General features: G+C 53.4%; 55 protein-coding genes and 1 pseudogene (1 of these 56 running past the window's edge). 24 read left to right on the top strand and 32 right to left on the bottom strand.

All coding sequences use genetic code 11. From position 1 onward, the window contains the following. Window positions 1–131, bottom strand: a 131-nt coding sequence (locus BL249_RS06765; RefSeq protein ID WP_342633895.1) for an IS1 family transposase, incomplete at its 3' end; no start/stop codon positions are given. Window positions 132–659: 528 nt separating this feature from the next. On the opposite strand from BL249_RS06765, the gene BL249_RS06770 reads away from it, so the two are divergent. The 4 genes from BL249_RS06770 to BL249_RS06785 are packed head-to-tail and all read left to right on the top strand — an operon-like array spanning window position 660 to window position 3,947. Continuing rightward, a complete protein-coding gene (locus BL249_RS06770) occupies window positions 660–1,688 on the top strand; it encodes an isopenicillin N synthase family dioxygenase (protein ID WP_099705900.1) in 1,029 nt (342 codons plus the stop codon). Window positions 1,689–1,706: 18 nt separating this feature from the next. Beyond that, complete coding sequence (locus BL249_RS06775) at window positions 1,707–2,510, top strand: MetQ/NlpA family ABC transporter substrate-binding protein (protein WP_099705901.1); 804 nt, start codon at window positions 1,707–1,709, stop codon at window positions 2,508–2,510. After that, window positions 2,503–3,291 (top strand): methionine ABC transporter ATP-binding protein, encoded by a 789-nt coding sequence (locus BL249_RS06780; RefSeq protein ID WP_099705902.1) that lies wholly within the window; start codon window positions 2,503–2,505, stop codon window positions 3,289–3,291. Before BL249_RS06775 ends, BL249_RS06780 begins: the two co-directional genes overlap by 8 nt. Further along, entirely contained in the window at window positions 3,279–3,947 is a 669-nt protein-coding gene (locus tag BL249_RS06785) for a methionine ABC transporter permease (RefSeq protein ID WP_099705903.1), read from the top strand. The genes BL249_RS06780 and BL249_RS06785 overlap by 13 nt, the downstream gene beginning before the upstream one ends. Window positions 3,948–3,993: 46 nt before the next feature. Here BL249_RS06785 and entD read toward each other — a convergent pair whose 3' ends face one another. Together entD and BL249_RS06795 are read right to left on the bottom strand one after the other, a co-directional pair. After that, entirely contained in the window at window positions 3,994–4,644 is a 651-nt protein-coding gene (gene entD, locus BL249_RS06790) for an enterobactin synthase subunit EntD (RefSeq protein ID WP_099705904.1), read from the bottom strand. Window positions 4,645–4,769: 125 nt separating this feature from the next. Further along, the gene (locus BL249_RS06795) at window positions 4,770–7,031 is read right to left on the bottom strand and encodes a TonB-dependent siderophore receptor (RefSeq protein ID WP_099705905.1); all 2,262 of its coding nucleotides are present in this window, start codon (window positions 7,029–7,031) and stop codon (window positions 4,770–4,772) included. A 267-nt stretch (window positions 7,032–7,298) separates the two neighbouring features. Between BL249_RS06795 and fes the strand changes: the two genes are divergently transcribed. From fes to entF, 3 genes are read left to right on the top strand one after another with little or no spacing between them, the layout of a single operon-like run. Beyond that, window positions 7,299–8,525: an enterochelin esterase gene (fes, locus tag BL249_RS06800; protein ID WP_099706044.1), complete on the top strand. Its 1,227-nt coding sequence runs from the start codon at window positions 7,299–7,301 to the stop codon at window positions 8,523–8,525. 2 nt (window positions 8,526–8,527) lie between these two features. After that, a complete protein-coding gene (locus BL249_RS06805; protein ID WP_099705906.1) occupies window positions 8,528–8,731 on the top strand; it encodes an MbtH family protein in 204 nt (67 codons plus the stop codon). A gap of 9 nt (window positions 8,732–8,740) precedes the next feature. Next, window positions 8,741–12,646, top strand: a complete 3,906-nt coding sequence (gene entF, locus BL249_RS06810) for an enterobactin non-ribosomal peptide synthetase EntF (protein WP_099705907.1) — start codon at window positions 8,741–8,743, stop codon at window positions 12,644–12,646. Window positions 12,647–12,721: 75 nt separating this feature from the next. On the opposite strand, the gene fepC is transcribed toward entF, so the two are convergent. Genes fepC through fepD form a run of 3 tightly spaced genes read right to left on the bottom strand, consistent with a single transcriptional unit; the run spans window position 12,722 to window position 15,524 of the window. Next, complete coding sequence (gene fepC, locus BL249_RS06815) at window positions 12,722–13,531, bottom strand: iron-enterobactin ABC transporter ATP-binding protein (RefSeq protein WP_099705908.1); 810 nt, start codon at window positions 13,529–13,531, stop codon at window positions 12,722–12,724. After that, on the bottom strand, window positions 13,528–14,520 hold the full coding sequence (gene fepG, locus BL249_RS06820; protein ID WP_099705909.1) for an iron-enterobactin ABC transporter permease: 993 nt from the start codon (window positions 14,518–14,520) through the stop codon (window positions 13,528–13,530). The genes fepC and fepG overlap by 4 nt, the downstream gene beginning before the upstream one ends. After that, entirely contained in the window at window positions 14,520–15,524 is a 1,005-nt protein-coding gene (gene fepD, locus BL249_RS06825; RefSeq protein WP_099705910.1) for a Fe(3+)-siderophore ABC transporter permease, read from the bottom strand. Before fepD ends, fepG begins: the two co-directional genes overlap by 1 nt. A 111-nt stretch (window positions 15,525–15,635) precedes the next feature. Between fepD and entS the strand changes: the two genes are divergently transcribed. Continuing rightward, on the top strand, window positions 15,636–16,865 hold the full coding sequence (entS, locus tag BL249_RS06830; RefSeq protein ID WP_099705911.1) for an enterobactin transporter EntS: 1,230 nt from the start codon (window positions 15,636–15,638) through the stop codon (window positions 16,863–16,865). Window positions 16,866–16,904: 39 nt separating this feature from the next. Here the strand turns inward: entS and fepB are convergent, their stop codons facing one another. Beyond that, the gene (gene fepB, locus BL249_RS06835) at window positions 16,905–17,837 is read right to left on the bottom strand and encodes a Fe2+-enterobactin ABC transporter substrate-binding protein (RefSeq protein WP_446717700.1); all 933 of its coding nucleotides are present in this window, start codon (window positions 17,835–17,837) and stop codon (window positions 16,905–16,907) included. 223 nt (window positions 17,838–18,060) lie between these two features. Here fepB and entC point away from each other — a divergent pair, with 223 nt between their 5' ends. From entC to entH, 5 genes are read left to right on the top strand one after another with little or no spacing between them, the layout of a single operon-like run. Continuing rightward, a complete protein-coding gene (entC, locus tag BL249_RS06840; protein WP_168174283.1) occupies window positions 18,061–19,236 on the top strand; it encodes an isochorismate synthase EntC in 1,176 nt (391 codons plus the stop codon). Window positions 19,237–19,253: 17 nt separating this feature from the next. After that, a complete protein-coding gene (locus BL249_RS06845; RefSeq protein ID WP_099705914.1) occupies window positions 19,254–20,864 on the top strand; it encodes a (2,3-dihydroxybenzoyl)adenylate synthase in 1,611 nt (536 codons plus the stop codon). A gap of 17 nt (window positions 20,865–20,881) precedes the next feature. Beyond that, window positions 20,882–21,736 carry an isochorismatase family protein gene (locus BL249_RS06850; protein WP_099705915.1) on the top strand — a complete coding sequence of 285 codons (855 nt, stop codon included), beginning with the start codon at window positions 20,882–20,884 and terminating at the stop codon, window positions 21,734–21,736. Continuing rightward, window positions 21,733–22,488 carry a 2,3-dihydro-2,3-dihydroxybenzoate dehydrogenase EntA gene (gene entA / locus BL249_RS06855; RefSeq protein ID WP_099705916.1) on the top strand — a complete coding sequence of 252 codons (756 nt, stop codon included), beginning with the start codon at window positions 21,733–21,735 and terminating at the stop codon, window positions 22,486–22,488. Before BL249_RS06850 ends, entA begins: the two co-directional genes overlap by 4 nt. Further along, window positions 22,489–22,902 carry a proofreading thioesterase EntH gene (gene entH / locus BL249_RS06860; protein ID WP_099705917.1) on the top strand — a complete coding sequence of 138 codons (414 nt, stop codon included), beginning with the start codon at window positions 22,489–22,491 and terminating at the stop codon, window positions 22,900–22,902. Here the strand turns inward: entH and BL249_RS06865 are convergent. After that, on the bottom strand, window positions 22,821–23,837 hold the full coding sequence (locus tag BL249_RS06865; protein ID WP_199073442.1) for a sugar glycosyltransferase: 1,017 nt from the start codon (window positions 23,835–23,837) through the stop codon (window positions 22,821–22,823). The two genes, entH and BL249_RS06865, sit on opposite strands and share 82 nt — an antisense overlap. 346 nt (window positions 23,838–24,183) lie before the next feature. Continuing rightward, on the bottom strand, window positions 24,184–24,591 hold the full coding sequence (locus BL249_RS06870) for a putative T6SS immunity periplasmic lipoprotein (protein ID WP_143354791.1): 408 nt from the start codon (window positions 24,589–24,591) through the stop codon (window positions 24,184–24,186). Window positions 24,592–24,901: 310 nt separating this feature from the next. Between BL249_RS06870 and BL249_RS19225 the strand changes: the two genes are divergently transcribed. Further along, the gene (locus BL249_RS19225; protein ID WP_241898854.1) at window positions 24,902–25,408 is read left to right on the top strand and encodes an RcnB family protein; all 507 of its coding nucleotides are present in this window, start codon (window positions 24,902–24,904) and stop codon (window positions 25,406–25,408) included. Window positions 25,409–25,611: 203 nt separating this feature from the next. Here the strand turns inward: BL249_RS19225 and BL249_RS06880 are convergent, their stop codons facing one another. Beyond that, on the bottom strand, window positions 25,612–25,815 hold the full coding sequence (locus tag BL249_RS06880) for a hypothetical protein (protein ID WP_099705919.1): 204 nt from the start codon (window positions 25,813–25,815) through the stop codon (window positions 25,612–25,614). Window positions 25,816–26,033: 218 nt separating this feature from the next. Next, complete coding sequence (locus BL249_RS06885; protein WP_099705920.1) at window positions 26,034–26,735, bottom strand: pirin family protein; 702 nt, start codon at window positions 26,733–26,735, stop codon at window positions 26,034–26,036. Window positions 26,736–26,862: 127 nt separating this feature from the next. Between BL249_RS06885 and BL249_RS06890 the strand changes: the two genes are divergently transcribed. Then, window positions 26,863–27,768: a LysR family transcriptional regulator gene (locus tag BL249_RS06890; RefSeq protein WP_099705921.1), complete on the top strand. Its 906-nt coding sequence runs from the start codon at window positions 26,863–26,865 to the stop codon at window positions 27,766–27,768. 51 nt (window positions 27,769–27,819) lie between these two features. Here BL249_RS06890 and BL249_RS06895 read toward each other — a convergent pair whose 3' ends face one another. From BL249_RS06895 to BL249_RS06945, 11 genes are all read right to left on the bottom strand, one after another. Further along, window positions 27,820–28,833: a glutathione S-transferase family protein gene (locus BL249_RS06895; RefSeq protein WP_099705922.1), complete on the bottom strand. Its 1,014-nt coding sequence runs from the start codon at window positions 28,831–28,833 to the stop codon at window positions 27,820–27,822. Between the two features lie 80 nt (window positions 28,834–28,913). Beyond that, window positions 28,914–29,306 (bottom strand): DoxX family protein, encoded by a 393-nt coding sequence (locus tag BL249_RS06900; protein ID WP_099705923.1) that lies wholly within the window; start codon window positions 29,304–29,306, stop codon window positions 28,914–28,916. A gap of 199 nt (window positions 29,307–29,505) precedes the next feature. Next, complete coding sequence (locus BL249_RS06905; protein WP_099705924.1) at window positions 29,506–29,790, bottom strand: YqjK-like family protein; 285 nt, start codon at window positions 29,788–29,790, stop codon at window positions 29,506–29,508. Continuing rightward, window positions 29,790–30,182 carry a phage holin family protein gene (locus tag BL249_RS06910; RefSeq protein WP_099705925.1) on the bottom strand — a complete coding sequence of 131 codons (393 nt, stop codon included), beginning with the start codon at window positions 30,180–30,182 and terminating at the stop codon, window positions 29,790–29,792. Before BL249_RS06910 ends, BL249_RS06905 begins: the two co-directional genes overlap by 1 nt. A 2-nt stretch (window positions 30,183–30,184) precedes the next feature. After that, window positions 30,185–30,490: a DUF883 family protein gene (locus BL249_RS06915; RefSeq protein WP_099705926.1), complete on the bottom strand. Its 306-nt coding sequence runs from the start codon at window positions 30,488–30,490 to the stop codon at window positions 30,185–30,187. A gap of 51 nt (window positions 30,491–30,541) precedes the next feature. Then, entirely contained in the window at window positions 30,542–30,916 is a 375-nt protein-coding gene (locus BL249_RS06920; protein ID WP_099705927.1) for a DUF1090 domain-containing protein, read from the bottom strand. Window positions 30,917–31,054: 138 nt separating this feature from the next. Continuing rightward, complete coding sequence (gene mzrA, locus BL249_RS06925) at window positions 31,055–31,432, bottom strand: EnvZ/OmpR regulon moderator MzrA (protein WP_241898855.1); 378 nt, start codon at window positions 31,430–31,432, stop codon at window positions 31,055–31,057. Continuing rightward, window positions 31,432–32,118, bottom strand: a complete 687-nt coding sequence (locus BL249_RS06930; RefSeq protein ID WP_199073444.1) for a DedA family protein — start codon at window positions 32,116–32,118, stop codon at window positions 31,432–31,434. Before BL249_RS06930 ends, mzrA begins: the two co-directional genes overlap by 1 nt. Before the next feature lie 736 nt (window positions 32,119–32,854). Further along, window positions 32,855–34,102, bottom strand: coding sequence for a serine/threonine transporter SstT (sstT, locus tag BL249_RS06935; protein WP_099705928.1), 1,248 nt, complete (start codon window positions 34,100–34,102; stop codon window positions 32,855–32,857). A 196-nt stretch (window positions 34,103–34,298) separates the two neighbouring features. Beyond that, entirely contained in the window at window positions 34,299–35,270 is a 972-nt protein-coding gene (locus BL249_RS06940; RefSeq protein ID WP_099705929.1) for a TerC family protein, read from the bottom strand. A 225-nt stretch (window positions 35,271–35,495) separates the two neighbouring features. After that, window positions 35,496–36,497, bottom strand: a complete 1,002-nt coding sequence (locus tag BL249_RS06945) for a Gfo/Idh/MocA family protein (RefSeq protein ID WP_099705930.1) — start codon at window positions 36,495–36,497, stop codon at window positions 35,496–35,498. A gap of 323 nt (window positions 36,498–36,820) precedes the next feature. Between BL249_RS06945 and BL249_RS06950 the strand changes: the two genes are divergently transcribed. Then, window positions 36,821–38,512: a chloride channel protein gene (locus BL249_RS06950; RefSeq protein WP_099705931.1), complete on the top strand. Its 1,692-nt coding sequence runs from the start codon at window positions 36,821–36,823 to the stop codon at window positions 38,510–38,512. A gap of 37 nt (window positions 38,513–38,549) precedes the next feature. Here the strand turns inward: BL249_RS06950 and BL249_RS06955 are convergent, their stop codons facing one another. Further along, window positions 38,550–39,452, bottom strand: coding sequence for a LysR substrate-binding domain-containing protein (locus BL249_RS06955; RefSeq protein ID WP_099740116.1), 903 nt, complete (start codon window positions 39,450–39,452; stop codon window positions 38,550–38,552). 156 nt (window positions 39,453–39,608) lie between these two features. Here BL249_RS06955 and BL249_RS06960 point away from each other — a divergent pair, with 156 nt between their 5' ends. Further along, a complete protein-coding gene (locus BL249_RS06960; protein ID WP_099705933.1) occupies window positions 39,609–41,111 on the top strand; it encodes a sulfatase-like hydrolase/transferase in 1,503 nt (500 codons plus the stop codon). Window positions 41,112–41,134: 23 nt separating this feature from the next. Beyond that, complete coding sequence (locus tag BL249_RS06965) at window positions 41,135–42,472, top strand: MFS transporter (protein ID WP_099705934.1); 1,338 nt, start codon at window positions 41,135–41,137, stop codon at window positions 42,470–42,472. 18 nt (window positions 42,473–42,490) lie between these two features. On the opposite strand, the gene BL249_RS06970 is transcribed toward BL249_RS06965, so the two are convergent. Next, the gene (locus BL249_RS06970; RefSeq protein WP_241898856.1) at window positions 42,491–43,393 is read right to left on the bottom strand and encodes a formylglycine-generating enzyme family protein; all 903 of its coding nucleotides are present in this window, start codon (window positions 43,391–43,393) and stop codon (window positions 42,491–42,493) included. A gap of 544 nt (window positions 43,394–43,937) precedes the next feature. Next, entirely contained in the window at window positions 43,938–44,408 is a 471-nt protein-coding gene (locus tag BL249_RS06980; RefSeq protein WP_099717027.1) for a hypothetical protein, read from the bottom strand. 155 nt (window positions 44,409–44,563) lie between these two features. Here BL249_RS06980 and BL249_RS06985 point away from each other — a divergent pair. After that, window positions 44,564–45,091: pseudogene (locus BL249_RS06985) on the top strand (methyltransferase); the annotation flags it as partial. Here BL249_RS06985 and BL249_RS06990 read toward each other — a convergent pair. From BL249_RS06990 to BL249_RS07005, 4 genes are all read right to left on the bottom strand, one after another. Next, on the bottom strand, window positions 45,088–45,819 hold the full coding sequence (locus tag BL249_RS06990; protein WP_241898857.1) for a polyphenol oxidase family protein: 732 nt from the start codon (window positions 45,817–45,819) through the stop codon (window positions 45,088–45,090). The pseudogene BL249_RS06985 and the gene BL249_RS06990 sit on opposite strands and share 4 nt — an antisense overlap. 108 nt (window positions 45,820–45,927) lie before the next feature. After that, window positions 45,928–47,940, bottom strand: a complete 2,013-nt coding sequence (locus tag BL249_RS06995; RefSeq protein WP_099706050.1) for an NADPH-dependent 2,4-dienoyl-CoA reductase — start codon at window positions 47,938–47,940, stop codon at window positions 45,928–45,930. A 121-nt stretch (window positions 47,941–48,061) separates the two neighbouring features. Further along, entirely contained in the window at window positions 48,062–48,664 is a 603-nt protein-coding gene (locus BL249_RS07000; RefSeq protein WP_099705938.1) for a hypothetical protein, read from the bottom strand. 222 nt (window positions 48,665–48,886) lie between these two features. Beyond that, entirely contained in the window at window positions 48,887–49,177 is a 291-nt protein-coding gene (locus BL249_RS07005) for a SelT/SelW/SelH family protein (RefSeq protein ID WP_099705939.1), read from the bottom strand. A 338-nt stretch (window positions 49,178–49,515) separates the two neighbouring features. Between BL249_RS07005 and BL249_RS07010 the strand changes: the two genes are divergently transcribed. Genes BL249_RS07010 through BL249_RS07030 form a run of 5 tightly spaced genes read left to right on the top strand, consistent with a single transcriptional unit; the run spans window position 49,516 to window position 55,596 of the window. Continuing rightward, window positions 49,516–51,918 carry a TonB-dependent receptor domain-containing protein gene (locus BL249_RS07010; RefSeq protein ID WP_099705940.1) on the top strand — a complete coding sequence of 801 codons (2,403 nt, stop codon included), beginning with the start codon at window positions 49,516–49,518 and terminating at the stop codon, window positions 51,916–51,918. A gap of 43 nt (window positions 51,919–51,961) precedes the next feature. Continuing rightward, a complete protein-coding gene (locus BL249_RS07015) occupies window positions 51,962–52,993 on the top strand; it encodes a hemin-degrading factor (protein WP_099705941.1) in 1,032 nt (343 codons plus the stop codon). Continuing rightward, window positions 52,990–53,805, top strand: coding sequence for a heme/hemin ABC transporter substrate-binding protein (locus BL249_RS07020; protein ID WP_099705942.1), 816 nt, complete (start codon window positions 52,990–52,992; stop codon window positions 53,803–53,805). The genes BL249_RS07015 and BL249_RS07020 overlap by 4 nt, the downstream gene beginning before the upstream one ends. After that, entirely contained in the window at window positions 53,802–54,809 is a 1,008-nt protein-coding gene (locus BL249_RS07025) for a FecCD family ABC transporter permease (protein WP_099705943.1), read from the top strand. The genes BL249_RS07020 and BL249_RS07025 overlap by 4 nt, the downstream gene beginning before the upstream one ends. Next, entirely contained in the window at window positions 54,802–55,596 is a 795-nt protein-coding gene (locus BL249_RS07030; protein WP_099705944.1) for a heme ABC transporter ATP-binding protein, read from the top strand. The genes BL249_RS07025 and BL249_RS07030 overlap by 8 nt, the downstream gene beginning before the upstream one ends. Window positions 55,597–55,682: 86 nt before the next feature. Here BL249_RS07030 and BL249_RS07035 read toward each other — a convergent pair whose 3' ends face one another. The 3 genes in view from BL249_RS07035 to BL249_RS07045 are tightly spaced (at most 11 nt apart) and all read right to left on the bottom strand, a layout consistent with a single transcriptional unit that may run on beyond the window. Then, window positions 55,683–56,045, bottom strand: a complete 363-nt coding sequence (locus tag BL249_RS07035) for a DNA-binding protein (protein WP_241898858.1) — start codon at window positions 56,043–56,045, stop codon at window positions 55,683–55,685. An 11-nt stretch (window positions 56,046–56,056) separates the two neighbouring features. Further along, a complete protein-coding gene (locus BL249_RS07040) occupies window positions 56,057–56,509 on the bottom strand; it encodes a PTS sugar transporter subunit IIA (protein ID WP_241898859.1) in 453 nt (150 codons plus the stop codon). A gap of 2 nt (window positions 56,510–56,511) precedes the next feature. Beyond that, window positions 56,512–56,750: the 3' end of a PTS galactitol transporter subunit IIC gene (locus BL249_RS07045; RefSeq protein WP_099705945.1), read on the bottom strand. The gene runs 1,126 nt beyond the window's last position; 239 of the gene's 1,365 nt are visible here — the last part of the coding sequence; its start codon lies beyond the right edge, outside the window; the stop codon is at window positions 56,512–56,514.

The raw sequence follows: 56,750 nt of genomic DNA on the forward strand, positions 1-56,750 counted from the left end.
TAAGCGTAAGTGAGTTGAAACACGCGGTGGCAGTCACGGCAGCGAAATCTGTCATAGCCTTTAGGGTTCTGACCATGGCGGTAAACCTGAACAGACTGACAACGGGGACAATGAACGTTAACGCTGGCCATAAGAGAACCTCAAAAGCCCGCATTATACATCAGATTCAACCAATTAGAGGCATCACCGCCACGGGAATATACCGGCTGGTTTGAATAATATCAGTTGCAATTTTATCTCCTTATTTATTTTTTTCAGGGTTAAATAATTGTATTTTGTTAAGCATTTACCTTTCCACAACCATGGTCGCTTTTGTTACAGGATCTTTTTTAAGTGTTATATCTGGTTAGTCATGAAATATTTTTATGAGTGCGGTATTTGATGTTAGAAATGATTTATTTTTTGTTGCTTAATGATTGATGTGTATAAGTACGGCTTCAGGGAGTGAATCTTACCACCTGCCGGCAAGGTGGCCGGATGATACTGTCTGTTATCAATAGGAGCGTGCTTTTCGATACCGGTGGGCTTCTGGCCAGCTAAGTACATTGCAATATGAAAACCGCATTACCAGTTTGCACATATTGTTAGCAGGAAATTTTGGTAGTGTCGCAGCGGGTCAGGTGGCAAGGTAAAATTCTGTTCACCTGCGGACCGATTTTATGAGTACAGCCGGCTCGTTATCTTTGCCTGTGATTGATTTTTCCCACCTGAAAAGCACGCCGCGTCAGCGTCGGGCGCTGCTTGAAAAGCTTGGTACGGCGGCGCGTGAAGTCGGTTTTTTTTATCTTACCGGACACGGAATTCCCGACCAATTACTGAGGCAGGTCCAGCAGGTTTCCCGTCAGTTTTTTTCCTTACCGCAGGCAGAAAAGTACCGGGTAGCCATGGTGAATTCACCGCATTTTCGCGGCTATAACTGCCCCGGTGCCGAAGTGACCCGCAGCCAGCCGGACTATCGTGAACAGTTTGATATTGGTGCTGAACGGGCGGCGGTTAGCACGCAGAACGGGCCGCTATGGTTACGTATGCAGGGGCCAAATCAGTGGCCACAGGCACTGCCAGCATTACAAACGGTGATCACGCGCTGGCAGAAGGAGATGACCGCAGTGGCACTGACGCTGTTACGCGCTTTTGCCGCGGCATTGTCGCTGCCGCCAGATGCCTTTGACAGTCTGTATGGCGCAAATCCCAACGAGCATATCAAACTGATTCGCTATCCGAGTCGTCACGATGGTCAATCATGTCAGGGTGTGGGAGCGCACAAAGATTCCGGATTTCTGACGCTGTTATTACAAGATAATCAGGGCGGTTTGCAGGTTGCCTTGTCGCCGGATCGCTGGGTTGATGTTGTACCGCTTGAGGGTGCTTTCGTGGTCAATATTGGTGAACTGCTGGAGCTGGCAACTAACGGTTATCTGCGTGCCACCGTGCATCGGGTGGTGTCGCCGCAGGCCGGACGCGAACGGTTGTCGGTTGCTTTTTTTCTTGGGGCCCGGCTGGACGCGGTGGTGCCGGTTTATCAGCTACCGGAAAGCCTCGCTCGTCTGGCTACAGGGCCGGCCAGCGATCCGCTCAATCCTCTGCTGCGTGAAGTGGGCTGGAATTATTTAAAAGGCCGGTTACGTTCACATCCTGATGTGGCGAAACGTTTTTACGCCGAATACCTCACTGGCGCAACGCATTCTTAAACAATAAGAGAAAATACCATGATGAAAACGGCGCTTTATAGTTTAGCTGGCCTTGCTTTACTGGTTGCACAAAGTGTACATGCTGCTGCGCTGCGCGTAGCCGCCGATCCCATCCCGCATGCAGAAATATTGCAATATGTACAAAAGATAGATCCGAAATTAACGCTCAGGATTGTGGAAATGAGCGGCGGTGCCAATCCGAATGAATTACTGGCAGCCGGCGACGTCGATGCGAATTATTTCCAGCATTTGCCTTATTTAAAAGATCAGGAAAAAGCCCTGGGTAAAACCTTCAGCGTTGTTGCCAGTGTGCACATTGAACCGCTGGGGATCTATTCACGAAAGGTGAAATCACTGGGGGCTTTACCTGCGGGTGCCAGTATTGCGGTGCCGAACAATAGCACTAACCTGAGCAGAGCGCTGTATCTGTTACAGGATAACGGGCTGATAAAACTTAAAAAATCAGGGGATCGCGCCAGTACGCTGGTGACGCCGGAAGATATCAGTGATAACCCGAAAAAAATTAAAATTGTGCAAATTGAATCACCACAAATTCCGCGTGCGCTGGACGATGTGGATGCGGCTATTATTAATGGTAACTATGCGCTGGAAGCCGGACTGGTGCCGGCGAAAGATGCGCTGGCGCTTGAGTCATCAACCAATAATCCATATGCCAATTTACTGGTTACCCGCCCGGAACTGGCCAACGATCCGCGGGTGCGCCAGTTAGCCAAAGATTTAACCTCGCCACAGGTAGCTGAATTTATTCGTAAAAAATACCAAGGCTCGGTTATTCCGGTGGCGAAATCCGGGCATGATTAAACTTGAAAATGTCAGTAAACGCTATGCAGATGCCGCTGAACCAGCGTTGACAGACATCAGCTTATCGATTGAGACGGGCACCATTTTCGGCATTCTGGGGCGCAGTGGCGCGGGGAAAAGTACCCTGCTGCGCTGCCTTAACCGGCTGGAAACGCCGACCAGCGGGCGGATAAACGTTGATGGTCGGGATATTGCCGCACTCAGGGGTACGCAGCTGCGCCAGCTGCGTCAGCAGATGGGGATGATTTTTCAGCATTTTAATCTGCTGCACGCGCGTAACGTTTACGACAATATTGATCTGCCGCTGGAGATAGCTGGCGTTGCGGCGAAAGTTCGTCGTCAGCGGGTGGCCGCGGTGTTACAGCTGGTCGGGCTGGAGAAATATGCGCAGGCCTGGCCCTCACAGCTGTCAGGCGGGCAGAAGCAGCGGGTGGGTATAGCCCGTGCGCTGGCAGCAGAGCCGCGTTATCTGCTGTGTGATGAGGCGACCAGCGCACTCGACCCTGAAACTACGGCTGCAATACTCGATCTGCTAGCACATATTCAGCAACAGCTAAAAATTACCATTGTGTTGATCACCCACGAGATGACAGTGGTGAAGCGTATCTGTCAGGGCGCCGCTTTACTGGAGCAGGGCAGGCTGATTGAGAGCGGTTCTCTGGCGCAGATTATGGCGCGCGACAGCGGGCGGCTGCGTCAGTTGTTACTACAGGATGGTGAAACTGACCGGGCTTTTCGTGCCCGATTTCAGGTGGGGGCTATCAGTCAATGCGTGGCGTGAATTGGGAACGTTTTCAGTCGTTAATGATCAATGCCACCCTGGAAACACTCTATATGGTGGCACTGGCCGCGCTGTTCACCCTGATTATTGGTTTGCCGATCGGGGTGTTACTGTTTCTTACCCGTCAGAATGGCCTGTGGCCGCAGCGTAGCCTGGCTGCCTTGCTTAACGGGGTGGTTAACCTGGGGCGGGCCTTGCCGTTTGTGATTTTACTGATTGCTCTGATCCCGTTTACCCGGCTGATCGTCGGGACCTCACTGGGCAGTAGCGCTGCTGTGGTACCCATTACGCTTGGTGCTTTCCCGTTTTTTGCCCGTATTGTTGAAAGTGCGCTGGATGAAGTCGATCGCGGTCGTATTGAGGCGGTGGCGTCGATGGGGGCAACGCTCTGGCAGATAGTCAGTCGGGTGTTGTTACCTGAGGCGTTGCCCGCGCTGGTAGCCGGTATGACGCTAACCATTGTGATGCTGATTGGCTTCTCGGCAATGGCAGGGGTGGTCGGTGGTGGTGGACTCGGCGATCTGGCTATCCGCTATGGCTATCAGCGTTTTGATAATAATCTGATGGCAGGAACGGTGGTGGTATTGCTGCTGCTGGTCATGCTGGTTCAGAAGCTGGGTGACCGGCTGGTGCGCGCGCTGGCACACCGGCGCTGAGCGGCATCAGAGAGCATAAGATACAACAGCGGCTGGCAGCGCAGATTTACTGGTCGGCACACAGTGCCACAATGTGGTCGCCGTTATGTTGCCAGTGCACTGTGCAGCGGCGTTCGCTAAGCTGTGGGTATTGCGTCGGGTAAAGTCTGAGTTGCACGCTGTCAGCATCCAGCCTAAGGATCCGTGAGGCGGCGAAGTCGGTCAGCGGCAAGGCGCGGCTGCTGAACGCTTTAAACAGGCTCTCTTTGGCACAGAAGGCGACGGTCAGTGCCAGCGTCAGCGGAAATGCCGATGCATGCAGAATCTGTTGTTCATCATCATTAATCAGGCAGGTTGCGATCTCAGCGCATAGTGTCCGGGTCATGATGCGTTCAATATCCACTCCAACCGGGTGGCGGGCAACCAGCGCCAGTGCCGTGGTTTCACAGTGGCTGATGCTGCCAAACAGGCCTGCCGGCCACAGCGGCTGCTGCTGATTGCCAATGGCGGGGATCGGATGACAGCCGAACGCCCGCAAGGCGTGAGCGGCGGCAAGCCGTCCGGCAAGATGCTCGGCCTGGCGTTTTTTTACTGCACCTTGTAACTGACGATGATGGGGTAACCAGAGCAGATCCTGCGCGCTGAACGTTAGCGGGTCAAAATCAACCCGTTGTAACGTTAAGCCGGCCAGCGAGAAGGTGGTGTGGTGCACCTGCATAGTCTCTTCCCTGTGAAATTTAGTTGTTATTGCCCTCTCTGCGGGGAGGGCAATGGTTTAACTGGCGGCCAATGCTGCGCTTTTTTTTCTGTCAGCGCCTGGCGACAGGTGCGACACCGGGGCGATCAAAAACGCGTGTTGAGGCTCATGTACCAGGTTCGGCCAGATTCATTGTATGTCTCTGCCCCGGCACCGTACATATACCCGGTGGTGCCGCCGGTGGTCTGCGCATTACCGGCGCGCCAGTGGCGTTTGTCAAACAGGTTGTCCACGCCAGCGGTCAGGCTGACGTTTTTCGTGGCATCCCAGGTGGCGCTGAGGCCGACAACGCTATAAGGGCTGAGCTCGTTGGTTTCTGAGCCGCTAACAGGCTGTCCCTTATAGTTGTATTTCTTCGGCTGTTGCTTGCCATACCAGGTAAAGGTCGATTGCACAGAAAGATCCTGACGGACCTGCCAGCTTAACGTTGAATTGAGGGTGTACTGGGGAATAATCGACAGACGTTCACCGGTCTCCTTATTCTTACTTTGCAGCATCCAGGTCATATTATTGGTCCAGCTGACGCTGTCGCTGACCGGCACATTAAAGGAGCCTTCAAGTCCTTCAACCACTGCTTTGGGGACGTTTTCCCACTGATAAATGTCGGTATAAGTAGTGGTACCTTTACTGGTAATGGAGGTCTGGCCCACAGGGGAATAACCGGCTTCGATTTTATTGCGATAATCGTTGCGGAACCAGGTGACCCCGGCTAACCAGCCGTCACGCTTAAACTCCAGTCCAATCTCTTTGTTGATGCTGGTTTCGGCCTTAAGGTCATCGTTACCCATCATATAACAACCAACGCCGTCGTTGCTGGCATAGCAACCCTGACCTTTGCTGTAGAGAATGTAATTAGGGTTGGTCTGATACAGACTCGGTGCTTTGTAAGCACGGGCAATGCCCATTTTCAGCGTAAAGTCGTCACCGAGCATTTGTGACAGATTAAGTGCCGGGCTCCAGTTGTTACCCACAATGCTGTGGTGATCAAAGCGCAAAGTTGGCGTCAGCGTGGTGGTATCGGTGACTTCCATATTGTCTTCAGCAAAGAGTGAGAAGATCTCCGCGCGTGAGTATGGGCTGCGGCCGGTACTGCTCAGACCGGGAATATTGCCGCCGGCAAAGGTTTGGGTATTGGATGATTTATCGTTGATGCGCTGCTGGCTCCACTCACTGCCCAGCGTCAGATTCTGGTTGACCCACCACGCAAACGGTATGCTGACTTCACTGTGTAGCATGACATCGTTCAGGTCGATATCGGTGTATTTCTGGGTGGCGGTAGGGTCAAAAATCCCTTCAGTCCCGCCGGCTAAGCCTTCGGGTATGCGCGAGTTACGGGTATGCTGGTATTGCACCCAGTTGTCAGTCGTAACGCCGTTATCCCAGGCACCATTCCAGGTTAATGAGTAATTCTGACGATAGAGCCGGTTTGTTTCTTTGCCATAGTTATCTTTTACCAGCTGGTTGCTGTTCGTGTTTTGCGTATCGCCGGCATACAAGTTGCCCTGGCGACTGTAACCGGCTTCAAATTCCAGTGACTGCATCGGTGCAAATTCCCAGCGCAGTACGCCGTTGACGTTTTTGTCAATCACGCCTTCACGGCCCGCTGGCAACGTATCGGAATAGATGCCGGTACGTTCAGACTGATGGCCCTGGTTGATATCCCATGCATCGGCCTGGGTTTTGGCAAGGTTGCCATACATGCGAAAGCTGAAATCGTCGCCTAATGGCCCGCTAAGACTGAAATTAGTGCGTTTGGTCGCACCTTCATCCTTATGTTGCGGAACGTTGAAATAGGTATTCCAGGAGCCGTGCCAGTCTTTGCCGCCTTTTTTGGTGATAATGTTTACCACCCCGCCGGCTGCCCCATTACCGTAGCGTGCTGCCGCAGGTCCGCGAATAACTTCAATGCGATCGATCAGCTCCGGTGGTACCCAGCTGGTGTCGCCGCGACTATCCCGTTCACCGCGCCAGCCGAGGCGGACCGCATTGCGGCTGGTCACCGGTTTGCCATCAATTAAAATCAGCGTATTTTCCGGGCCCATGCCGCGAATATCAATCTGGCGGTTATTGCCGCGCTGGCCGCTGGTGGAATTGCCGGTCAGGTTAACACCCGGCATGGTGCGGATAATTTCTGAAATATCACGGCCCGGAGGGCGTTTGCGAATTTCATCGGAAGTAATGGTCGAGACGCCCGGAGCCTGAAGGTTTTGCCGTTCGGCCGTCACTACCATGGTTGTTTCTGGCGTTGTTTTTTTGCTGCTGCTGTCCGTTTCCCCGGCATGCAGAGGGAGTGCCACGCCGTAAATTCCCAGATTGACCAGCAGGGTCAGGGAGTTAATTTTTTTCATTGTCATTCCTGCGGTTAGTCGCGCCGGTCCGTAATACTCCGTCCCAAAAGGGAAAGGCGGCGCCCAATGATCGTCAGAAAGTTGCTGAAATGCACCGCAGCGCACCGGCAATCTCTGACATGATTATGTTTATTAGCTAGTTAACGCGCGCGCAATGAAGCGCGGTAATACGCTATTGCAAATGCAAATAATTATCAATAATATTATCAACTGTTTTAAAGTGCTTAATAATAAATGCTTATTAAACATGGGGTTATGGTGAATCATGTGTTAAAGACAGGCAGTGATAGCTGGTGGAAAACGCTGAAAGGACCGCAGTTGTCTGTAGAGGATGACCACTGTCTGGTGACCTTCTGGTGGCGGGATCCGGCAGGCACGGAGCAGACATCCTCTGTCAGGCGAGTGTGGCTGTATATCACCGGCGTGACCGACCATCACCAAAACGCCGTGCCACAGAGTTTACAGCGGGTTGCCGGTACCGATGCCTGGTGCTGGCAGCTGCGTATGTCGCCCACCTGGCGCGGCAGTTACTGTTTTATCCCTTCCGGGCGGGAAGATGACTTTGCCCCGGCGGCTTTTCGTCCTGTGCCGGATGCGGCCGCTCTACGCGCGGGCTGGCGCCATTTACTGGCGCATGCGCAGGCCGATCCGTTAAATGTCCACAGCTGGCGGGGCGGGCGTGGGCATGCTGTTTCGGCACTGACACTACCGCAGGCACCCGCTCAGCCGGGCTGGCAGTCACAGCCTGTTACCTATACTGCGCCGCTGGAAATCGAATGGCGTAGTGAACAACTGAACAATGTTCGCCGGGTCTGGATTTACACCACCGGTGAACATCCGGCCGCTGACAGGCCGCTGGCGATTCTGCTTGACGGCCAGTTTTGGGCGCACAGCATGCCGGTATGGTCGGCACTGGCTGCGCTAACTGCGGCGAATAAGTTGCCGGCGGCGGTTTATCTGCTTATTGATGCCGTTGATACTACACAGCGAAGCCAGGAGCTTCCCTGTAACGCCAGTTTCTGGCTGGCCTTACAGCAGGAATTGCTGCCGCAGGTTGCTGCCATTGCGCCATTCAGCGATTTGCCGTCCCGCACGCTGGTTGCTGGCCAGAGTTTTGGCGGTCTGGCGGCTTTGTTCGCCGGGCTGCACTGGCCGGAACGGTTTGGCTGCGTACTCAGTCAGTCCGGTTCCTACTGGTGGCCACAACGTGATGGCCAGCAGCCTGGTCGCCTTATCCAACAGCTTGAACAGGGTGAACTACAGCCCCGGGGGCTGCGTATCTGGCTGGAGGCTGGCATACGCGAACCGGTGATTTTTCATGCCAATCAGCAGTTGCTGAGGCAGCTGCAACGCCTGCAGCAGCCGGTATTCTGGCAGGAAGTTGACGGCGGCCACGATGCACTTTGCTGGCGCGGCGGCCTGACCGCAGGACTGATGCAGTTATGGCAACCGTTGCTTCCCACCCTGGCAAACAGAAATGATGACAGGAGATAGCTATGCAATTCAGTAACCCTTTCGATGATGCGCAAGGGCAGTTTTATATTTTAGGTAATGCACACCAGCAGTTCAGCCTGTGGCCACAACAGTGCAGGTTACCGGCAGGCTGGGACGTGCTGTGCCCACCGCAAGCGGCAGAAGAGTGTCAGGCCTGGCTTCAGCGTCACTGGACAAGCCTGTCACCAGACAGTTTCAGTAGTTGAGGAGTGGCAATGACTAAGCGTTTACCGCTGATAGCAGCCCAGCCTGGTATCTGGATGGCGGAAAAACTATCTGTGTTGCCGAACGCCTGGTGCGTGGCGCATTACGTGGAATTACAGGGGGACCTGCAGCGGGATGTATTCCGCCGGGCGGTTGTCGCCGGCCTCGGGCAGGCGGACACCCTGCGTATGCGTTTTTCTGTCGTTGATGGTGAGGTCTGGCAGTCGCTGGATGAGTCTGCCCATTTTGCACAGCCGGACTGGCATGATTTACGTCATGAGGCCGATCCGCATGCTGCGGCAATGACGCTGATGGAAGCCGATATTGCCGCAGAACTGCGTATTGACGGGAGCAGGCCATTGGTGATGCATCAGCTGTTGCAGCTGGATGATAACCGCTGGTACTGGTATCAGCGTTATCATCATCTGCTGGTAGATGGTTTTAGTTTCGCGGCAATAAGCCGTCAGATTGCTGCTATTTATCGTGCCTGGCTGCGTGAGGAAGCGACGCCAGCTTCGCCTTTTACCCCCTTTGAGCAGGTAGTCGAGGAATATCAGCGTTATCACCAGAGTGACGCCTGGCAGCGTGATAAAGGTTTCTGGGCGCAGCAGCGTCAACAATTACCCGCGCCGGCTTCCCTGTCAGCGGCCCCCTTGCCTGGCCGGCCATCAACCAGTGCCGTCTGGCGGTTGAAGCTCGCGGCAGGAAAGGGATTGCAGCGCCTGGCGCACCAGTCACCCGGCTGTCAGCTGACCGATCTTGCCCTGGCGCTGACGGCGTTATGGCTCGGTCGTTTATGTGGTCGCACTGACTATGCGGCTGGTTTTATTTTTATGCGTCGTATGGGATCGGTGGCGTTAACCGCCAGCGGACCGGTGCTTAATGTGCTACCACTGGCCATCAGGCTTGATGCGTCAGAAACGCTGCCACAGCTGGCTCTGCGGCTGGCTGCACAGCTGAAAACCATGCGTCGTCACCAGCGCTATGATGCTGAGCAGATTGTGCGTGATAGCGGTAAAGCCGGCACGGATGAGGCGTTATTTGGACCCGTATTTAATATTAAACTGTTTGAAAACCAGCTGGGAATAGAGGGCGTGCGCTCGGTAACCCACACTCTGGCGTCGGGTCCGGTAAACGATCTGGAGCTGGCGTTGTTTCCCCAGCCGTCCGGCGAACTGACGATAGAAGTGCTGGCCAATCGTCAGCGTTATGATTATCAGGTGCTGACAGGTCAGGTAGCACGCCTGACGGCGATGATTGAGCAGTTTGATCAGCAGCCCGGATTGCGTTGTGGTGAGGTTGATCTGCTGTTGGCCGAAGAACATCAGCACCTGGCGCGAATTAATCAGACCGCCCGCCCACTAAAAGAAACTACCCTGAGTGCGCTGGTGGCACGCCAGGCGGACAAAAGCCCCGACGCGCCGGCGCTGGCTGATGCGCACTGGCAGTTCACCTATCGGGAAATGCGTGAGCAGGTGGTGACGCTGGCTGAACGGTTGCGTCAGCGCGGGGTAAAGCCGGGTGACTGCGTGGCGGTGGCGTTGCCACGTTCGGTCTTTCTTACCCTGGCTTTGCATGCGGTGGTTGAAGCAGGCGCGGCCTGGCTACCGCTGGATACCGGTTACCCGGACGATCGCCTGCAGATGATGCTGGCGGATGCCCGGCCCTCGTTGCTGATCACCTCAGACGATCAGCTGCCCCGATTTACTGCGGTGAGCGGACTGGAAACCCTGTGCTACAGTGCGCCCCTGGCGATAGCCCACAGCGCACCGCTGGCGGTGTCACGGCCTCAGCACACTGCGTATATTATTTTTACCTCGGGTTCCACCGGGCGGCCGAAAGGCGTCATGGTAGGCCAGGCGGCTATTGTCAATCGCCTGTTGTGGATGCAGGACAGCTATCCTCTGACCGCGAAAGATGTTGTGGCGCAGAAAACGCCCTGCAGTTTTGATGTTTCTGTCTGGGAATTCTGGTGGCCATTTATTGCCGGGGCGCAGCTGGTGATGGCTGAGCCGGATGCCCATCGCGATCCGCTGGCGATGCAGGATTTCTTTCAGCGCTATGGTGTTACCACCACCCATTTTGTTCCCTCAATGCTGGCGGCGTTTATTGCTACGTTGACGCCGGAAAACAGCCGCTGTTGCCGGACACTGAAGCAGGTATTTTGTAGCGGAGAAGCGCTGCCGGCAGCGTTGTGCCGCGAATGGCAGCAGCTGACCGGTGTGGCGCTGCATAACCTGTATGGTCCGACAGAGGCGGCCGTGGACGTAAGCTGGTATCCGGCTTATGGCGACGCCCTTGCGGCGGTAAGTGGCAACAGCGTGCCGATTGGTTATCCGGTCTGGAATACCGGTCTGCGTATTCTCGATGCCATGATGTGTCCGACGCCATTTGGTGTTGCCGGTGATCTTTATCTTACCGGTGTCCAGCTGGCACAGGGTTATCTGCACCGGCCGGATCTGACCGCCAGCCGTTTTGTTGCCGATCCTTTTGTTGCCGGAGAGCGCATGTATCGCACCGGCGATGTGGCGCGCTGGCTGGAAAATGGCGCGGTAGAGTATCTTGGCCGCAGTGATGACCAGTTGAAAATCCGCGGGCAGCGGATTGAACCTGGTGAAATTGATCGGGTGATGGCGACGCTGCCCGATGTGGCGCAGGCTGTGTCGCATGCCTGTGTGATTAATCAGGCGGCGGCCACCGGTGGTGATGCCCGTCAGCTGGTAGGTTACCTGGTGTCTGTGTCGGGAGCACCATTGCCGCTGGAGGCATTGCGTCATACGTTAAGTACCCTGTTGCCGGCACATATGGTGCCGGTAGTGTTGCTACAGCTTGCGGCGTTACCGCTTAGCGCAAATGGTAAACTGGATCGCAAAGCCTTGCCGTTACCGGTGCTGACTACAAAAACTGCCGGTACTGTCCCGCAGTCTGAAAATGAATTGCGGGTGGCCAGTGCTTTCAGCCAATTGCTCGGCTGTCAGGTAAAGGATACCGAAGCCGATTTCTTTGCGCTTGGCGGTCATTCACTCCTGGCAATGCGTCTGGCTGCATTACTGAGCCAATCCAGCGGGCGTCAGGTGACGCCAGGGCAGGTGATGGTGGCGCCAACGGTAGCCAGGCTGAGCGCACTGCTTGATTCTGCTCTGAGCGATGAACAGGCTGAACGGCTGGGACATGAATCTCTGTTGCCGCTGCGTGAAGGCCGCGGGCCGACGCTGTTTTGTTTTCACCCGGCTTCAGGTTTTGCCTGGCAGTTCAGCGTGCTGGCACGCTACCTTGATGCGCACTGGTCGATTACCGGCATTCAGTCACCGCGGCCAGATGGGCCGATGCAAGATGCCGCGACGCTGGATGAGGTTTGCGATCGCCATCTGGAAACCCTGCTGGCTCAGCAACCACAGGGGCCGTATTATCTGCTGGGTTATTCGCTGGGTGGCACCCTGGCGCAGGGCATTGCCGCACGTCTGAGTGCCCGGGGTGAAGAGGTGGCTTTTCTTGGCTTACTGGATACCTGGCCACCGGAGTCACAGAACTGGGCGGATCGCGAGGCCAGAGGCGCAGACCCTGCGGTGCTGGCGGAAATCAATCGCGAGCGCGACGCGTTTCTGGCCGCTCAGCAACAGGGGCAGACTTCTGAGGCGTTGTTCAGCGCGATTGAAGCCAATTATGGCGATGCTGTCCGCTTACTGACGACTGCCCGTAGCGCAATCTTTTCCGGTAAAGCCACGTTATTTGTGGCTGAGCGGACGTTGCCTGATGGCGTCGACCCGCGTCAGGTGTGGGCGCCCTGGGTCGGGCAGCTGGCGCTGTATCCTCAGGATTGCGCTCATGTCGATATTATTTCTCCGCAGGCGTTTGTCACTCTGGGACCGCTGTTACGTCAGCAGCTAGCCGAGGCGGCAAGCGAAATGGTGGAATAAATCATCCAGCGCGGCTGATGTCAGCATGTGTCCAGCAGGTAAGCCGCAGCGTCGCCTGCTTGCTGGACAGCGCCGTTATCCGGCAGGTGGCAGACGTCGTCCCAGCGGCACCACCAGCGGGGTATGGCTGATCGGATCGTCAATAATCATGCAGCGTAATCCGTAGACTGCTTCAATCAGTTCTGCGGTGACAATATCTGCCGGAGCGCCCTGGGCGAGGATCTGTCCGTCACGTAAAGCAATCAGATAGGTGGCATAACGGCAGGCATGATTCAGATCGTGTAATACCGCAGCCAGCGTATAGCCCTGCTCACGGTTTAGCTCACTGAGCAGCTCAAGCAGGTCAATTTGATGACTGATATCCAGCCAGGTCGTGGGTTCGTCGAGCAGCATAATATCTGTTTGCTGAGCCAGTACCATGGCAATCCAGGCGCGCTGACGCTGGCCGCCGGACAGAGTATCCATATTTTGCTGTGCCAGCCCGGTAATGGCAGTTGCCTGCATTGCCCGGATCACCGCCTGTTCGTCTTCAGGCTGCCAGCGGCTAAACAGCGGCTGATGGGGATAACGTCCACGTGCTACCAGCTCGCGCACGCTAATATCTTCCGGAGTGGTGGCGTTTTGCGCCAGCAAACCAACGCGGCGGGCGACCTCTTTGCTGGCATAATGCTGAATCAGCTGCCCATCAAGATAAACATGGCCCTGACGGGGCGTCATTAAACGGCTTAGTGTGCGTAATAATGTGGATTTTCCGCAGCCATTGGGACCAATAATTGCCGTAAAATGACCGTCCGGAATAGTCAGTGTCAGATTTTCCACAATACACTGTTTACCGTAGGCCAGCGTCAGGTTTTCGCCACGCAGGCGGCTTGTGATTTCGCTCATGGTTTACGGGACTCCTGAATTAACAGTGCGATAAGATAAATCCCTCCGATACAGACGGTCACAACCCCGACAGGTAACTGATAGGGAAGGAACAGTCGCTGGGCGCAAAAATCCGCCAGCAGCAGTAACAGCGCGCTGCACAGTGCGGACTGTAACAACAGCCCGCGTGCGCTCCCGCTGAGGCGCCTGGCAATATGTGGTGCGACCAGTGCAATAAATGAGATGGGGCCGGCCAGCGCAGTGGCGGCTGCCGTCAGCGTCACCGCTACCAGCAGTAACAACAATCGCGAACGCTCAACCCGTACACCCAGCGCACAGGCGCTGTCATCGCCCATTTCCAGCATGCGCATACGTCGCACCAGTAGCCCGGCGCACAGCAGCATCAGCACAATTAATGGCGCGCCCGGCGAGGTTTTCGCCCAGGTCAGCCCGTTTAGCGAACCGGCATTCCACAAGCCTGCTGACAATGCGGTTTCCAGCGTGGCGCGTAATAACAGCCAGGTATTGAATGCGATCAGCATTGCACGTACGCCAATACCAATAATAATCAGCCGGAAAGTTTCAATACCGTTGCGCCAGGCTAGCAGCCAGACCAGCAGCGATGTGATAATTCCCCCCGCCATGGCTGCCAGCGTAATAGCTGCCAGGTTCTGGCCGAACATGACCATAGCGACCAGTACGCCACTCCAGGCACCGGTATTAAAGCCCATAACATCGGGGCTGCCGAGTGGATTACGCATTAACGACTGGAAAATAGCGCCGCTGACGCCTAGCGCCGCGCCGATTAGCAAAGCCATTAGCACGCGCGGCAGACGCCATTCGTTGACCACCACTCTTATCCCTTTCGGCCCGTTTCCCAGCAGACTCTGAATAACCTGATTAAATTCCAGCGGTACGCTGCCGCTGCACAGGCTCCACAGGCCGAGCAGTAAGCAGGCGCTAAGTAACAGTACGCTACTGATAATGAGCCGGCGTGGCATGCTGGTCATCAGCGTGTTCCCCGCGATGGCCGGCGGACCAGCCAGATTAGCACCGGTGCGCCGATAAAGGCACTGACCACGGATACGCGCAGTTCACCGGGGACCAACAGACGACCGAGAATATCCGCAAGCAATAGCAGGGTAGGGGTGGCAATCAGGGTGACCGGCAACAGCCAGCGGTGATCGCCCCCCACCAGCCAGCGGGCTATATGCGGCATCATGAGTCCGATAAAGGCAATAGGACCGACCAGCGCAGTGGCGCTGCCAGATAACACGCTGATTATCAGTAACCCGGCAAGCTGTGTTTGTACCACCCGGTTACCGAGTGCGGTAGCGGTAGCGCTGCCGAGGCTAAGACTGTTAAGCGCCCGGCTAAGTACCAGCGCTAGCAGTGCGGCAAGTGCCACCGGGGGAGCAACTATTTTCAGCGTGTGCAGGGTGCGAATATCCAGCGAGCCGGCCTGCCAGAATCGCAGCTGATCGTAAACATCCGGGTTCAGCAGGGCGATACCGCTGGAGAGTCCTTCAAGCACGGCACTGAATGCCACCCCAGCCAGCGTCAGACGCACCGGGCTGAGCTGGCCACCGCCCTGACTACCGGTAAACGCCACCAGCAGGGAAGCTGCGAGGGCGCCAAAAAACGCCACCAGCAGCAGCGCCTGAGGGGAAGAGAAACCCAGCAGCGCAGCACTCAGCACAATGGCAAAGCTGGCGCCGGCATTCACGCCCAGAATGCCGGGATCGGCCAGCGGATTGCGGGTCAGCGTCTGCATCAGTGCGCCGGACAGGCCCAGTGCGCCGCCTGCCAGTAGTCCCGCCAGCGTGCGCGGCAGTCTTGCGTCGAGCACGATAATGCAGTCGCTGCTCTGGCAGGCACCGGTCAGCGCGTCAGCCACCATGGAAAAGGGTAAAGAGCGGGCACCGACCGCCAGGCTGAGTACAGCAGTCAACAGCAGCAGCGTCATTAACGCAGGCAGGATCACGAGGCGTCTCACGCCGGTGGAAAACAACATAACAGCTTTCGTGTCATTAATAATGATAATAATTATCGTTATCTATCTTGTTTGGGTATGTTAGCATGCGTGCAGACGAAACAATATGAAAATAGTATCAGGGCGCTGTACATGAATCGACAATCCTGGCTGCTGAATATCAGTCTGCTGAAAACCCATCCGGCCTTTCGCGCAGTGTTCATTGCGCGCTTTATTTCCATTTTATCATTGGGATTATTGGGGGTGGCGCTGCCGGTTCAGCTGCAAACCATTACTCACTCTACCTGGCTGGTTGGCCTGGCGGTGACGCTAACCGGTGGCAGCATGTTTATTGGCATGATGTGCGGGGGGGTACTGGCCGATCGTTATGAACGTAAGAAACTGATTTTACTGGCACGAGCTACCTGTGGCCTGGGGTTTGTTGGCTTGTGGATAAATGCTCAGCTGCCGCAACCTTCGCTGGTTGCAATTTATTTACTGGGAATCTGGGACGGTTTTTTTGCCTCGATCGGTGTCACGGCGCTGCTGGCCGCAACCCCGGCACTGGTTGGCCGGGAAAATCTGATGCAGGCCGGTGCTATCACCATGCTGACCGTACGCTTAGGCTCGGTGATTTCACCAATGATAGGCGGATTATTGCTGGCGGCTTGTGGACTGAGCTGGAACTATGCGCTGGCCGCGGCCGGCACCTTTGTCACGACTTTAACATTGCTGCGTTTGCCGGCAATTCCGCCGCCGCTGCAGTCACGTCATCATCCGCTGAAATCCCTGTGCGAAGGAATAGGCTTTTTGTTAAACAGTCCGCTGGTGGGGGGGATAGCATTACTGGGCGCGCTGCTGACCATGGCGAGCGCCGTGCGGGTGCTCTATCCGGCACTGGCTATTCACTGGCGCATGTCCAGCGCACAGATTGGTTTGCTGTACGCCGCTATCCCGCTGGGAGCAGCCGCAGGGGCGCTGACCAGCGGCCGGCTGACACAAACACCTCGTCCGGGAAAAATAATGTTGTTAACGACCATAGGTTCTTTTCTCGCTATCGCGCTGTTTAGCCTGATGCCTTACTGGACGCTGGCAGTGCCGCTGCTGGTGGTCTCCGGTTGGTTCAGTGCTATCAGCGCATTGTTGCAATACACGCTTATCCAGACGCAAACGCCGGAAGCCATGCTCGGACGGATTAACGGTTTGTGGACCGCACAAAATGTCATCGGTGATGCGGTTGGTGCGGCACTGATTGGTGGGCTGGGAACGATGCTGACGCCGGCAGACTCAGCCAGTGTCAGCGGCTGGGTGCTGGTATTCTGCGGGATTGCTTTGCTGCTGGTATTAAAGACCTTACGCCGTTTTTACCAGGCGTTGCAGTAACGTTACCCACAGGCCGGCAGTCCGGCCTGTGGGTGCAGGTCAGTGGCGGGTGGCTAGCAGGGTGTTGACGCGTTCGAGTATCAACATGGCGCTGTAGTAATCGAGGCGAAAGGTTTCGCTTCCCAGTGCATAGATATGCTTTTGTTTAACTGCAGGGAGGTCTGCAAGCAGCGGATTGGCGTATATCGCTTCTGCGTCTTTGTTATCACCGGCAAACAAAAACAGTGAACGCCCGTTCAGGCCAGCTGCGAGGTTTTCTCCGCCTAACTGAATGATATCGCTGCGTTTCCCCTGACTATGGCCGCCATGCAGGCTGGCGGGTAAGGTGGCAAGCGTCATACCGAGTTGTTGCAGCAGCTTCCCCTGAGCTGACTGCGGTGTCCAGAGATTGGCGCTGTGTGCGGCGGCGGTATAGACCAGCGCACTTACCGGCTGCGGCGGTAGCGTAATGTGCTGTTTTACCTCAGACAGGCGTTGATTAAAGCGGGCGATGCGCGCTGCTGCCTGCTTTTCCTGACCGGTTATCGTCCCGAGCCGGGTGAGCAGTGCCTGCCAGCTTTCATCGCCGTAATTAACAATAATCGTTGGCGCTATTTGTGACAGCTGGTCGTAGAGCGCAAGCGCAGAATCACCGCCGGTGGCGCTGACGAGGATCAGATCGGGCATCTGCGCGGCTACCGCTTCGGCGCTGGGCTCACCAATATACAAACGCGTGAGTTTACGCGCTTTGGCTACCTTGCCCCACTGACGCAGAAATCCCTGATCATCGGCAACGCGGTTATTGGGGGTGGTAGCGCCGCTGGCGATCACCGGTGCGTCGATAGCCAGTAACGAACCGGTCAGAGTGACACTGGTAGAAACAATACGTTTCGGCGGCTGTTGCAGCGTGTGGATGCCACGGCTATCGGTGATTTGTCGCGGCCAGCCGGCAGCCAGCGCGCTGTTCATCGCCGCAAGGAACAGGAGCACCATCAGCAAAGTTTTACGCCATACAGAAGATAAATTCACGGATTAACGTCCTTAGTTATACCTGTAAAAACAAAATGTTGTGATTTTTTACTGTCAGTGAGACAGGCGGAAATTGCTCTGTAAGCAGACAGAAGGTTGACATACAGAACGTTTAAATTTAGGTTACCAAACCAAAATAATAATGATAAGCATTATTAATACCGTTATCATTTTTTGCAGGGGAACCATGGAAACGTCAAATAATGACATCAACACCGGATGCTCAGCCGCGCTGTCACCCGATAGCTTTTTCTTTATGTCGCCCTATCGCTGTTTTACCACATCTGGCTGTTTCCAGCGTTTTTCATCGTCAGCCGTTGATGGCAGTGATATGCATGGCGTTTTTCAGCAGCGGCTGAATGACGCTTTCTTACAAGCCAGAGCAGCCGGTATTGCTGAACCACGTGTGGTTGGCGCCATTCCTTTTGATACCCGTCAGCCTTCGGCATTGTTTATCCCGGAAAGCTGTACACCTTTTGCCCGGCATGACGTGCAGCAGGCGGCCAGCCATGCGCCCGCGTCGCTGGCGTTAAATATTATCGAACGTAAGGAAATCCCCGCGCAGCAGCGTTTTGAATCGATGGTTGCCAGTGCGGCCGGTCTGACCGCGACGCCACAGGTTGATAAAGTCGTGTTATCGCGCCTGATTGACATTACTACCGACCAGGCACCCGATAGCCGGCAACTTCTGTCGCGGCTAATCGCCCAGAATCCGGGAAGCTTCAATTTCCACGTTCCTTTGCCGGACGGCGGGGTGTTGCTGGGAGCCAGCCCGGAGCTGCTATTACGTAAACAGGGGCATCGCTTCAGTTCGCTGCCGCTGGCGGGTTCGGCGCGCCGCCAGCGTGATGCTGCTCAGGACCAGCAGGCCGGCGATAGCCTGATGGCCTCGCAAAAAGATCGTCATGAACATCAGCTGGTGATTCAGGCGATGCGCCGGCTACTGGTTCCCTGTAGCGCGCAGCTGCATGTTCCGGATTCCCCACAGCTGATTACCACCCCAACCTTGTGGCATCTGGCCACGCTGATTGAGGGCACTACCCGTGCCGGACATAATGCGCTGGCGCTGGCGTGTCTGCTACACCCCACGCCGGCATTGAGTGGTTTTCCGCATAAAATGGCAAAACAACTAATTGAAAAACTTGAACCTTTTGACAGGCAACTGTTCGGCGGGATCGTCGGCTGGTGCGATGACCAGGGTAACGGTGAATGGGTGGTCACTATTCGCTGCGCCCGGTTGCAACAAAATCAGGTTCGCCTGTTCGCCGGTGCTGGCATTGTGCCCGCGTCTTCTCCGCAATCTGAGTGGCGTGAGACCGGGGTAAAACTGGCGACCATGCTTAACGTATTTGGTTTGCATTAATCAACGAAAGGCACAATATGCGTATTCCTTACAGCCGCTGGCCGGATGATCTGGCTGCCCGCTATCGTGAAAAAGGATACTGGCTGGATCGGCCATTAACTGAAATTCTTAGTCGTCATGCCCAAAGCGATGCGCTGGCGGTGATTGACGGTGAACGCCAGTTTAGTTACCGGCAGCTGAACAGGGCCGTTGATAATCTGGCTGCGTCGCTGCAGCATGCCGGCCTGAAATGCGGGGATACCGCTTTGGTTCAGCTTGGCAACGTTGCTGAATTTTACATTACGCTGTTTGCTTTGCTGAAAATAGGCGTGGCGCCTGTTAATGCTTTGTTCAGCCATCAGCGTAATGAGCTGATGGCATATGCCGCGCAGATTCAACCTGCACTGCTGATAGCTGACCGCGCACATCCTCTGTTTCGCGATCCGACCTTTGTAACGGCCTGGCGTCAGGAGCAGCCCGCATTGCGTACCCTGTTGTTGCTCAATGATAACGGTGAAGATAGCCTGAGTGCCGCTATTGCGCGTAGTGCGACAGATTTTGTCGCTACGCCTTCAGCCGGTGATGAGGTTGCATTTTTTCAGCTGTCAGGCGGTAGCACCGGTACGCCTAAGCTGATTCCCCGCACGCATAATGATTATTACTACAGTATTCGTCGTAGTAACGAAATCTGTCAGTTTGATGGCAATACCCGCTATCTTTGTGCGCTGCCTGCCGCCCATAACTATCCGCTGAGTTCCCCCGGTGCGCTGGGTGTTTTTCTGGCTCAGGGCTGTGTGGTGCTGGCGGCGGATCCCAGTGCTACGTTGTGCTTTCCGCTTATTGAGCGCCATCAGGTAAATGTCACCGCGCTGGTGCCACCCGCTGTCAGTCTGTGGTTGCAGGCTGTCAGAGAGTGGGGAAGCAATCAGCAGCTGGCTTCCCTGCAATTATTACAGGTGGGAGGTGCCCGGTTGTCTGCTAGCCTGGCCTCGCGTATTCAGAGTGAACTCTCCTGCCAGCTTCAGCAGGTTTTTGGCATGGCTGAGGGGCTGGTGAACTATACCCGTCTGGATGATAGTCCTGAACGTATTATTCATACGCAGGGGCGTCCGATGAGCCCTGACGATGAGGTCTGGGTGGCTGATGAAAACGGTCATCCGTTACCATCCGGGGAAGTCGGCCGTCTGATGACGCGCGGGCCGTATACCTTCCGTGGTTATTACAATAGCCCGGAACACAATGCTCAGGCGTTTGATGCGCGCGGTTTTTACTGCTCGGGAGATCTGGTTTCCATTGATCAGCAGGGCTATATCCGTGTTCAGGGACGGGAAAAGGACCAGATCAATCGCGGCGGTGAAAAGATCGCTGCCGAAGAAATTGAAAACCTGTTATTACGCCATGAAGCGATTATTCATGCGGCTCTGGTGAGCATGGAAGACAGTTTACTGGGTGAAAAAAGCTGTGCTTATCTGGTGGTAAAAACGCCGCTGCGTGCGGTGGAAGTCCGTCGTTTTTTACGACAGCAGGGTGTGGCGGAGTTCAAATTACCGGACCGCGTTGAATTTATGGATCAACTACCGCTGACACCGGTAGGAAAAGTAGATAAAAAACAATTACGTCAGCAGCTGGACAGCAGCGCGCAGACTTGAAGAAAAAGAGGACTATTATGGCTATTCCATCATTACAGCCTTACCCGCTACCGGTTGCAGAAGATCTGCCGGTTAATAAAGTCAGCTGGGCTGTTGAACCGTCACGGGCCGCGTTGCTGATTCATGATATGCAGGATTATTTCCTCAATTTCTGGGGCGATAACAGTCCGATGATCAATCAGGTAGTGGCTAACATTGCCGCTTTGCGTCAGTTCTGCAAGCAGCAAAATATCCCGGTTTACTACACTGCACAGCCGGAGAAGCAGAGCGATGAAGATCGCGCCCTGCTCAATGATATGTGGGGGCCTGGCCTGACCCGTTCGCCGCAGCAGCAAAAAATTGTGGCAGCGCTGGCGCCTGATGAAGGCGACACCGTGCTGGTCAAATGGCGTTATAGCGCTTTTCACCGTTCGCCGCTGGAACAGATGCTTAAAGAGACCGCACGTAACCAGCTGATTATTACCGGCGTGTATGCCCATATTGGTTGTATGACTACCGCCATCGATGCGTTTATGCGCGATATTAAGCCTTTTATGGTTGCCGATGCACTGGCGGATTTTAGCCGCGAAGAGCATCTGATGGCGCTGAAGTTTGTCGCTGGTCGCGCCGGTCGGGTAATCATGACTGAGGATTTGTTGCCGCTGCCGGCCTCAAAAGCCCTGCTGCGTGCATTGATTCTGCCGATGCTTGATGAATCTGACGTGCCCCTTGACGACGAAAATCTGATCGATTATGGACTGGATTCAGTACGGATGATGGCGCTGGCGGCACGCTGGCGTATGGTTCATCAGGATATCGATTTTGTCACACTGGCAAAAAATCCAACCATCGATGCCTGGTGGGCGCTGCTGTCGCGTGGGGCGCAGGCATGACCGGTTCCGACTTTGATGGTCAGCAGGTCTGGGTAACCGGAGCGGGAAAAGGTATTGGTTATGCCACGGCGCTGGCGTTTGTTGATGCCGGCGCTGTTGTTACCGGCTTCGACCTGGCATTTTCTGACGGTCCTTATCCTTTCGCTACGCAGCCGCTGGATATTGCCAATGCATGCCAGGTTGAGCAAGTTTGTCGGCGTTTGCTGAAAGAGATCCCGCGACTGGATGTGCTGGTGAATGCGGCCGGTATTCTGCATACCGGTCTTACCGATGCGCTGACGGCCGAAGCCTGGCAACAGACTTTTGCCGTGAATGTCGGCGGGGCATTTAATCTGTTTCAGCAAACCATGGCACAGTTTCGCCGCCAGCAGGGCGGGGCCATTGTGACGGTTGCTTCTGATGCAGCGCATACGCCACGCATCGGCATGAGTGCTTACGCTGCCTCAAAAGCGGCGCTGAAAAGCCTGACGCTGACGGTGGGGCTTGAACTGGCTGGCTGCGGTGTGCGCTGTAATATTGTCTCGCCAGGTTCCACGGATACCGATATGCAGCGCAGTCTGTGGCACAGTGAGGATGCCGTTTCACAGCGTATTCGCGGTTTTGCTGAACAGTTTAAACTGGGCATTCCTCTGGGAAAAATTGCCCGTCCCGATGAGGTGGCTAATACAATTTTATTTCTTGCTTCCAGCCGCGCCAGCCATATAACGTTGCAGGATATTGTTGTCGACGGTGGCTCAACGCTGGGAGCATAAATGAACTGGAAACGCCCTTACACGCTGGATCAACTGAATGCAACCAGCGCGGATACGCTGGTTGCTCACCTTGGGATCGTATATACCCGTATTACTGAGAATATCCTTGAAGCGGAAATGCCGGTGGATCACCGTACTTTTCAACCGTTTGGCCTGCTGCACGGCGGGGCTTCCGCCGTGCTGGCGGAAACGCTCGGCTCCACGGCTGGCTACATGATGACCAGCGAAGGGCAAACCGTCGTCGGGATGGAGCTGAACGCGACCCATCACCGGGCGGTTACCCATGGAAAAGTGCGCGGTGTCTGCCAGCCGCTGCACGTTGGCCGTCAGCATCAAAGCTGGGAGGTAGCGCTTTTTGACGAAAAGGGCAGGCGCACCTGTAGCTGCCGTTTAAGCACAGCGGTACTTGGCTGACTACGATCAGCGGCCGCTTCTGTTGCTGGTAGTGTCCGGCGGGCTATCCGGTTATCGGCGCTGTGATGGCTGAATATCTCCTGTAATGTCGCTTTGGGAAAAATCTCGCTGCTGACGGCGCTATTAAGCGAGAGGTTGTAAAGCGCGATATTTTTCTCATCAAAAACTCTCCTCGCCAGCCGGAAGGCGGGAAGGATCAGCGCGTCCACTTTTGATGGTAAAAAGGTTGGCAGTTTATTCGCCACGGTTTCATAAAAACGCGGCTTATCAAAATCTTTCATATCCAATCCGGCAATAATGATGCGGTTAAAACCGAGAAAATAGAGAACCTGAAGCGCCCAGTAAGCAACGGTCCCGGCATCACAAACCCCGCGGCGTATATCGCGCGAGAACATCAGCCCGTTCTCGCTTTGTGTGAAGCTGCTGGTGGCAGCAATCTGCGGCTGATAAATCCGGCAGTGTGCATCTTCAATAAATACCAGCTTGCAATGAAGCTGTCCGGCAGGTGTGCGCTCTAAAATTCTTTTTATTCCGTGTGCAGTTGTAAATAAATAAAGGTCTGGTGTTGCAACAATTTCTTCCACTATGTCAGGTTTTATGTCAAAAAAATGCATATCGACGATGATGTAAAAATTGAAGGCAAGGGTGTTTTTAAGCGCCCATGAACCATTTACGCCCATTACGTGCATCTCTGGCATATCGGAAAAATTAATGGTATTCACTGACGGACCGGATACCGCCAGCATAACATCTCCGGTATATTTATTGCGGAGTTCGCTTAACGGCGTTGTTTTTATCCTTTGACCTTTATAGGTCATCTGCGCTATTTCTTCCGTCTGGTTTCGGGTAATACGGATATATGGCCATAACGTTTCGTTGTGGCGATATGACCTGGGATGGGTATAACGGTATATGAACTTATAAAAGCCATTCATTAAATATCCTTATATTAATCAATAACTTCCTTGTGTTAACTGAATCCATCAGCTAACTTTTCTGGCTGTAATCTGGTATAGCGAGACCAGTGTATAACAACAATATATCGATTATTTCATTATATGTGTCATAGGATGCCGGCGTGGTTACTGGTTAGCAGGCCAGGCGACATGAGTACAAATAAAATAACGCCGCTGAAGGCGATATTTTTTAAATTTTTTTTATTAATGTCTGGCGTGTCAGCTGTACGCGTCTGAGTAATATTGCTTAATTACAGCCAGGGTCTTTATTTCAGCAGACCGGCCATTTTGCGGCTGTCGCCGCAAACGGTGGTATGCCTGAACACTATGGCGTTAGCTGGGTCAGCGAGCGGGTCATGCCCTGCTGCTGCCAGATAAAACGGGCGGTGACAATCCGGTTGGCGGAATAGTCGTCTTTCCCGGGTTTTTGTGCTGACTGCATATCGATTTTCCAGCTGTAGGTTTTACCGGCCTGATAAGGATACGCAGGGGCGGGCAGGCAGTCATTGCTGCTAACCTGCAGCTGTGGGTAAAACTCTTTCATCAGCCCCCCCGCAGTATTATTGCCTTCATAGATAAACAGGCTGCGCACTTTCTCATCGCCCTGCGGGGTAACTTTAACGCACAGCGTATTATTGACGATGTCAGCCTTTGCCCGCTCTGGTGGTATGGCCCGATGTTCCTGGCAGGCGGTTATCAGAATACAGGGTACTAACATCGCTATTTTCTTCACCGGATAACCTTTTTAAACTAGAGGATACAGATAGATAATATAGGTTATCTGGCTGATGTTAAGCCATAATTGGCTTTATTTTTGTGCTGTTTTAACGCATATTCTGCGCGGTAATCAGCCAGTAAAGGCTTTTTACCGGGGTGACGGCACAACTCAGCGTCCTCTGAAAAAACCGCTTAACCCTGTCTGATAACACGGTTGCGTACTTTCAGGCGGAATAAATCTGGTCATGGAGGGGCGGTTGCGGCTATAACTGTCTGTCTCAATGAGTTGTGGTACGGCGTGAGAGCCGTCAGTGATGGGAGAATTTATGCATAAAACACAAAGGGCGTTATTCACTGCGCTGATTTTTTCTGTAGTCCTGCCGTTAGCGTCCTGTGCCCGGCACAACAATGAACAAAACGATGGACAGCAGATGACGGCGACAGATCAGCCACCCGCTGAGACCAGTCAGCAGGATAACACCGCGTCTGCGGCTGAGCAGGCACCGGCGGCGAAAAGCGCGCACCCGGGACCCTATAATGTGCAGGAGCAAAATGGTGCTATGCCGGGTGCCAGTACTGAGGAAGTGCCTGGGCCTCAGAATAATTTTGAGGTCAAAACTTTCTTTGCCGATTATAAAAAATTCACCATCGGCGATATTGTCCCTGACCTGTATCGCAGCAAACCATACTACATCAAGGATTATAAAGTCCGCCATCTGCCTGCACCGCAATCAGATAGTCACTGGACTTATATGGGGGGCAATTACGTGCTGATCAGTGATGCAGAAGGTAAAATTCTGCGGGCGAAAGCTGGCGATATTTTTTACCACTGATAGCGTTGTTTCTCTTATCAAAGGCGCAAAAGTATTGCGCCTTTTCATTTAATTAACCAACTGGTTACATTTAATTAAAAATACCGTTTCCGGTAAATAGCGATATTCAATTTCGGCTGATGCAGTTGATATAGTGATAATTATAATGAAGGCAGGGCCGGGCAATTCGTCAGTAAATGATGGGCACGGGTACCCGGCCGTCTTTATGCCGGTAATGTCTGTGCTACCGCTGGCTGTGGGCTGGCCGGCAGATCGTAGTGTTCATATTCATAGAACTGCTGGCATAGCGGGCGGATGACCTGTTTACTTTCTTTCAGATAGAATTCAACTTCGTTTTTACATAAAAAAACAGATAAAACGCTAACAGCTATCATGAAAGTTGTTAATAATTTATTTATTTTTTTCATTTTCTGCAACACATTCCTATTGACAGGCGTGCATTTTAATCGTTTTGCCTATAAAAAACCACGATTTTTTAATTTTTCCTGAAAAAAATGTTACCTGACTCTATTTTTCTCGAAATAACCTGAGATAAGTCAACTTATTTGCTGAGCGGTTAATATCTTGCGGCGGCGGCTTATATTATTGCATTAATAAATAATTAACAGAATAACCATTGGTGAGATCAGAGCGGCAGATCGACAATCAGCATCTGGCCGGGCGTGTCTGCCAGTAATTCAATCTGGCTCTCTTCACCAATAAAAGCCCCATCTCCGCAGCGCAGTGGCTGGCTATGGTTTGCTGCCGTCTGTACCCGTAATGCGCCGTGAATCGATTGCAGATAGGCTCGTGGTCCGCGCAGGCTGATTCGGTGTTGCTGACCTTTTGCCAGGGTCAGATGATGGATCCAGACTTGTTGGCGTAGTTGCAGGCTGCCGTTTTCACCGTCCGGTGATGCTAACAAAAAGCAAGGGGTCGTCTGGGTACTGATGCGCTGAATCCGTTTATTTTCCCGCTGCGGGCAGGCGTCAAGCCACAGCTGCATACGGGTTAATGGCGTGCTTGGATCGAGGTTATGCTCACTGTAGCTGACACCGGGTTGTGTTGCCAGCAGCAACGCCTCGCCAGTCTGTGCGACGCAATGGTTACCTTCACTGTCGCGGTACTCTGCTTCTCCCTGCAAAATGATATTCAATACATCAACGTTAGGATAGGTGCGTGGTTGAAATGATGCCCCTGGTGCCAGCACTTCCTGATTAAGGACGCGTAATGACGCGTAGCCCAGTAATTTAGGGTCAAAGTAGTGTCCAAAAGAAAAAGTGTAGCGTGCCTGCAACCAGCCGTAATCGGCCTTTCCGCATTCGCTCGCTGCACGACCGGTAATCATAATATCCTCCCGCGGGCTGCAGGCTTTCGTACGTTAATGAATATTTCCATGGTAAGTTTCTGGACGTTGGAATGTTAGCCAGTTAATCTGCTCGGTATATTCAAATTTCCTGACAGAGATAACTGTGATGGCAAAAGATCGGGCGCTGACCCTGGAAGCGTTACGTGTCATGGATGCTATCGACCGGCGGGGTAGCTTTGCCGCGGCGGCTGATGAGCTGGGAAGGGTCCCCTCTGCGCTGAGTTACACCATGCAAAAGCTGGAGGAAGAGCTGGATGTGGTGCTGTTTGACCGTTCCGGTCACCGGACTCGCTTTACTAATGTTGGCAGAATGCTGCTGGAACGTGGTCGGGTATTGCTGGAGGCGGCGGACAAGCTGACGACGGATGCCGAAGCGCTGGCGCGGGGCTGGGAAACACACCTGACCATTGTGGTTGAAGCGCTGGTATCGACCGAGCGGTTATTTCCACTGGTGGAGAAGCTGGCCAGCCGATCCAGTACGCAAATATCCCTGATGACTGAGGTGTTAGCCGGTGCCTGGGAGCGTCTGGAACAGGGCCGGGCAGATATAGTTATTGCACCGGATCTTCACTTCCGTGCCTCGTCAGAGATTAATACACGTAAGCTGTTTAGTATGATGAGCGTTTATGTTGCCAGCGCCGATCACCCGATTCATCACGAGCCAGAACCGCTTTCTGAGGTGACGCGGGTGAAATATCGCGGTATCGCGGTAGCAGATACCGCGCGTGAACGACCGGTGCTTACCGTTCAGCTGCTGGATAAGCAGCAACGGCTGACGGTCAGCAGCATGGACGATAAACGGCGTGCTTTGTTACAGGGATTAGGTGTTGCCACGATGCCCTGGCCGATGGTAGAGCAGGACATTGCTGACGGACGGCTTCGGGTGGTCAGTCCGGAATACACCCGGGAGGTGGATATTATTATGGCCTGGCGACGCGACAGCATGGGAGAAGCGAAGTCATGGTGCTTGCGTGAGATCCCTAAGTTATTGTCCCGTCGTCAGTCAGGCTGATCTCCCCCTCAGAATCAGGTGAGTCGATGATAACCTACATAAGCTGGCTGATTATCCTCTGTTACCCTCTGCATCGTGCTGCGGAAAACGGTCATCCCGTCCGTGAGGTTCCTGCCAGTTAAACTTCGGCCCGGTGGAAATGATGCCATGGGGATTGAGGGTTTTATGGCTGCGATAGTAATGATGGCGGATATGATCGAGGTCCACCGTTCCGGCAACGCCAGGCAGTTGATAGATTTCACGCAGCAATGCATTGAGATTGAGAAAATCACTGATACGCGCTTTATCACATTTAAAATGGGTAAGGTAAACCGGATCAAAGCGTATCAGGGTGGTCCACAGGCGTAAATCGGCTTCTGTCAGGCTGTTGCCGGTAAGATAGCGCTGCTGTCCAAGAATATGTTCAAGCCGTTCAAGCGAAATAAACAGCGCATTCACTGCTTCATCATAGGCCTGCTGGCTGGTGGCAAAACCACTTTTGTACACGCCATTATTCACTGAGTCATAAACCCAGCCGTTAATTTCATCAATTTCTGCCCGCCGCGCGACGGGGTAGTAATCACCGGCGCGGGCACCCAGCGCATCGAAGGCACTGTTAAACATACGCATGATATCGGCCGACTCGTTACTGACAATAGTCTGACGTTGTTTATCCCAGAGTACCGGCACCGTGACACGACCGCTGTAGTGGGGGTCAGCACGCAGATAGAGCTGATAGAGAAATTCATGCTGATAGAGGCGGTCGCCGGTTGCACCTGGAAAATCGTCGGCAAAAGTCCAGCCGTTTTCCAGCATCAACGGGTGAACGACGGATATATCAATCAGTCTTTCAAGGCCTTTCAGCTGACGCATCAGCAGCGTGCGGTGTGCCCAGGGACAGGCAAGGGAAACATACAAATGATAACGCTGTTTTTCCGCTTTAAATCCGCTTTCACCGCTGGGACCTGCGTTACCCTCCGGGGTAATCCAGTTACGGAAATGTGCTGCCGTCCGTTTGAAACGTCCGTGGGTCGCTTTGGTGTCGTACCAGGTATCGTGCCAGATGCCGTCAATCAATTGTCCCACATCACGCTCCTGCTTTGTCTTAATAAAATACCTTCCGGCGCCCGCGCCGGAAGGTTACCTGCAGAGTATAGTCCACATGGTTACCATTTTTTATTTAACGCGCGGTCAATACTCCATGCCCCAGGCCCGGTGAAAAACAGCAGCAGATAGGCTCCGGCGATCACCAGGTTTTTCATAAAGTTGATATTGTTGCCGGCCACCGAGAAATCGATATGGAAAATCAGGGCAGTTATGACCGCGAAAATGGCGGTGATAATTGCCGTGGTACGGGTGAGAAAACCGAACAGGATGGCCAGACCACCGCCGAATTCCAGTAGTATTGTCAGTGGGAGTAACATGCCCGGAACGCCCATATGTTCCATATACTGCTGGGTATGCGTATAGCTGGTAATTTTCCCCCAGCCGGCGACGATAAACAAAATGGACATCAGGATTCGCGCTACAGTAAAGCCTGCATCTTCTAATTTTTTCATCTACTACCCCAATCTATCAGAATGTCTGCTGACTTCAGGCCAGCAGTTGAAGGCAGCACCTGACGACTTAGCGCGTCAGTAAGCTGGTGTGGTGATGATAATAAAGGCGAGAGGGCAGGCAGTGTAAGCAAGTTATACTGCAGAAGTTTGTCAAATTAATTGATGTATGGTGCCCGTCAGAAACGGGCACAACGGTGGATTAGCGTGAAGGAAAACCGCTGCGAATCAGGCGCCAGGTACTCCAGATACCCAGTCCACGTTTAAACCAGCGGCCCATACGACGTGGGTGGCGTACTGACCAGATCGCTAGCAGGCTGCTGCCGATAGCGATATAGCGGCGCAGAGACATCAGTGCCAGCCAGCTGCGATCGTAACGGGCGGTGACGTTCTGCCAGTCACGGCATTCTGCGCTCAGATCCAGCCGCTGTTGCTGAATAAGTCGTAGCAGAGCAGACTTACGCTGTTCACGTTCACGACGGCTCATTACTCTTTCTCCAGCAGCTGACGATCGTTTTCCAGCTCTTTACGCGTGGCGCGTAATAAGCTGGATTTACGCGATTTAGCCAGCGTCCACAGACCAAATATCAGTGCCAGAAGAAACAGCACCGCGGTTGTGATCGCAATGGCCATCAGGCGATACTGCGCATCAACGGCCCAGATAATCAGTACCATCAGGCTCATTAAGCCAAAAGCGGTAAACAGCATGGTCAGGCCAATCATCATCAGCATCTGGATAAGATTGGCTTTTTCTTCTTCCAGTTCAACCACCGCCAGGCGTACGCGCGTTTCAACAATGCCAACCAGTGTGGTGATAATCCGCTGGCCCAGGGTGATGACCCCTTTGCCGGGGCCCTGATTTTGCTGTGAATCAGTCATGGTTAGCGGCGCGCAATCAGAATACCAATAAGGACGCCGACGGCGGCACCAATACCGGCACTGGTCCACGGATTTTCCCGCACATAGTCATCGGCACGGTCGGCCACTTCACGGGAGGTTTGAGCCAGACGTTCGCCAGACTCTCCCAGACGGGCGCGGGTTTCCTGTAGCGCGCTCTGGGCTTTGGAACGCAGCTTTTCCAGTTCGTTTTTAGATTTATCCGCTGAGTTATTCAGCACTTCTTCAAGGGTATCCGCCAGATTTTTCAGTTCAGCGCGCAGATTTTCTGAGGTTACATCTTTAGCCATAAAACGCTCCTTGATTAACAGGTCAGCATATCCGAATGCAGCGGAAGCTGATTACCACGGGGTAGATTCCAGTTTTTTCAGTTCGCTGCGAGCTTCAGTCAGTTTATGTTGTCGCTTTTCCAGCTTGTCGGCATCGTCGCCTTTCGCCCGCTCTTTAGCCAGTTCATGTTCGCGCTCTTTCACTTTAGCACGCTGTGCGGCAATTTTTTCCTGGTGAGCGTCACGGAGTTTTTTATCGCTACAATTTGACTGTGCTTCGGTCAGTGCCCGTTCAAGGCCATTCACCCGACGCTGATTATTGTGTTTTTTTGCCAGTTCAATTTCATGCTGGATAGCGTCCGATTTTTGCTGGCAGAGTGAGTCAGCTGCCTGTACGACACCGGAAAGCATCATCACTGAAGCTGCGATTATCATGGTGAATCTCATGACTGAATTCCTTGTAATAACGACGACAAAACGCAGCATAATTTGCCCCGGATGTCGTTTTTTCAATTTGTTAAAGCATAGCTATTAATTTAACAAACCACAAAAAAGGAATAAAACTTCAACGTTCTGTCCTGAATCTCAGTGGTGTGACATCCGGCTGGTTTTCTTCTTTTCTGACACTGACATCTCCAGCGGGAGAATTTCAAAACCTTCAGGCAGTAGCTGATGTAATAACTGCTGGGCCGCCTCACTTTGTTCCGTGGAGTCAAAGCGAATGACCAGTGAATTTTCTTCGGGAGTGATACTTTTAATGTGGATATCGTGATCGTTCAGGCTCTGATAAAGATAAAAGCCGTCAGGTAGCGTGATGCCCTGGCTACTGGCACGAATCTGTATGCCGTTGTCATCCGGTATTAAATAAGGTAACGCACTGATAGAAAAAATAAAAAACAGCGCAATGAGCAACCACGGCCACCATTTAAGGCGGATAAAATGGGGCCTTTTTAGCATATTCATTATGAGTTTCCTTTCTCATTTGACGGCGATTCGGCGCATTTTTTGCGCCAGATCATCAGCAGCGAACCGCCTAACCCCGCCATTAATAATATCACCGGTAATAACATCAGCCCGAACATTAACTGGTCTTCGTAACGACGAAAGAAGGGGGTTTTTCCCAGTGCAAAGCCAAGCAACGTCAGAATTAGCACCCATAACAGACCACTTGCCCAGTTGAAAAACTGGAAGCGTGCATTACTCAGACCGGAAAGGCCGGCAAGCGTTGGCAGCAGGGTGCGTACAAAGGCGATAAACCGGGCGATCAGCAAAGCAGAAAGACCGTGGCGGTGAAATAAATGATGGGCGCGCTGATGGTATTGTGCAGGCAGATGAGCCAGCCATTTCTGGACCAGCCTGGAGTTACCCAGCCAGCGCCCCTGAAGATAGCCTAGCCAGCAGCCGAGGCTGGCACCGGTGGTCAGGATAAACAGCGTAAGCGGAAAACTGAGCGTGCCTTTGGCAATCAGCACGCCTACCAGAATCAACAGGCTATCTCCGGGAAGAAATGCAGCAGGCAGTAACCCATTTTCCAGGAACAGAATAATAAATAAAACAATATAGATTGCCCAAACCAGCGATGGGTTCGCCAGTGTTACAAAATCCTGATGCCACAAGGCATAAAACAGAGATTTAACAGTTTCTATCATAGGCATTCCTGACAGCGTGTTCCGCGACCATATCGGACCGGTTGCTGTGCATTTGTTGCTGTACCGTCGTCAGCCGGTCGATTTGTATGTCAATCATCAAGCAAAAAAGCAATCAGTGTGGTTACTGAACACATTAGTAAAAAAAGCTGTCTGACTGTAACAAATTACAGGTCTGTGCGACAGTGAAAGCTTTGTCAGTTTCTCTGTTTTTACCCTCTGATAAACAGAGGGAAAAGGAGCTTTACACTGCCTGACATTTCTTGCGTTTTTGCTCAGGAAAATGTGCTTTTTTTTAAAACTAAAGTAACATTTTTAACCGATTAAATCCGGTTCTTAACTAAGATGGGATTTTCTGAAAAAGAATATTCTTATTTTTTCTGATGGTTAAATCTGCAGCGGCGATGGCAGACCGATCTCCGGTACTTTTTGTTGTCAGCGGAATTAATGACACGAGGGTGTCAGAAAAAAAACAGATGGCTTTTCTGTGGGAAAAAATACCAGTAATGCCTGAATTTTGATGAAATTTCAGGGGAATTTCTGCGGAAATGTAATTTCTGCTGATTTTGCCCGCCGGTTGCTCTTCATTGTGATGCCGGCATGGCCAGATTATTTTCTGTTCGTATAGGATTGAGTTAGACAGAACTGCTCAGGCCATTTGTCAGCATAGCCTGAGCAGTTCTCAGCACGATTCTTTTGGCCAGTCTGTCTGGTCCTTTACTGGCAGCCAGTAAGCTACTCAGTGACTGGTTTCCGCCTGCTGCTGTTTACGTTCTGCACCCAGACAGGCGGCAGCGGTAAACAGAATGTCTGCTGAGGAATTCAGTGCCGTTTCTGATGAATCCTGTAACACACTGATAATAAAACCAATGGCGACAACCTGCATGGCAATATCGTTGGGAATTCCAAACATATTGCAGGCGACCGGTACCAGCAGCAGGGAGCCTCCGGCTATCCCGGAACAACCGCAGGCACACACGGCGGCAACCACACTCAGCAGTATCGACGTGGGCAAATCGATATGAATTCCCAGCGTGTTGACTGCCGCCAGCGTTAGCGTGGTGATGGTAATGGCGGCACCGGCCATGCTGATATTGGCACCCAGCGGAATAGACACGGAATACGTGTCTTCGTCCAGATTAAGTTTTTTCGCCAGCGCCAGATTAACCGGGATATTCGCCGCTGAACTGCGGGTGAAGAATGCGGTTACGCCGCTTTCACGCAGGCAGGTGAACACCAGCGGATAAGGATTGCGGCGAATTTTCCAGTAAACCAGAATGGGATTGCACACCAGCGCCATCAGCAACATACAGCCGAGTAAAAGCGCCAGCAGATGGGCATAACCCCACAGAATATGAAAACCGGTGTCAGCGAGTACCGAAGCCACCAGGCCAAAAATGCCTAGCGGGGCACAGCGGATAACCACCCGCACCAGCCAGGTTACTGCCAGCGAGGCATCTTTCAGTACGGTACGGGTAGTGGTACTGGCGTGGCGAAAAGCAAGGCCAAGGCCCACCGCCCAGACCAGAATACCGATATAATTTGCCTCCAGCAGGGCGCTGACCGGGTTAACTACCATATTCATCAGCAAACGCTGGACGACATCGAGAATGCCTGATGGCGGCGTAACCTGCTGACTGACGCTTTTTAGCATCAGATATTGAGGCATCAGATTGCTCATCACTACCGCCACCACGGCGGCACAGAAGGTGCTTAGCAGGTAGAGAATCACTACGTGACGCACGCTGGTTTTTTGTCCTGGCTGGTGGCTGGCAATGGATGCCATAACCAGCATTAACACCAGCAACGGGGCGACCCCTTTCAGCGCACTGACAAACAGCGTGCCTAAAATGCCAACGGCATGGGCGGCCGGTTTCGAGACGATGGCGAGTACGATACCGGCCGCTAAACCAATCAAAATTTGTTGAATCAGGCTTCCCTGTAACAGGCGCTGGCGCCAGTGTTGTCCCTTGTTATCTGTTTGCATGTCTGAACCAAATTGTTATGAGAATAATGCGGGTTAGTCGGCACAAATGCGCAGCTGATACCCTGTGTTTGCGTGAGAAAGTATAAGGAAATGAAATGATGAGGGAAGAGCGAAATGCTAATTTTTATGCATAAAACCAGGGATAAATGCAGAGATCGTGCAGAAATCCCGGTGCTTACCGGGATTTCTGTGATTATCACAGCCCGCGTTGTAGGCGGTCGCGGTAACGGTTGACGAACAAATTCAGCAATAGCGTCAGCATCAGAATCAGCGCAATCACGCTCAGTGATACCGTCACCGGTAATGGATAAACCTCCAGCAGCAGCATTTTTATACCAATGAAAATCAGCACCAGTGCCAGACCATACTTGAGCATCGGGAAACGGTCCGCCACGCCGGACAGTAAAAAGTACATCGCGCGCAGACCCAGAATGGCAAACAGATTTGACGTTAGCACGATAAAGGGATCGGTCGTGACGGCAAAAATTGCCGGGATGCTGTCTACCGCGAAGATGACATCGCTCAGTTCAACCATGATTAAAGCCAGAAACAGCGGTGTGGTAAACAGCACGCCATTGCGGCGGATAAAAAACTTTTCGCCCTGCAGTTCGTCGGTCACCCGCAGATGCTGCCTCAGCCAGTGCATCAGCGCGGTATTGCCCGCCGCCGGCGCGTTAGCGTGATTGGTCAGCGCCATTTTGATCCCGGTAAACAGCAAAAAAGCACCAAACAGATAAAGAATCCAGTGAAATTGCATGACCAGCCAGCTGCCGGCAAAAATCATCAGAGTACGCAACACAATGGCGCCGAGTACGCCATATACCAGTACCCGTCGCTGTAATCCGGCTGGAATATTGAAATAGCTAAATAACATCAGCCAGACAAAGACGTTATCCACCGCCAGCGCCTTTTCAAGCAGCCAGCCGGTGAGGAAGGCGCTGAGCTGCGAATTAGCAATCTGCCGGCCGGCATTGCCGTCAAGATACCACCAGAAAGCAGCGGCAAATAGCAGGGTAAGAGAAATCCAGAATAGTGACCAGATAGCCGCTTGCCTGACCGACATAGCGCCCCGATCGCTACGACGCTGTAAAAAAAGATCTGCGGCCAGCATCACAACAACGATAGTGATAAAACAACCCCATAGCAGTGGTGTACCAATGGTGTTCATATGTTTGTTCCGTAAAAAGTAAAACGGCTGACGTCAGAAGACGTCAGCCGCACTTTTCACGCATGACCTCGCCTTCCGGCAAGGTCTCACTCACAATCGGTTGATTGCCTGGTCACCGGAAGCCTGAGCATTCGTAATGACGATGAACCAGTCGGGAGTTACTCCCCTTTGCTATCACTGACCTTAGTGTTTGTTGGCCTGAATATCAACGATTTTCAGAGCGCTTTATACAATAATATCTGCCGGACGATCGTCAGCCGGAAATCTGACGCCGGTCTGGCGGCGGATTTCGCTGAGCAGCGCTGCGGTGGTACGCGACGTTGCCAGGCCGGCATGGTTCACTTCATTATTGTCCACCAAGGCAGCGAAGGTCTGGGCTTCATATAACATAGTATTGATATGCTGAGGCTGGCTCAGATCCTGCGACTGTTTGCCGTCGCGGGGAATGAATTGCAGCCGCTGGCATTCTGGTAACCTGTCAATGACCAGGCTGCCTGCCTCGCCCTGAATTTCGCTGGGTAACGCGCTCTGACTGACTTTGGAATGTAAAATAGTGACATCAAAGTCGCCATAGTTCATGACAACGCTTCCGTGGGCGTCGACGCCACTGTCCAGTAACGACGCCTGTGCCTGTAGCCGGTAGGGTTCTCCCCACAGGCTGACCGCGCTGGCCAGACAGTAATAACCGATATCCATAATGGAGCCGTTGGAAAAAGCCGGATTAAACGTATTGGGATTTTTACCGTCGAGATAGCGCTGATAACGTGAAGAGTACTGGCAATAGTTAAACAACACTTTACGTAGCTTACCCACCCGGGCTAGCTGCTGCACCAGCAAATGAAAATTGGGCAGACTGGCGGTTTTAAAGGCTTCAAACAGCACCACCTGGTTGCTGCGTGCACAGGCAATCATCGCCTCCACCTCATGCAGATTCGACGCCAGCGGTTTTTCGCAGATAACATGTTTACCATGACGCATAAACAGCAGAGCCTGTTCACAGTGCAAGGCGTTGGGGCTGGCAATATAGACCGCATCGACATCGGCAGACTGTGCCAGCGTATTCAGGGAGGTAAACAGGTGTTCGACCGGGTAATCGTTGCTGACGGTGCGGGCCTGTTCCAGCGTACGCGAATAGATGGCGGTTAGCTTCATTTTACCACTTTCATGAGCAGCATCGACAAACTGGCGGCTAATCCAGTTAGTTCCTACAATGGCAAAGCGGATCATAGCCTGTTCCGGTAACGGTTAATCGGATTTTCAGAGTATCACGTCGGGTAGCGGGCGCAATCACTGCGCAAATAACAGCATGATGACGATCATAAAGGGAACGCTTTTCTCTGTATTATTCTGTGATCAGCTCTGATTCTTAGCGGGCACAACGGGTTGACAACTGGCGGTAAACGGGAAAAAGACCGGTTGCGGATATCGTTGTTGCTGTGGGGCCTTATACGCGGTATCAGGCCAGATTGAACGCCTGGCCTGATACCGCGTATAAGGTTTTCTCTCATTTATTTTGCAGCGGATTTTCATTACCAGGGTAAGCAAGCAGTATGAGCATAAACAACCGACATATTCTTAACTGGACGTCGATTCTGGTCGCGATCCCCATCGGGATGCTCGGGGCCATGGCCACGTTACTGTTTCGCGTGCTGATTGAACTGCTAACCCGTCTGATATTTGGTTCCGCCCATGATATTACCCGTGCGGTGACGGCCTGGCCATGGTTTTGCTGGCCGCTGATTGTTGGCTTTGGCGGCATTCTGGCCGGTATTTTCCTGCACTATGCCTCCCGGATGGAACAGCAGCAGCATGTGCGCACCGATTATCTCGAAGTGATTAACGCCCGTCTTGAGGCGGTGCCGACCCGGACTTCGCTGTACCGGGCGCTTTCTTCTTTGTTCAGCATCAGCAGCGGCGCCTCTATTGGTAAAGAGGGACCGATGGTTCAGCTGGCAGCACTGGCCGGTAGCCTGGCGGCCCGGTTTATTCAGCGGCCCCTAAAGCTACAAAACAGTGATGTGGTTGCAATGGCCGCCGCCGCCGGTCTGGCGTCGGTTTATCATGCGCCGCTGGCATCGGCCATTTTTGTGGCGGAGATTGCCTATGGGATCTCCGCACTGCAGCGGCTGATCCCGCTGGTGGTTTCCGCCGGCGTGGCGGTGCTGACTATGTGGATGCTGGGTAACACTTCTGCACTTTATCCGCTTTCTGCCGTCCAGTTTACCATCAGTTTCAGCAGCATTCTGTTGACGCTGGTGGTCGGGCTGGTCTCCGGCCTGACCGGCTGGCTTATCATCCGGCTCATTGCATTAAGTAAGCGCCAGTTTGCCCGGGTGAAAAACCTGCCGTTACGTCTTGGCCTCGGCGGTCTGGCGGTTGGCGTGCTGGCTATAGGTTCAACCGATATTCTCGGCAACGGCTATGAAGTCATTGTGCGCATTATGTCGGGTGAATTAATTCTGCAAATGCTGCTGGTTTTATTTGCTCTGAAGCTGGTTGCGACAGCGCTATCTGTTGGTTCCGGGGCGGTAGGCGGCCTGTTTACCCCTTCATTGCTGCTGGGCGCTCTGACCGGCAGCATCGTTGCGTTGTTTGCTAATCTGGCGGGCATGCCTGTTAATAACAGCCTGGCGTTTGCGGCGATCGGTATGGGAGCGGTACTGGCTGCCGTCAGCCAGGCGCCGCTGATGGCTATGCTAATGGTGCTGGAAATGACCTTTAATAGCAGCCTGCTGTTTCCTTCAATGATTGCTTGCTGTCTGGCGGCAATGACGGTTTACCGGCTGCAGTCTGCCAGCACCTATCCGTTGGTCACTGAACACCTCAGCCGGGCCGATGCCTGGTTTGACTTTGATAACAGCATTATTGCGCAGTACATTGTTTCTGGTGCGGCTCTTCACCCGCAGGACTCCGTTGGCAAGGCGCTGGCAGTCAGCTCGATTAAACGCGATCGTTTTGTTTACGTCATTGATCAACAGGGTGCTTTTCTCGGTGCGGTTTCGGTACATGATATTTCTCATCAGGTACTGGACAAGACCCTGACGCTGGATTCTCCGGTCAGTGAGGTAATGGATAGCGGTTTCCCGGTGATTTACCAATTCCAGACGATTCGTCAGGGATGGGATACCTTTTCACAGATCTCACTGGAGCGGCTGCCGGTCCTGAATAATGCCAGCGAGCGTAAATATCTTGGGGTCATTAGCAAAACCAGCCTGATCCAGAAGGCAAAAACCTTTATCTGACGTCGCTATGTCGTGCAGCAGGCCGCTCGTCCGACGGCTAGCGGAAGACCGGCCAGTCATGGCTAACCTGTTTTGCTACCCGGACAAACTGTCCCACCAGTTTTTCATTGGCAGTTTCCCGCCAGGCGATGCGCAGCTCGGCCTGAGGAATACGGGTAGCGGTCAGCCGGCGGTAGACCACGTTGTGATTGTTGTTGGCCGCCACCGACAGCGGCAGGAAGGCAATGCCCATGCCGGCGCCAATCAGGCTTAACAGGGCATGAAGCTGGTTAACTTCCTGCACGATATCCGGCGTCATGCCATGGTGTTTAAATAGCGGGTCGAAATTCTGGTTGATGTATTTGGCTTTTTCCTGGCGGGTAAACAAAAATTTCTCACGGATAAGTAGTCGTATATCCAGCGCTTCCAGCTCTGCCAGCGGATGTTCTTTGTGCATGGCGACGACATAAGGTTCGCGCAGCAGGGTGGCCGTGTGAATATTTTCCATCTCATACAGGGGCCGTAACAGACCAATATCAATTTTACCTTCCTGTAAAGCCTCAAACTGTTCGGCTGAGGTCATATCCTGTAGCACCAGTTTGACGTCGGGAAAGGCTTTTTGATAAGCCATCAGCATGGGTGAAAGCAGGCTGAACGGGGCGGCGTCAACATAGGCGATGGTCATCTTGCCCAGCAGGCCTTTTGCGGCTCGTCGCGCGGTTTCTGTCGCCTTTTCAATTTGCAAAATGACGTTACGCGCATCGACTAAAAATAGCTGACCACAATCCGACAGCCGGACGCTGCGTCGCGTACGTTCAAATAATTCCACTCCTATTTCTTTTTCCAGTCGGATAATTTGCTGGCTAAGCGCTGACTGCGTCACGCCAAGACGCTGCGCTGCGCGACTGAACTGTAGCTCTTCAGCCAGTACCAGAAACGCGGTCAGGCTTTTTTGATCCATAAATGTGATCCACCAGTAAATTAGATGCAACTTATTATTAACATTAATTTGTAGCATGCTTTTTATTACATATTCTGTTTAAACGCACGTTTTTTCCGTCACGGCCTCTTTGCCGGATGGCGGACGTCTTAATGTTTCGCGACAGGCAGGAAAACTATGGCAGATTCTCAGCAATCCGCGCCTCTGGCGCCCCCCAATGTGCTTTTTATTACCGTCGATCAATGGCCTGGCTACCTGTTTGGTTTTGCTGGTCATGACGTCATTGAAACCCCGACAATTGATAACCTGGCGCGTTGCGGCGTACATTTTCCCAATGCTTATGCGGAATGCCCGGTATGTATTCCCGCCCGGCGCACCATCATGACCGGCACCACGCCGAAAACTCACGGCGATCGCGTTTTCCAGCCGGCATTGCCAATGCCAGCGCTGCCAACCCTGGCGCAGACCTTTGTCAACGCCGGTTATCAGACCTCGGCAACCGGCAAACTGCACGTATATCCAACCCGCGACAGAATTGGTTTTCAGGAAGCCTTTACCGCCGAGGAGGGGCGTAGCCAGCTTGGCGGGGTGGATGATTATGAAATTTTTCTGGCAGAGCAGGGGCAGGCGGGTAAACAGTTTATGCATGGCATGAGTAATAATGACTATAGCTGGCGTAACTGGCATCTGGACGAACGATTGCACGTTACCAACTGGATTACCGAAACTGCCGCAAAAAATATCCGCCGTCGCGATCCGACTCGTCCGGCATTCTGGTATGTCTCTTATACCCAGCCGCATCCGCCAATTACGCCGCTGGCAAGTTATTTTGAACGATACCGGCAGCGCAAGATGGACATGCCCAGGCAGAGCGCCTGGTCGCAGGCCGGGGTTGTGCCTTACGCCGTGAAAAAGAACCAGAATCTATGGCCCAGCCTTACCCCGGAACAATATGCCGATATGCGGCGGGCGTTCTATGCCCAATGTACCCACATTGATCATCAGATACGGCTGCTGATAGGTGCGTTACGTGAAGAGGGGATTCTCGACGATACCATTATGGTCTTCACCAGCGATCACGGTGATATGCTGGGTGATCATGGGATGTATGCAAAACGTTATTTTTATCAGAGCTCTGCGCAGATACCGATGGTGGTTGTCGACCGTGCGCATTCGCGCTGTATCACCCCAGGCTCGGTGGATAAGCGGCTGGTCGGCCTGCAGGATATTATGCCAACGCTGCTCTCCCTGTGTGATATTCCGGTACCGGCGAGCTGCGACGGTCTGTCTATGGTCGGAGAGACGCGCCGGCAAACGCTTTACTGTGAATCTCTTGAAGGCGCCGCCGCCACGCGGATGATCACCGACGGCCGTTACAAACTTATCTGGTATCCCGCCGGTAACCATTTTCAATTGTTCGATCTGCAAGATGATCCTGACGAATCAGACAATCTTAGCCAGCATCCAGAGCTGGCTGCGGTCGTCGACAGGCTCAGGCAGGCACTGATGAGCCAGCTGTATGGCAGCGACCTCGCCTGGATCAAAGACAATCAGTTAATTGGATGCGCAGAGCCTGAATTGACTACGCCGGTTAACCGTGGGCTTTCCGGTCAGCGCGGACCTCACTTTCCACCACTGACCACTGCCGGCGATCCGGGGCAGGTTGTGGGTTTTGGCTGATAACAAGAAAAAGGAAAAACATCATGTCTCAACAACAGTCGCTGGCTAACGGCAATACGCTGCTGCCGCAGAATGCTTTGTCACAGAAGGCCTTCAATAAAATAGCCTGGCGGTTACTGCCTTTTCTGATCCTCTGTTATTTTTCGGCGTTCCTTGACCGGGTTAACGTTGGTTTTGCGGCCCTGACCATGCGTGAAGATATCGGGCTATCTGCCACGGCATTTGGCCTTGGCAGCGGTATCTTTTTTATCAGCTACTTTATTTTTGAAGTGCCGAGCAATCTGATGCTGGAGCGGGTCGGTGCCCGTCGCTGGATTGCCCGTATTATGATTAGCTGGGGATTACTCTCAGCCTGTACCGCTTTTGTCTGGGACTCAACATCGTTTCTGGTACTGCGTTTCTTGTTAGGGGCGGCGGAAGCCGGTTTTTATCCCGGTATTTTATTTTATCTTACCCAGTGGTTTCCGGATAAGAAGCGGGCGCAGATAGTTGGTTTTCTGCTGCTTTCTAACCCGCTGGCCACCATTATTGGTGGACCGGTATCCGGTTTCATTCTTTCGGTGGGGGCGCATTCCGGCCTGCAGGGCTGGCAGTGGTTGTTTATTCTTGAAGCGTTGCCAGCGGTGATTCTGGGGATTATGGTCCTGTTTAAACTGCCGGAAACCCTCGGTGATGTGCGCTGGCTAAGCGAGGAGGAAAAAACGGCGGCCCGCCAGGAGCTGGAACAAGATCGGCTCAGACGGGCACAAAAGGCAAGCGTAAAACTTTCCGGTATCTTTTTTCATCCATATGTACTTAGCCTGGCGTTGGTATTTCTTGGTATCTCCATGACTAACGCCACCGTTAACTTCTGGTTGCCGCAGCTGATTAAAAACGCCGGTTTTTCCCTGATGGCGGTCGGTTTTCTTTCTGTTATCCCGTATGTGGCCGCGGTGGTGGCGCTGTTATGGTGGGGACGCCGCTCCGATCGTAAAAATGAACGTATCTTTCACATTGCGGCCCCGCTGGCACTGGCGATTGTCGGTGTTGTGATGACCGCGTTCAGTGGTTCAGCGCTACTGAGCATTGCGGGGTTAACTCTGGCATCCGCCGGTCTGTTTGCCGTTTTACCGGTATTCTGGACGCTGCCGCCACAGTTTATGGTTGGTGCCGCCGCTGCCGGCGGCATTGCGGTGATCAACTCCATTGGCAATCTGGGCGGCTTTTTCGGACCGACCGCAATGGGCTATGTAAAAGATGTTACCGGCGATTTTGGCGCCGGCCTGTTGGTTAATGTGGTGATGTTGTCGCTAAGCCTGATGACCATTCTGCTGTTTGCGCTGAAAACCGGGCTGGCTAAAAAAACGTCCGGGATGAAGTGAACGGCGGTGGTTAAGCTGCTATCGGTGCCTGATGCAGCGAAAACCAATGTGGCTTGTCGCGCTGTCGGTGGTTTGTGGGTGGCGCGCGGCAGGCCGGTAACGCCGGCAATAGTTGGGGGCACAAAGATAAGAACCGCCTTTAACAACTTTCTGGCGCTCAACCCCGGTCGGTCGGGTGGCCAGACAGCAAGTACGCGCCGGCGCTGAGTGATCCGGCTGCCAGGTATCCAGGGTCCATTCCCAGACGTTGCCTATCATGTCATACAGGCCATAATCATTAGCCGGAAACGCCGCCACCGGTGAAGTAGCAAAATAGCGACCCTGACCAGGCTGCCCGCTAAATGGAAAGTTACCCTGCCAGGTGTTGGCCATCAGCTTACCTTCTGGCTGGAATTCGTTACCCCAGGCGTAGGGTAAACCATCATGGCCACCGCGCGCCGCATACTCCCATTCTGCTTCGGTTGGCAGGGTTTTACCTGCCCAGCGGGCATAAGCCAGTGCATCCTGCCAGGCGACCTGTACCACCGGTTTATCGGCATCGTCTGGCGTCAGCGACTGGATACCGTCCGGGCGATGCCAGCAGGCGCCGGCAACATAAAACCACCAGTCGCGGTAATCACGTGGCTGACTGCCGGCCGCCGGACTGCGAAACACCAGTGCCCCTGGCACCAGCAGTGCCGGATCAACGTCGGGAAAATCTGCTGCACAGGGTTTTTTTTCCGCCTCGGTCAGATAGCCAGTGGCGCTAACAAATTCGGCGAACTGTCGGTTGGTCACCGGCGTTACATCCATCCAGAAACCATTGACCTGTTTTATCTGTCGCGGGCGCTCTTCCGGATAGTGTTGTTCAGAGCCCATCTGAAATTCTCCGCCCTCAATCCATTGCATCGCCGGCGGCTGATGTGGTGATGTCGCTTGCATAAAATGTCCTGGTTGATAAAAAGGCGAATAAGGATGATGTGCTGTTCACGGGCACCGGCCTGGCGGGCCGGTAAGCGCGTCAGCCGTCAGGACGATCGCTTTATGGTGGACAACTCGCGCCGATCGAACAGCAGGTTGAGCGTTCCTCCCCAGAATATGCTGTCTACCACATGTAGCGCGGCGAAATTTTCTGGACTGTTTTACGCACAATTCTGGACTGCCTAAAAGGGTAAAAAGGGGTGATTTTGGACTGTCCAGAATTGTGCGTAACAACCGACTATGCAATCACTATTGATCGATTGTGACGATCAATAAACCATTATTGATCTGTCATAATGATTATCCATTGATTTAGTACGCCTTTAAAATGACCGCTACGACAACATGGAAGGCTACTATATGAATACATTCATTTTTTTATGCTTATCCGGCGGGCTAATTTTCTTGATTTACCTGTTAGTGCGGGCGTTTTATGGGCGGCGCTGCCCTCGGTACGAAGATATAAACTATGACTAGCCCGGCTTAGCCGGGCTTTTTTATGTTGCTAGAATGGCAGCGGCGGGTTGTATCCATCACCGACATAAGCATCCACCGCTTTCTTCTTATCATCCAGGTCAGGGCGCTGCTCGCCATTCATCAGCGCCTCCAGCTTCGCCTCTTTAATCTGGAGATTCATGTTGTACTTCCATACTTCAACATTGATAAAAGGTTTAAACTCACTCCCGTTATAGATAAATGCGCCAACCTTAAGGTCCTCAGGGATGTCATCAAGAAAATAGACCTTGTAGGGGTAAGGGAAAGAAAAGCCGCCATCCTCACTTATCCCGCTGACGACGTTGCTGTCTGTGCTGATGAGAAGAACATATTTTTGTTGCCGCTTATTGCGGACTTCATAGTAATCATCGCCATCTTCATTCAGTACGAGCCAGTACTTAACCCCATCATCGGTTGTTACCTCACTGTCACGCGAAAAAGTACCTGCAAAAATGCCGTTATACATAATCATTTCCCTCATGCTGTCCCGGTATCAACCCAACCGCGCGACCAGATATAAATCTGCTGGATGCGATAGTAATACTCGCTAAATTTTGCGTTACCGTCATCGGTGTGATTTCTGGTGCCGCTGAAATAGCCATTTGGCAATTCAAAACCATTCCAAGTGGTGAAATTATTGCCAATCATGCCAATGTTTTTGCCCGCAGCGGGCTGGATATTGGCGCGCGCTTATTTATCCAGCACCTGCCGCACAATATTCAGGGGGAGATTATCGATCTGGGCTGCGGCAATGGTGTGGTCGGCCTGGTTGCCTTGCGTCAGAACCCGCAGGCGCAGGTGCATTTTGTGGATGAGTCTTATATGGCAGTCGCCTCCAGCCGTTTAAATATTGAAATTAATCAGTCACAGGCACTGGCGCGCACTCGTTTCAGCGTTAATCATTCTCTGAGCGGTTTTGCCGCCGGACAGGCGGCCGCTGTGCTGTGTAATCCGCCGTTTCATCAGCAAAATACGTTGACTGACGACATCGCCTGGCAGATGTTTCGCGATGCGCGACGCTGCCTGCAACCAGGGGGCGAATTACGTATTGTTGGTAATCGTCATCTGGGGTATCACCACAAGCTAAAAAAGCTGTTTGGTCATTGCCAGCAGCTGGCCAGTAGCAGTAAGTTCGTGGTGCTACGTTGTCTGAGACAACCTTAGTCGCGCTGGCGTATCCATGAAAAGCGCTGCTGATAGCCGTGGCCAAAATGGCTGTTACGTCGGTAGCTGGCGTTGGCTTCTGCGGTACAGTAAGTGCAAATGTCGAGCTGTTCGATGTTTGCTGGCGGCAGTCCCCAGCTTTCGGCCATCCGCTGCGCCAGCAGCGGTAAATTGAACCAGACGCCGTTTTGCCGGGCGCTGGCCTGAGGACGCCGGGCTAGCGGATTGTGCGGTTGCTGAGTGGTCCAGGGGAGTACGGGGCTCAAGCGGACGAGGACAGGCTGCTGCTGTAATTCCGCAATCATCTGTTGACCTAATTCATAGCAGCAGGGGCCGATTGCCGGGCCAATAACCAACAGCAGGCTCTCTCGTTTCGCGCCCAGCTGGCAGAGTTTATTCATCACATTAATATGGATGCCGGCACTGATTCCCCGCAGCCCGCCGTGGGCGGCCGCGACCCGACGCTGATCGCGATCAACCATCAATATTGGAAGGCAGTCGGCAGTGTAAACCGCCACTGGCCGGCTATCACTGGCGATCACCGCATCGCCCTGGCAGTTTTTAGCCGGAAACGCCTGCTGACTCGTCAGTACCGTGGCGCTGTGGCGTTGATGACCATAGGCTGCCTCTTTCGGAGGCGGCGTGCCAGCTGGCATAAACTGATACTCAACCCATGGCAGCGCATCCAGCAGGTGGGAACGGTAAACGGTGGCAGTCGCCGGCATCATTATTGCACCCTGTGGTTAACAGCAAAGTAATGATTCTGCCAGCTTAGCGGCGAAATGCGATATTTTTTGCAGCCGACGAGCAAATAACCGGTTGCCGCCAGCCTGTACTTACAGCGTCAGGCCTAAGCGGGTACCCTGCGCAATCGCCCGACGGGCGTCAAGCTCATGGGCTATCTCGGCTCCACCAATGACATGCACTTTTTTGCCGGCATTTTGCAACGGGCCGGCCAGCGGGTTGAAACTGAGTTGCCCGGCGCAGAGAACCACATTATCAACCGGCAGACAGAGGGCGGTGCCGTCACGCAACACATGCAGGCCCTCATCATCAATACGTTGATAGCTGATGCCTCCCCACTGGTGTACTTCGCGCATTTGCAGGCTGGCACGATGGATCCAGCCGGTAGTTTTACCCAGGCTTGCACCCGGCTTTCCCGGTTTGCGCTGTAACAGCCAGATTTCACGTGCGCTTTTTTCCGCCTGCGGGGGCAGCAGCCCGCCGGGCTGCTGCAAAGAGCGGTCAATTCCCCACTCCTGGCAGAATGCCGGGATATTCAGCGAGGTTGACGGGCCGGTCTGACTAAGATATTCCGCGACATCAAAGCCGATGCCACCGGCACCAATCAGAGCCACACGATTGCCTACCGGCGCATTATCGCGCAGTACCGCCAGATAGCTGAGTACCGAAGGGTGGTCAATCCCGGGAATATCCGGTATGCGTGGTTCCACACCGGTTGCCAGAATCACTTCGTCAAACGGCAATAAGGTTGCCAGATCAGCCCGCCTGTTAAGATGTAGCGTAACGTTATGCAGATTCAGCTGGCGGCGGTAATAACGCAGTGTTTCATTGAACTCCTCTTTGCCAGGAATACGACGGGCAAGATTGAACTGGCCGCCCACGCTGGCCGAGGCTTCAAACAAGGTAACCTGATGACCGCGCTGGGCGGCGCTGATGGCACAGGCCAGACCGGCAGGCCCTGCACCGACGACCGCCAGATTTTTTACCGGGCGCGCGGTTATTAGCGGCATTTCAGTTTCGTGGCAGGCGCGTGGATTGACCAGACAGGAGGTGAGCTGACCCTGGAAAATCTGATCGAGGCAGGCCTGATTGCATCCGATACAGGTATTGATTTCGTCGTAGCGCTGCTGGCGTGCTTTCAATACCAGCTCGGCATCGGCCAGCAGCGGCCGTGCCATTGAAACCATATCGGCACAGCCGGTACTGAGCAGTTGCTGTGCCAGCAAGGGATCGTTGATGCGGTTAGTGGCAATCAGGGGAATATACAGATGCGGTTTTAACGCCTGGGTTACCCAGGCAAAGGCGGCTCTCGGCACTGAAGTGGCAATGGTCGGGATACGCGCTTCATGCCAGCCGATACCGGTATTAATCAGCGTTGCTCCTGCTTGTTCAATCTCTTTGGCCAGCGCCAGTGTTTGCGGCAAAGTGGAACCCTGTTCAACCAGATCCAGCATTGACAGGCGGTAAATAATAATAAAGTCCTCACCGACAGCCGCCCGCACCGCCCTGACGATTTCTACGGCAAAACGCCGGCGGCGCTGTTCATCTCCGCCCCAATGGTCATTCCGCTGGTTGGTTCTTTCAACCAGAAACTGGTTAATCAGATAGCCTTCTGAACCCATGATTTCCACGCCATCATAACCAGCCTGCCGGGCCAGCGCGGCGCAGCGGGCAAATTTATCAATCAGCGTTTCGATATCCTGGTGGGTCAGGGCCCGGGGTGGATAGGGATTTATTGCTGCCTGAATGGCGGAAGGTGCAACCAGCTGCGGCTGGTAGCTGTAGCGACCGGCGTGCAGAATTTGCAGTGCAATTTTACCGCCAGCCTGATGGACCGCGTCGGTAATAATACGGTGATGTGGCAGCGGTGTTTCATCTGCCAGCACCGATGCACCGGGGCTGACAACGCCTTCTGGTGAAGGTGCAATGCCCCCGCTAACAATCAGCCCTACCTCTGCATGAGCGCGCTCGGCATAAAAAGCGGCCAGCCGCTGCGCACCCTCCGGGTGCTCTTCCAGTCCGGTGTGCATTGACCCCATCAGCACGCGATTTTTTAACCGGGTAAAGCCCAAATCCAGGGGCGAAAACAGAGAAACAGCGGCCATAATTTTACTCATTAAGTGGTCGGATGAGTTAACTGTAGCCTGCTGTCATCAGCTTGCAAACCCGGGCATTACCGGAGTGTGACCGGACGCGAAAACTGGCGCTGCCGGTCGGCGTTTTTTCTCAGCCGTTGGTGGTTAGTTGTTCGAAGGCCATGCCGCTGACATGGTTCTCTTCATAATAATATTGCAGGACATTAGCAGTACTCTCATCTTTTGAGTCAACGCGGGTTTCAAACTGCTGACAGTTACCGTGTGTTGACGGGGCGATCCTGAAATAATCGGCGATTTCCCGGCGTGTGGCACCGAGAGAAGGGACAGTTACCCCCGAGAGATAGATAGGCCTGGCCGGCACGTCGCAATGGGCTTTGTGGTCGATTGCACTCAGCATAATCGAGGATAAGTTACCGTGTTCAATGTCAGTACGGGAAATAAACCACCAGGTCAGGTTTTCTGCCTGTGAGTGATAGCATAGCCATTCGGCACCATCATTTTTCTGAATTTCGCCTTTGAACTGCTGCTGAATATCTTTAAGGGTGGTGCGTTCCAGCACAATGGGGAAGTTACGTGAGCGAAATTTCGCCGGCAGCAATCGCTCACTGTCAATTCTGGCTGCCGGTGTTGCACAGCGGCCGCCATAATGACGGGCAAAATCGTTCAGCGTTGCGGCCAGAACCTGCTGACTGAGGAATGTGCCACACAATACTGCAAAGAGAAATTTACTCATTATCATTACCGTCCGATCAGAGGAGACCAGGGTACGCGTCCACGTCCCCTGGTCTCATCCGGCCGGGAATACATTCTTAAAGGGCGTTTAATATCCATCTTATTAAACGCTTCTGCCGCGCATTCCGATTGCAGATTGAAGCGAAATAGCAGCTTGTTATGTTACTGCATGCTGTGCACAGCTGGTCGTCAAAACCGGCGATAATATCCGACGAGACAGCGATTACGGTGTTTTACTTTCTCTGCCATGCGCTGGCGCTTTATCCGGGAAATACAGTGCGCAAAGACGCTGTTTTAAGGTCGCAGCGTCCGGAAAACCGCCGTCGCGTTTGCGCTCCCAGATCAGCTGCTGATTGGCGGTAATTTCATAGACACCGCCGGTAGCCGGTTTCAGAGTGACCGAGGCCAGTTCATCGGCAAAACTGTTGGGTAACTCCTGCGCTATCCAGGCCGCTCTTAGCAGCCAGTTACATTGCACACAATACCGGATAGTAATTGCTGGTTGTGTTGTCATGGCGGACTCATTCATCGCATAAAACGCGTTGATTATTTGATGTTTGTAAAAGAGTAGCAATGCCTGCGTCACAAATAAAAGTGCAAACCACGCTTCTTTACATAAATGTGTGTCGTATCGGTTTTTTTATCGCGTCAGCGTGTCATATCATGGCATAAAGGTTATTGATAGTGATTATCATTTGTATTATCTTTCTCTTCCGTAACAGGTTCTCACTTCAGAAGTACCGTGTAGGTCGTTTAATCTTCTTTTTTCGCGCCGCACTGGCGGGCGAATGTTAATTTTTCGCATAACACCAGCAATGGTTGAGCGCCCAATAACTATGACAGGGTTCAGCTATGCTCAATACGTCTATTAAGCAAGGATCGCTTCCTCTGCGTGCGCTCATTGGTACGCTTATCGCGATGAGCGTTCAGGCCAGTGCCGAACAACAGGCCGCAGGCGCGACGCTAAATAAAAATGCGCAGTCGGCTTCGGTTAAAAACCGGCGTGTAACCAGTACGTCCTCTGACGAACCCTCAATGATGGTAACGGCCCCGTTACCAGAGAAGAAAGCCGGGTCGCATACCCGTATTAGCGCTGAACAGATGCAGCAAATTGGTGGCGATGATTTTGGCACTATTATGCGCTACCAGCCGCTGGTTTCGGCCACCGGCGTCAGCGGCGGGTCTGCGGTTGGCAAAAGTGGTTTCGATCGCGGTGGCTATACCGGATACAACATTCGTGGTCTGGAAAGTAATCGCGTCGGAATTGACGTTGACGGTATTCCGTTGCCAAATGCAACCGGACGCAGTTATGCCAGCCGGGCGGGGGTGAATACTTTTGGCATCGGTCGTGATTATATCGACCCCTATATGTATCGCCACGTTGATATTGCTGCTGGCGCGACTTCAACCGACCAGGCGAATACCGCTATCGGCGGAACGGTTTCTTTTGCGCCCAAATCTGCTGATGATTTCCTGCATCCGGGGAAAGATCACTATTTCGGCTATCAGAGTGATTATGACTCTGCCAGCCGCAGCTGGCACAACGGCCTGACGGCTGCCGCCGGCGACAGTACTTTACGGGGTATTTTTGTTTTCAGCCGCCGCGATGGGCAGCAAACGCAGAATAACAGCGGTATTCTCGACGCTTATCCGGCCAACTGGCATTCTAACGCGTTAATGGCGTCTGCAATCTGGCAGCCCGATGATCGGCACAAGCTAACCGGTACCGCCGATTATTATCATAAAACCAACCATACGCATTACGACACCTGGGATACCTCGGGTAACAGTATTATTGGCACCTCCCATCAGCAGAGCGATACCCGGCGTTTAGGCTTGTCGCTTCGCGATGAGTGGTCACCGTTTAACAATTGGGTCGATACCGTTGATACCCGGTTGTTCTGGCAGCAGACGCAGGCGCATGATAATACGCTGATACCGACCAACAGTAGCACAGCGGGGCGTGTTTATTCCGATTACAACGTCGATACGCTGGGAGTGGAAAGCCGCCTGAGTAAAAACTGGGGGCGCCATGACTTTAGTGCCGGTGCTAATGCCCGCTTTGAAAGTGCCAGACGTCCTTTCCGCCAGGAGCCAGCGCCTTCGACTTACAGCGTTATCACCCGGCCACAGGCCGATAGCCGGACCACGGTGCTCGGTGGTTTTGTTCAGGATAATATCCATTTTGACGTTGATCAGCACAATTTGTCGTTGATTCCCGGCGTGCGGGTTGTCCGTCAGCAAACCCGGGCGCGTAATCTGTCTGAGATGACGGCCAACAGCAGCGTACTGACCGAAGATGGCGTCAGCACACTGTATGGTAAAAGCTTTAGCGATACCCGCGTGCTGCCGTCGTTAACCCTTAGCTATGATCTGACGCCGACATTGATGACCTATTTGCAGTATAAGCGTGGTACGCAGTTCCCTGATGCCAGCCAGCTATACGGCTCCTGGAATCTGGGCGCGTCTTATGCCGGACAGCAGCAGTATGCGCTGATTGGCAATACCGATCTGAAAACGGAAAGCAGTAACGATCTTGAATGGGGCCTGAAAGGTACGCTCACTGAAGGTGTTACCTTCAGTAGTGCGCTGTTTTATAACGATTATGACAACTTTATCGCTTATACCCGCTATACCCGTGCCGCTAGCCCGGAGAAATTCACCAATGTTCCGGCGAATATCTATACCGCGTATCGGGCAGAAAACCGTGATAAAGCATATATATACGGCGGAGAGCTGACGACGCGTATCCATTTCGGTACCTGGTTTAAAGCGGTAGATGGACTGAGCGCCACTCTGGCGTATGGCTATAGCCAGGGCAAAGCGAAATCCAGCTATCTTGGCGATAAATATGTTGATCTTGACAGCGTGCCGCCGATGAAAGCCGTGCTGGGGCTGGCCTGGGATGATCCGGCCAGGCGTTATGGCGCCGCCATCACGGCGACCTTTGTTAAAGGTAAGCAGGCGGTTGATACCAATCGTGAAGCATACAATAACAGCGGTTCGGCTATTACCAGCGGCAGTAAAGAATACGACCGCGTGCCGGGATACGGCCTGGTTGATCTGAGTGCCTGGTGGCAGGTACTCGATAACGTGAAACTCAGCGGCGGTATTTATAACCTGACCGATCGCAAGTACTGGGATTACCTGAGCGATCGGCAGTTAACCAGTGTGACGAACCAGGACGGTTACGACAAAGCGCTGGCGGTGATGCCTGGCCGTACTTTTCAGCTGGGTGTGAACGTCGATTTCTGATGCGTTAGCGCAGCCGTAAGGCTGCGCGACTTAAGGAGAAAATATGAGCCAACTTTATCAACAGTATCTGGCATTAAAAACCGCCGAACCCAAAAAATATGCCCGTGAACTCGCTGCACACATGGGGATCAGCGAAGCCAGGCTGGCAATGGCGCGCTGTGGTCATGATGCCCAGGCGTTGAAAACAGATGTGCGTCAACTGCTCGGCGCATTGTCTGCGCTGGGTGAAACCAAATCTATTACCCGCAATGCGTATGCGGTGCATGAAATTATTGGTCGTTATGACAATCTGCATCTTGGTAATCATGCTGGACTGGTACTGAATCCGCGGGCGCTCGATCTGCGGTTATTCCCTGAGCAGTGGCATAGTGCGTTCGCCTTACGGGAAGCCAGCGCACGCGGGGAACGACACAGTATTCAGTTTTTTGACACCCACGGTGATGCGGTACTAAAAGTTTATGCCACCGATAACACCGATATGCTTGCCTGGCAAAGTCTGGTCGGGCGCTTTAGTCACCCGGGGGGGCCTGCGCTCAATCTGACAACGCCGGAACCAGCATGTTTCAATCCGCAGCCCGACGTACAGCGGATTGAACAGGAGTGGCGGGCGATGAGCGACGTCCATCAGTTTTTCTCACTACTGAAACGCCATAATATCTCGCGCCAGCAAGCGTTCAGCGCGGTGGCGGACGATCTGGCTTATCGGGTAGACAATCAGGCGCTGGCACGGCTGTTACGTCTGGCAAAAGAAGACGGGAATGAGATTATGATTTTCGTTGGCAACCGCGGCTGCACACAAATTTTTACCGGTGTGGTTGAAAGTCTGAAATCAGCACAGGGCTGGCTGAACATTTTTAATCCGGCGTTTACTCTGCATCTGCAGGAAACGCAGATTGCCGAAAGCTGGGTGACGCGTAAGCCGACAGACCATGATTTTGTCACCAGCCTGGAGTTGTTTGCTGCTGATGGAACGCAAATAGCCCAGTTGTATGGCCAGCGTAGTGAGGGGCAGGCTGAACAGGCGCGCTGGCGGCAGCAGCTGGCTACGCTGAATAATGCAGGAGAGATGGCATGAAAGCCTGGCTGCTGCTGGTGCTGTTCACCTTTGCGGCAAACGCAGGTGACCGGGTGGTTTCCATTGGCGGTGACGTGACGCAAATTGTCTATGCACTGGGTGCCCAGCAGCTGCTGGTTGCGCGCGACAGCACCAGCCTGCATCCAGCACAGGCGGCCACGCTGCCAGACGTGGGTTATATGCGCCAGCTGAATGCAGAAGGAATTCTGGCGTTAAAGCCCACGCTGGTATTGACCAGCGCGCTGGCAAAACCTTCTCTGGCACTGGAACAGATTGCCCGGGCAGGGGTAAAGGTGGTGATGGTGCCAGGCGATCCGCATCTGGCGGTGATAAACACAAAAGTCGCCACTATTGCTAAAGCGCTGCATAAAGAAATCGAGGGACAGCGGTTAACGCAACATATTACTCAGCTGTTGTCACAGATGCCGCAGCAGCCACTGGCAGTAAAAGTGCTGTTTATCATGAACCACAGCGGCATGAACAGTATGGCTGCCGGGACAGAGACTGCCGCCGATGCGGCTATCAGGAGTGCCGGATTAATCAATGCCATGAGTAACATCCGGCACTATCAGCCTCTTTCACAGGAAGGGGTGGTGGCCAGCGCGCCGCAGCTGGTGGTAGTCGGTGAGTCCGGCGTGCAGGCGCTGGGGGGAGAGAATGCTATCTGGCGGCTGCCTGGCCTGGCACTGACCCCGGCAGGAAAAGCACGTCGACTGCTGGTGGTTGATGATATGGCGTTGCTGGGATTTGGTCTTGACACGCCGCAGGCGATCCTGCGCCTGCGTCAGGCAGCCCAACAGGTGCAGCCATGAAGGAAAGCCACCCGCGGCGCTGGCTGGCGCTGATGTTGTTACTGATGCTATTGATGATGATTCTGGCCGCTAATATCGGTGCCATGCGTCTGACTCTGAGCCAGGTCTGGCGCCAACCTGGCGACAGTATTGCCTGGCAGGTCTGGTGGACTATCCGCTTACCGCGCGTGTTGCTGGCAGTACTGGTTGGAGGGGCACTGGCGATGTCAGGCGGCATTATGCAAGGATTATTCCGTAATCCGCTGGCCGATCCCGGGCTGCTGGGTATCAGTGGCGGGGCAGCGCTGACCGTGGCGCTGTCGGTGGTGTTTTCGTTGACCTCATGGTTTCCCGGTACGCTGGCGTTATGGCTACCAACACTGGCTGCATTTATTGGCAGCCTGGCGGTAACGCTGGTTATTTTCGCACTTAGCCGCGATGGCAGTGGTTCCCTGGCCCGTCTGCTACTGGTCGGGGTCGCTATTAATGCGTTGTGTGGCTCGGCGGTAGGCGTTCTTTCCTGGTTAAGTAGCGATCAGCAATTGCGTCAGCTTTCGTTATGGGGAATGGGCAGTCTTGGCCAGGCTCAGTGGTCACTGGTTTTGCCCTGTGCCAGCCTGATGCTGCCGGTAATGCTGCTGGTCCAGCGGCTTACCCGCCGCCTGAATCTGCTGCAACTGGGGGAAGAAGAGGCACACTATCTTGGCGTTGATGTGGCGCTTACTCAGCGTCAGCTATTGGTGCTGAGTGCCTTACTGGTAGCAGCTTCAGTGGCGGTCAGCGGGATTATTGGTTTTGTCGGGTTGGTTGTGCCGCATCTGATGCGTATGTGTCTTGGGGGCGACCATCGCTGGATGCTGCCTGGTTCGGTGCTGGCGGGTGCTATGCTGCTGTTGCTGGCGGATACGCTTGCACGTACTTTGGTTGCACCGGCCGAAATGCCCGTTGGCCTGATGACCAGCCTGATTGGTGGACCGTGGTTTCTCTGGCTGATTCTGAGACGTCCGGCAGGTGAACATGACTGATTGCGACGATAATAATCGTCTGTCAGCGCAGACTATCAGCTACCGGGCGGCTAAGCGTACTCTGGTCGACCGGCTATCTGTGACGCTGGAACCCGGTGAAATGGTTGCCCTTATTGGGCCAAATGGTGCCGGTAAGTCGACGCTGATGCGGTTGCTGAGTGGTTATCTGGCACCACACGATGGCCAGTGTGTTTTGCATGGCCAGTCTCTGACGGCGTGGTCACGGCAGGCGCTGGCACGACACCGAGCGGTGATGCGCCAGCAGCAGCACATTACTTTTGCGCTTAGCGTGCGAGACATTGTGGCAATGGGGCGTGCACCCTGGCCGGAACGTGACACGCAACGTATCGTCAGGCAGGTATTGGCACTGACTGATTGCACCAGTCTGGCGGGGCGGGATTTCCGCCAGCTTTCAGGTGGTGAACAGCAGCGGGTACAGCTGGCGCGGGCGCTGGCTCAGCTCTGGCAGGACGAAGGTCCGCGCGGCTGGTTATTTCTTGATGAACCCACTTCCGCGCTTGATCTTTATCATCAACAGCAGGCATTACGCCTGTTGCATCGCCTGACTCGTCAGGGCGCGCTGAGCGTTTGCTGTATTCTGCACGATCTTAATCTGGCTGCGCTCTGGGCCGATCGGATGATATTGATGCACAGTGGTAAACTGGTCGCCTGCGATACGCCAGCGGAGGTGATGACGGCACCGTTACTTACCCGCTGGTATCAGGCCGATTTGCACATTTATAGCCATCCGCAGGAAAGGGTTCCGCAGGTAGCCCTGCGTCGTTAATCATCATGGCTGAAAGCGGGGCTGCGCCATAGATCACAGCGAGCACAAACCAACATGTGAAGACGTTATGTCTGAGCGGAAAGCGGTTAACGTTTATCTGTGGATTTTGGTGTAGGGGATTTCACGGAGGTCATTTCATACAGCCCTGTTGGATCCATGGCTTCAACGGCTTTTTGTAATTCTGCAAGAGCAAACTTGAGGGAGGCAACTTCCTCCCTCAGGGATTGTACTTCCTGTTCATGGGTCATGGTCCGGCTGGCTTTGGGGAATGCATGGAATACATCCTCAGCCAGAAACATGCGAACCTGACGGTTATCAACGGTCACCAGCTGATATCTGAGACGACCACTGTTAATCGCGTTATAAATGGTTTTACGGCTGACCATCGCTAACGCGATGACATCGCTGATTCGTAGCATCTCTTGTGTTTGCTCTTCCGCCTCGCCCATAACAGGTTATTCTATCTTGTGACGATGGAATCCTTGAAGACTTTTGCGATTTCTTCTGGCGTCAGTGTCACAATCTGCTGAACCCGATCCCGATCGGACAGTAAAGCAAATAGCGACTGAATAATCGCTACTTTTTCACAATCGGGATCGATAGCCATCATGATAATGATCGCCGGTACCACAACCTGTTCTGGCTCATCTGTGCGGTGGAATTCTACACCGCATTGATTAATGCCAATAGCAAAGCCGGTCTGATGTACATGTTCGAATTCAGTATGGGGGATCGCAATGCTATGGGTTTCCATAAAAATGCCGGTTGGATACACCTGTTCACGCGTTAATACGCCTTCAGCAAAAGAAGGTTTTACCAGGCCATCTGCCAGCAGGCTATCTGCCAGCTTTTGCAGCAGGGCACTGCGGCTAACCGGTTGGTCAAATATAAATATACGCTGGGCGCTGAACATGATTATTCGCCTCCTTCCTGTACCGCTTCTGCCTGTAATGCATCCTCTTTTAACAGTTTGCGGCGGTTCCACAGCATCAGTGCCAGTGTGCACAAACTCAGAATACCGACGCCGATGACTTTGAAGTAAAAACTCTGAATAATCACCCAGGGTAACATGGCGCCCGCGTAATCGACGCTACTGATGCTGGTGGTGCCCTGGGGCAGCGAGAAGCCGGTACTGACCGCAGTACTGGTGACAA

This window comes from Erwinia sp. OLFS4 (assembly GCF_002752165.1).
Classification (GTDB): domain Bacteria; phylum Pseudomonadota; class Gammaproteobacteria; order Enterobacterales; family Enterobacteriaceae; genus Izhakiella.

What these genes read in the sequence shown, in the direction of transcription:
- BL249_RS06770 (WP_099705900.1), top strand. Translation starts at nt 660, where the DNA reads ATGAGTACAGCCGGCTCGTTATCTTTGCCTGTGATTGATTTTTCCCAC.
- BL249_RS06775 (WP_099705901.1), top strand. Translation starts at nt 1,707, where the DNA reads ATGATGAAAACGGCGCTTTATAGTTTAGCTGGCCTTGCTTTACTGGTT.
- BL249_RS06780 (WP_099705902.1), top strand. Translation starts at nt 2,503, where the DNA reads ATGATTAAACTTGAAAATGTCAGTAAACGCTATGCAGATGCCGCTGAA.
- BL249_RS06785 (WP_099705903.1), top strand. Translation starts at nt 3,279, where the DNA reads ATGCGTGGCGTGAATTGGGAACGTTTTCAGTCGTTAATGATCAATGCC.
- entD (WP_099705904.1), bottom strand. Translation starts at nt 4,644, where the DNA reads ATGCAGGTGCACCACACCACCTTCTCGCTGGCCGGCTTAACGTTACAA.
- BL249_RS06795 (WP_099705905.1), bottom strand. Translation starts at nt 7,031, where the DNA reads ATGAAAAAAATTAACTCCCTGACCCTGCTGGTCAATCTGGGAATTTAC.
- BL249_RS06805 (WP_099705906.1), top strand. Translation starts at nt 8,528, where the DNA reads ATGCAATTCAGTAACCCTTTCGATGATGCGCAAGGGCAGTTTTATATT.
- entF (WP_099705907.1), top strand. Translation starts at nt 8,741, where the DNA reads ATGACTAAGCGTTTACCGCTGATAGCAGCCCAGCCTGGTATCTGGATG.
- fepC (WP_099705908.1), bottom strand. Translation starts at nt 13,531, where the DNA reads ATGAGCGAAATCACAAGCCGCCTGCGTGGCGAAAACCTGACGCTGGCC.
- fepG (WP_099705909.1), bottom strand. Translation starts at nt 14,520, where the DNA reads ATGACCAGCATGCCACGCCGGCTCATTATCAGTAGCGTACTGTTACTT.
- fepD (WP_099705910.1), bottom strand. Translation starts at nt 15,524, where the DNA reads ATGTTGTTTTCCACCGGCGTGAGACGCCTCGTGATCCTGCCTGCGTTA.
- entS (WP_099705911.1), top strand. Translation starts at nt 15,636, where the DNA reads ATGAATCGACAATCCTGGCTGCTGAATATCAGTCTGCTGAAAACCCAT.
- fepB (WP_446717700.1), bottom strand. Translation starts at nt 17,837, where the DNA reads ATGGTGCTCCTGTTCCTTGCGGCGATGAACAGCGCGCTGGCTGCCGGC.
- entC (WP_168174283.1), top strand. Translation starts at nt 18,061, where the DNA reads ATGGAAACGTCAAATAATGACATCAACACCGGATGCTCAGCCGCGCTG.
- BL249_RS06845 (WP_099705914.1), top strand. Translation starts at nt 19,254, where the DNA reads ATGCGTATTCCTTACAGCCGCTGGCCGGATGATCTGGCTGCCCGCTAT.
- BL249_RS06850 (WP_099705915.1), top strand. Translation starts at nt 20,882, where the DNA reads ATGGCTATTCCATCATTACAGCCTTACCCGCTACCGGTTGCAGAAGAT.
- entA (WP_099705916.1), top strand. Translation starts at nt 21,733, where the DNA reads ATGACCGGTTCCGACTTTGATGGTCAGCAGGTCTGGGTAACCGGAGCG.
- entH (WP_099705917.1), top strand. Translation starts at nt 22,489, where the DNA reads ATGAACTGGAAACGCCCTTACACGCTGGATCAACTGAATGCAACCAGC.
- BL249_RS06865 (WP_199073442.1), bottom strand. Translation starts at nt 23,837, where the DNA reads ATGAATGGCTTTTATAAGTTCATATACCGTTATACCCATCCCAGGTCA.
- BL249_RS19225 (WP_241898854.1), top strand. Translation starts at nt 24,902, where the DNA reads ATGCATAAAACACAAAGGGCGTTATTCACTGCGCTGATTTTTTCTGTA.
- BL249_RS06880 (WP_099705919.1), bottom strand. Translation starts at nt 25,815, where the DNA reads ATGAAAAAAATAAATAAATTATTAACAACTTTCATGATAGCTGTTAGC.
- BL249_RS06885 (WP_099705920.1), bottom strand. Translation starts at nt 26,735, where the DNA reads ATGATTACCGGTCGTGCAGCGAGCGAATGCGGAAAGGCCGATTACGGC.
- BL249_RS06890 (WP_099705921.1), top strand. Translation starts at nt 26,863, where the DNA reads ATGGCAAAAGATCGGGCGCTGACCCTGGAAGCGTTACGTGTCATGGAT.
- BL249_RS06900 (WP_099705923.1), bottom strand. Translation starts at nt 29,306, where the DNA reads ATGAAAAAATTAGAAGATGCAGGCTTTACTGTAGCGCGAATCCTGATG.
- BL249_RS06905 (WP_099705924.1), bottom strand. Translation starts at nt 29,790, where the DNA reads ATGAGCCGTCGTGAACGTGAACAGCGTAAGTCTGCTCTGCTACGACTT.
- BL249_RS06910 (WP_099705925.1), bottom strand. Translation starts at nt 30,182, where the DNA reads ATGACTGATTCACAGCAAAATCAGGGCCCCGGCAAAGGGGTCATCACC.
- BL249_RS06915 (WP_099705926.1), bottom strand. Translation starts at nt 30,490, where the DNA reads ATGGCTAAAGATGTAACCTCAGAAAATCTGCGCGCTGAACTGAAAAAT.
- BL249_RS06920 (WP_099705927.1), bottom strand. Translation starts at nt 30,916, where the DNA reads ATGAGATTCACCATGATAATCGCAGCTTCAGTGATGATGCTTTCCGGT.
- mzrA (WP_241898855.1), bottom strand. Translation starts at nt 31,432, where the DNA reads ATGAATATGCTAAAAAGGCCCCATTTTATCCGCCTTAAATGGTGGCCG.
- BL249_RS06930 (WP_199073444.1), bottom strand. Translation starts at nt 32,118, where the DNA reads ATGATAGAAACTGTTAAATCTCTGTTTTATGCCTTGTGGCATCAGGAT.
- sstT (WP_099705928.1), bottom strand. Translation starts at nt 34,102, where the DNA reads ATGCAAACAGATAACAAGGGACAACACTGGCGCCAGCGCCTGTTACAG.
- BL249_RS06940 (WP_099705929.1), bottom strand. Translation starts at nt 35,270, where the DNA reads ATGAACACCATTGGTACACCACTGCTATGGGGTTGTTTTATCACTATC.
- BL249_RS06945 (WP_099705930.1), bottom strand. Translation starts at nt 36,497, where the DNA reads ATGATCCGCTTTGCCATTGTAGGAACTAACTGGATTAGCCGCCAGTTT.
- BL249_RS06950 (WP_099705931.1), top strand. Translation starts at nt 36,821, where the DNA reads ATGAGCATAAACAACCGACATATTCTTAACTGGACGTCGATTCTGGTC.
- BL249_RS06955 (WP_099740116.1), bottom strand. Translation starts at nt 39,452, where the DNA reads ATGGATCAAAAAAGCCTGACCGCGTTTCTGGTACTGGCTGAAGAGCTA.
- BL249_RS06960 (WP_099705933.1), top strand. Translation starts at nt 39,609, where the DNA reads ATGGCAGATTCTCAGCAATCCGCGCCTCTGGCGCCCCCCAATGTGCTT.
- BL249_RS06965 (WP_099705934.1), top strand. Translation starts at nt 41,135, where the DNA reads ATGTCTCAACAACAGTCGCTGGCTAACGGCAATACGCTGCTGCCGCAG.
- BL249_RS06970 (WP_241898856.1), bottom strand. Translation starts at nt 43,393, where the DNA reads ATGCAAGCGACATCACCACATCAGCCGCCGGCGATGCAATGGATTGAG.
- BL249_RS06980 (WP_099717027.1), bottom strand. Translation starts at nt 44,408, where the DNA reads ATGAGGGAAATGATTATGTATAACGGCATTTTTGCAGGTACTTTTTCG.
- BL249_RS06990 (WP_241898857.1), bottom strand. Translation starts at nt 45,819, where the DNA reads ATGATGCCGGCGACTGCCACCGTTTACCGTTCCCACCTGCTGGATGCG.
- BL249_RS06995 (WP_099706050.1), bottom strand. Translation starts at nt 47,940, where the DNA reads ATGGCCGCTGTTTCTCTGTTTTCGCCCCTGGATTTGGGCTTTACCCGG.
- BL249_RS07000 (WP_099705938.1), bottom strand. Translation starts at nt 48,664, where the DNA reads ATGAGTAAATTTCTCTTTGCAGTATTGTGTGGCACATTCCTCAGTCAG.
- BL249_RS07005 (WP_099705939.1), bottom strand. Translation starts at nt 49,177, where the DNA reads ATGACAACACAACCAGCAATTACTATCCGGTATTGTGTGCAATGTAAC.
- BL249_RS07010 (WP_099705940.1), top strand. Translation starts at nt 49,516, where the DNA reads ATGCTCAATACGTCTATTAAGCAAGGATCGCTTCCTCTGCGTGCGCTC.
- BL249_RS07015 (WP_099705941.1), top strand. Translation starts at nt 51,962, where the DNA reads ATGAGCCAACTTTATCAACAGTATCTGGCATTAAAAACCGCCGAACCC.
- BL249_RS07020 (WP_099705942.1), top strand. Translation starts at nt 52,990, where the DNA reads ATGAAAGCCTGGCTGCTGCTGGTGCTGTTCACCTTTGCGGCAAACGCA.
- BL249_RS07025 (WP_099705943.1), top strand. Translation starts at nt 53,802, where the DNA reads ATGAAGGAAAGCCACCCGCGGCGCTGGCTGGCGCTGATGTTGTTACTG.
- BL249_RS07030 (WP_099705944.1), top strand. Translation starts at nt 54,802, where the DNA reads ATGACTGATTGCGACGATAATAATCGTCTGTCAGCGCAGACTATCAGC.
- BL249_RS07035 (WP_241898858.1), bottom strand. Translation starts at nt 56,045, where the DNA reads ATGGGCGAGGCGGAAGAGCAAACACAAGAGATGCTACGAATCAGCGAT.
- BL249_RS07040 (WP_241898859.1), bottom strand. Translation starts at nt 56,509, where the DNA reads ATGTTCAGCGCCCAGCGTATATTTATATTTGACCAACCGGTTAGCCGC.